This window comes from Streptosporangium canum (genome assembly GCF_900113865.1).
Classification (GTDB): domain Bacteria; phylum Actinomycetota; class Actinomycetes; order Streptosporangiales; family Streptosporangiaceae; genus Streptosporangium; species Streptosporangium canum.
Window position 1 is genome coordinate 57,392 of the sequence record NZ_FOQY01000024.1, and the last position, 53,359, is coordinate 110,750.

Consider the following 53,359-nt stretch of genomic DNA (forward strand, 5'->3'; position numbering starts at 1 on the left):
GAAGACGAAGTTCGCCTGAAGGAGGATATGACTGTTCATCGAGCCTGAAGGGGCGGGTGCGTGGCGGTAGCATCGAAAGCAGTCTGAGTGAACGGGGAGGGGTGACATGGTTTATCGCCCTATGACACTCGTTGACCTTGCCGCGCGCCTGGCGGCTAACACCGACGACAAGATCCGTTGGAAGCTCGTGTGGGAATTTCTGGAGGAGTATCGCTGGGAGGCGCCGGGCCTTCAGCCCTCGCTGCTCCAGTCCGAGCCGGAATCCGTGGACGACGAACGGTGGGATGCCTTGCTGGCCGCTCTTGCGGAGCATCTCACCGCAAAGCATGATCTTGCCCCGCCCTCATGGACGGCGCTACGGGTGTTGCGACGTCCCTGGTTCCCCGCCGAACTGGCCAGCCAGCGTGCGGATGCGCTCGTCTGGGCGCCTGCTGCATTCCGTAAGCACGGCGTCTACCTTTCGAGCAAGGATCTCGAGGCAGCGTGAGCGGGACAGACGACGGACTGCTCGGCCGGGTGGAGCTTGAACGAGCATTCACCGCACTGGGGGAGCGGCTGACGCGCAGGGGCGTTGTCGCCGATCTTTTCGTCGTGGGCGGAGCCGCAATGGCGCTCGCCTACGACGCCGTCCGGGTCACCCGTGACGTGGACGCGCTCTTCGTGCCGCATGGAGTGGTTCTGGAAGAGGCCCGTCGGGTCGCCGAGGATCTTGGAATGCCGCCGTGGTGGTTGAACGAGCAGGCCAGCGTCTACATCTCCGGGAAAGACGATCCGGGGAAACGGAGAGTCTTCGATCATCCGGGCCTCCGTGTGATGGCGGCTTCACCGGAGCACATCTTCGCGATGAAGGCGATGGCGGCGCGGACACGCGATGTAGATGATCTCCGACATCTGGCGGAGCTGGCTAACGTCGTCTCCTCGGAGGACGCGATCCGCTTGTGCGCGCAGTTCTTCCCGGGAGAGGAGCCTTCCCCCAGAGCACGGGCGGTGCTGGTCGACCTGTTTGGCTGAGCCGGAGGCCGATCTTCTCTTTAGCATGAGTGCCGTTTGAGAATGACAGCCTCGATGTCGTCATCCCCGTCGGGGTCGGCGAGAAGGAACCGGCTGAAGTCGGGGGTGCCGTCTTTGAGACGGCGGTATTCGGCGATGCCGATGACGACGGCCACCTCTTCTCCGTGCCGGGTGACCACCTGAGGGCCCTCGTCCACCGCACGCCGTACGACCTCGCTGAAGCGCTGTTGCGCCTCATGGACCTGCCATCCGCTCATGGGCGTCCTCCTGTCTGGCCTCAGAGTGGCTCGAACCGTGTATGGCGGCACCCGTATCCGGCGCCCGTCTCCGCGGGTGGGTCAGCCGGACACGGCCGCCGCGTGCGCGTCGATGAGCTCGGTCAGGGCCCGGGGGGACATGGAGCCGGGCGGGAGCTGCTCGCGGGCCGACCGGTTGGCCTCGCGCCGGAGAACCTCGTTGGCCGGTGCCGGGATGCCCAGCTCCCTGCCGATCAGCACGTCGTCGTCGCGGAGCCGTACCGGCTCCCGGGCCACCGGGATGTCGAGGGTCTCGGCGGAGTCGGGGGTGACCAGGCGCAGGCCGTCACGGCTGAGCGCGTCGTAGTGCGCGCCACGGGCGACGAGGACCACGTCGTGGCCGCCCTGGGACAGCCGTCCTCCGATGGTCCCGCCGACCGCCCCGGCTCCCACCACTATGTATCGCATGATCCGAGACCGCCTTGTTCCGCACTGTCCGGGCGATCGGAGAGCGTTGTGGGGCCGGGCCGCCGGAAAGGCGCCGCTAGAAAGGCAACTGCCTCCCCGACGGGCTCCGTAGATCGAGCGGCGCGGGCTCACGCGGCGGACGCGGGCGTTGGATGACCTGGATCCTTTTCACGGTCGCGCTCCCTTCTGGGGCTTGATCACCGGGTGTTACCCATGTGGAGCCCAAGAATCACCTATCTGCGTATCACATGAAGCACACTAGCCACACGTTCCGCAGCTGTGGCGACATCTTCGGCGTGCCCGATGCGGCCGGCCCAGGACAGCCAGAACCACCACTCGCCGTCGGCCTCGTGGGCGGCGAGGACGTCCTCTGTCATGGCGGGGACCATCGGGTTGATCACGTGGAGGCGCGGGAAGAGTCCCGCGGGCGCTTTGAGGCGCACCTGGAAGGAGTGCGCCTCGAGTTGGGCGGCTAGCCGTCGCAGATGGTCGACGGCCTCGCCGTGCTCTGCCGTCATCCGGATCACTCCTGGCGGACGCTGGTGGCTTTTCTTCTCTGCAGAGTGCGGTTTCGCGGCAGCTCAGGCAATCGGCTTCCGGCCGGGCCGGGGCAGGATCAGTGGAATAGACCGGAAACTCCCCGTTGTTCCGTGGAAAACCTGCGGATAAAGGGAATGCAATACACAGGCACGCTTACGCTGTGGTGCGCTCTCGTTAATCTTGTGTAAACAGCGACCGGGAGGCGCCGTGGCCCGAGGTGAGCATTCCCCCGCATGCGCCCGGCGCTGGCGTGAGCAGGCCGAGTCGCGCCAGTGGACACTATGGCAGACGACGCAGGCCATCCACGGCTGCTGCGGGGTCAGCCTGCTCAAGGCGCACCGGCTGGCCCGGGGGTGGTCGGCCAGGCAGTCGGTCCAGGAGTTGGAGGAGCTGTGCGAGCGCCAGGATCTCGGTGAGGCGCGGGCCGGCATCGACCTGCTCAACGCGTGGGAGAACAACCGCGCCAGGCCCCGGCCGCAGACCATCGACCTGCTGGCGCGGCTCTACCGGGCCAACGCCGTACGGCTCGGCCTGGCCGGCGACTACTGCGAGGACGACGGCGGGACGAAGGTCGTGGTCGTCTCCGGCGTCGAGGGCCGCCCGCCGTACCCGGCCGAAGAGCGCTTCGACGACGACATGGAGCGCCGCGCGCTGTTCCACCACGCGCTGCTCGGCTCCCGGTTCGCGATGAGCGGCCGGCTGCTCGCCGAGGTCGAGCGGACCCGCCAGGACCTGGACCGCACGCTCGCCCTCACCACCGTCTCCGAGGAGCAGCTCGACCGGCTCGACGAGCAGGTGCTGCGCTACCGCCGCGAATACATCACCAGCGCCCCGCTGCCGATGCTCTACCGGCTGATGCTGGAGCTGTCGGACGTGCGGACGCTCTCCGCCACCCGCCAGCCCGCGATGACCCACCGCCGCCTGCTCAACGCCACGGTGATGCTCGCGCTGCTGTCGGCCGACGCGCTGATGAAGCTCGGCGACACCCGCCAGGCCCACGCCTGGTACGGCACCGCCCGCACCGCCGCCGACGACATGGGCGACCTGCGGCTGCGCGCCCTGGTCCGGGCGCAGCAGGCGATGCTCCCCTACTACTACGGCGACCTGGCCGAGACCGTACGGCTCGCACGCGAGGCCAGGATGCTCGCCGGCAGCGCGCCCAGCTCGCCGGCGGCACTCGGCGCGGCGGCGGAGGCGCGGGCACTGGCCAGGATGGGCGAGCACAAGGCCGCCAGGGTCGCGCTGGCCGAGGCCGAGAGGATCTTCGCCAGGATGCCTCCGGAGGGCCACGACCACCTGGCCTTCCGCTTCTCGGAGCGGCGGCTGCAGTTCTACCGGATCGGCACCCTGATCGAGCTGGGCGAGGAGGTCGACTGGTCGCCCGGCCCCTCCGGGCCCTACGCCATCGACCCGGTGCTCATCCTGCTCGACCAGGCCGCGCACCTGCTCCGCGACGGCAAGGTCGAGGACGCCTGCCACCTGGCCCAGAAGGCCCTCCTCCAGGTGCCGCCGGAGCACCGCACCTCCATCGTCCTCAACCGCGCGCGGGCGCTGCTGTCGGAGGTGCCGCCCACCCGGCACAAGGCGGTGGCGGTGCGCCGCCTGACCGAGCTGCTCTCCGACGCCGCGCCGGTCAGCTGATGGGCGGCCCGCTCGCCGAGGAGGCGTTCGCGGTGCTGCGTGACGTCTGCGAGGAGCTCGGCATCGACCACAGGGACGCCGAGCTGCTGCGGGTGCGCAGCAACGCCGTCTTCAAGCTGCGCAGCGAGATCGTGGTCAGGATCGCCACCGCGCCCAACGCGCTGACCCGCCTGCCGGTGGTGCTCGCGGTGGCCCGCTGGCTGGCCCAGCAGGGCTTCCCCGCGGTCCGCCCGGCCGACGAGATCTCCGAGCAGCCCGTGGTGCACGAGGGCAGGGTCGTCACGTTCTGGCACTACGTCCCGGCCAGCGGCCGTCCCACCACCACGGAGCTGGGCGAGATCCTGCGCAGCCTGCACCTGCTGCCGGTGCCGCCGGTGGCGCTGAAGCGGTTCGCCGACCCGCTGTCGGAGGTGCGCCGCGCGGTGGACCGCTCCGAGGAGCTCACCTCCTGCCAGCGGGCCTGGCTGCGCGACCGCATCGCGGAGCTGACCGAGCGCTGGTCGGGCCTGGGCGTGGACGGCTCCCCGGTGCTGCTGCACGGCGACGCCTGGATCGACAACCTGCTGCGCTGCACCGACGGCCACGTGGTGCTCTGCGACTGGGACGGCGTCGCGGTCGGCCCCCGTGAGTGGGACCTGGTCCACACCTACCACGGCCAGCGGCGCTTCGGCCTGACCGCCGCCGACGTGGACGCCTTCGCCGACGCCTACGGCAGCGACCTGCGCTCCTGGCCGGGCTACTCCACCCTCATGGAGGTCCGGGACATGTACGCCGTGGGCATCCACATCCGCAACGCCGGGGCCGATCCCTTCTCCCGCCGCGAACTGCCCCGCAGGCTCGATTCCCTCACACGAGGTGAGCAACATGCCAGGTGGTACATGGCGGAACCCGTTACTGTCTCCCAGTAAAGATCTTCATACGGGGGCAGAACGGTGCCAAAGGCCACGCTTCGTCATACCTTTCACGTCCGTAACACTCCGGCGGCGCTCCACGCGCACCTGAGCCAGCCGCAGAGCTACGTGGGGCTCTCCCCGCTGGTCATCGCGGTCAAGGACATCCGGCAGAACGGGGAGGAGACCCGCTACACCTCGGTCGAGCGCCTGAGGTTCCTCGGCATGGTCAAATACGACAACCTGATCAAGGTGACGCTGCGCAGCACGCCGCGGACGGTGGAGGGGGAGGTGGACAGTCCCGGCGGGGTGCGGCTGGACTACCGGTTCGCCCTGGCCGAGAGGGACGGCGGGACCGAGGTCGAGGACACGCTCGTGGTGCACGCGTGGAACGGCCCGCTGCTGGGCTACGCGGCGAAGAAGGCCCGCCAGGTGCAGCTCGCCCGTGCCGGCATCCTCGCCTCGCGCCTGGGCTGAGAAACGCCCGCGGCCGGCCGAGGGACGTCTGCGGCCGGGCCGAGGGATACGAGGGCGCCGTCCCGGGGTCGTCCGGGCCGCCGGTCCAGCCGCGGTGCGCGGCGCCCCGGGGGCGGGTTCCACTGAGCGGAAGCCGGGAGTACGGATATCGCGGCCGGTGGGGAATGCTCGGCCCATGCGAACTCAGGTCGGCATCGTCGGGGCGGGCCCCGCCGGGCTGCTGCTGTCCCATCTGCTCCACCTGCGGGGCATCGACTCGGTCGTGCTGGAGGCGCGCAGCCGGGAGTACGTCGAACAGCGCGTCCGGGCCGGCGTACTGGAGCAGGGCACGGTCGACGTGCTCAACGAGGCGGGCGTCGGCGCGCGGATGAGCGCCGAGGGACTGCCGCACCACGGCATCGAGCTGCGGTACGGCGGGGCCGGGCACCGGATCCCGTTCGAGAGGCTCGTCCCCGGCCGGGCCATCACCGTGTACGGCCAGCAGGAGGTCGTCAAGGACCTGATAGCCCGGCGGCTGGCCGACGGCGGGAAGATCCTCTTCGACGTCCCGGACGTCGTCCCGCACTCACTCGAGGCCGATCCCTACCTCACCTTCCAGGGGGAGCGCCTCGACTGCGACGTCATCGCGGGCTGCGACGGGTTCCACGGGGTCTGCCGGCCGTCCATCCCCGACGGGGTTCTGTCGATCTTCCAGCGGGACTATCCGTTCGCCTGGCTCGGCATTCTCGCCCAGGTCCCGCCGTCGGCCGAGGAACTGATCTACTCCCGCGGCGACCGGGGCTTCGCGCTGCACAGCATGCGCTCCCCGGAGATCAGCCGCTTCTACCTCCAGGTCCCGCCGGACGCCTCGCTGGACGACTGGCCGGACGAGCGGATCTGGGCGGAGCTGCGGGCGCGGCTGGAGACGGTCCCCGGGTTCGCGCTGACCGAGGGGCCGATCATCTCCAGGGACCTGTCCGCGATGCGCTCCTTCGTCGCCGAGCCGATGCGCTACGGCAGGCTCTACCTCGCCGGGGACGCCGCCCACATCGTGCCGCCGACCGGGGCCAAGGGCCTCAACCTGGCCGTCGCCGACGTGCGGGTGCTGACCGAGGCCCTGGCCGGCCTCTACGCGACGGGCTCCACCGAGCTGCTGGACGCCTACTCCGCCACCTGCCTGAAGAGGGTCTGGCGGGCGCAGCACTTCTCCTGGTGGATGACCACGCTGCTGCACACCTTCGACACCGACGACCCCTACGGCAGGCGCCTGCAGACCTCCCACCTCGACTACGTCACCTCCTCGGAGGCCGCCGCGACCACGCTCGCGGAGAACTACGTCGGCCTGCCCTTCGACTTCGGAGCACCCCGTGACTGACGACCCGCACCCGCACCACCTCACCCCCTCCTACCGCAGCACCGTGCTGCGCGCGCCCACACGACCGCCGGTGCGGCCCGCCCTCGACCCCGAGGCGGCCGAGCTGCTCGACCCGGTCTACGGCCACCAGCCGGTCGGGCCGCTGGACCACGACCTGACCAGGCAGCACGAGGGCGAGCCGATCGGCGAGCGCATCATCGTCACCGGACGGGTCCTCGACAGCAGGGGCCGGGCCGTGCCGGACACGCTGGTGGAGATCTGGCAGGCCAACGCCACCGGCAGGTACGCCCATCCGGTGGACCGGCACCCCGCCCCGCTGGACCCCAACTTCACCGGCTCCGGCCGTTGCCTGACCGACGCCGACGGCCGCTACCGGTTCGTCACGATCAAGCCGGGCGCCTACCCCTGGCGCAACCACCCCAACGCCTGGCGGCCGGCGCACATCCACTTCTCGGTGTTCGGCACCGCGTTCACCCAGCGGCTGATCACCCAGATGTACTTCCCCGGCGACCCGCTGTTCGCCCATGACCCGATCCTCCAGTCGGTGCCCCGGCCGCAGGACCGCGAGCGGCTCGTCTGCGCCTTCGACCTGGACACCACCGAGCCCGAATGGGCGCTCGGCTACCAGTGGGACGTCGTGCTGGGCGCGACCCCCTTCGAGGAGGACTGATGCCGGCCCCGTCGCTGCCCCCGACCCCGTCACAGACGGTGGGCCCCTTCTTCGCGCACGCCCTGCCGTACGCCGAGGGGCCCTTCGCGGTGCCCGAGGACCATCCGGACGCGATCGAGCTGCACGGCCGGGTCCTGGACGGCGCGGGCGAGCCGGTGCCCGACGCGCTGCTGGAGATCTGCCAGCCGGGCCTGTTCGGGCGCTGCCCGACCGAGGCCGACGGCTCCTACCGCTTCCGCACCGCCAGGCCGGACACCTACATCCCGCTCCTGGTCTTCGCCCGCGGCCTGCTCAAGCCGGTCTGGACCCGCGTCTACCTCACCGGCGACGCGCCGTTCCTGGCCGGCCTGGACCCGGTACGGCGCGGCACGCTGGTCGCCTCGCCCTCGGGAGAGCGGTCCTACCGCTTCGACGTCCGGCTGCAGGGCGACCGGGAAACGGTGTTCCTGCACCACGTCCCCCCGCGGGGCTGATCTCCGCGCCTCCCGGAGCCGCGGCATCCTTACGGGTCGAGCCGCCGTGCGGATCGCGCCGGACAGCCGCTCGGGCGGCGACGCCGTGAGCGGGGAGCCGCCCTTCCAGGTTCTCGTCGGTGCGGTGGGCGGTGAGCATGAGGATCTCCGGCGGATCGGGGCGAGGAGGACGGAGACGCTCAGGTGACCACCTCGCCCGGCCTGACCCGCGCGGCCAGCGGGAGCGTGACCCGGACGCCGTACCCGCCGCCGGGCAGCGGCCCCGTCGACAGCCGGCCCTGGAACAGGGCGACCCGCTCGCGCATGCCGATCAGCCCGTGCCCCGCCCCGCCCCCGTGCCCGGTACGGCCGGCGCGAGGACCCTGGTCGAGGATCTCCAGGGACAGCACCCCGGGCCGGTAGGCGATCGTCACCCCGACCCCGGTGGGGCCCGCGTGCCGGAGGGTGTTGGCCAGCGCCTCCTGGACGATCCGGTACGCCGACAGGTCCAGACCCGCGGGGAGCCGCACCGGCTCGCCCTCGACGTTCAGCCGCACGTCGAGACCCGCCGCGCGCATCTGGTCGACCAGGTCGTCCAGCCGGGCCAGGCCCGGCTGCGGCGTCAGCCCGTCGCACTCGGGGCCGGTGCGGAGCAGCCCGAGCATGCGGCGCAGCTCCTCCACCACCTCGCGGCCCGTCTCCTCCACCACGTTCAGCGACTCGCGCTCGGTGACCTGGTCGGGCCGGAGCATCAGCCGCGCGGCCCCCGCCTGCATGACCATCGCACTCACGCTGTGCGCGACGACGTCGTGCAGCTCGCGCGTGATCCGGGTCCGCTCCTCGCTCACCGCCTCCCGGGCGAGCAGCGCCATGACCGCCGCGAGCAGCACGTCGGTCGCGTCGGGGGGCGGGCGAGGGCTCATGAAGCGAGGGTAGAGGGGGCGCCAGGGGGATGAAATCCGTCTTGAGGCGGATGGCGGATCGAAGCCGGCCCCGCCGACCCCGGGGCATGGCCGCTCCCCCGCGCGGGTCAGCGTTCGATGGAGGACATGTCCGGGTAGCGGTCGCCGAGGGCGGCCCCGGTCGGCACGGCGGCTTCGAGCGCGGCGAGCTGGCCGGGGGTCAGCGTGACGTCCGCCGCCGCCGCGTTCTCCTCCAGGTAGCGCAGCCGCTTGGTGCCGGGGATCGGGATGACGTCCTCGCCCCGGGTCAGCAGCCAGGCCAGGGCGAGCTGGGCCGGCGTGCAGCCCACCTCCTCGGCGATCTTGCGGACCTCGCCGACGAGAGCCTCGTTGCGGGCCCCGTTCTCCCCGGTGAACCGGGGCAGGTGCTTGCGGAAGTCGTCGTCGGGCAGCTCCCCGGCAGGGGCCAGCGTGCCGCCGAGGAGTCCCCGGCTGATCGGCGAGTAGGCCACCAGCGCGATGCCCAGCTCCCGGGCGGCCGGCAGGATCTCCTCCTCCAGTCCCCGGGTGAACAGCGAGTACTCGCTCTGCAGGGCGGCGATCGGGTGCGTGGCGTGCGCCTTGCGCAGCGTCTCGGCGCTCACCTCCGACAGGCCGATCCGGCCGACCTTGCCCTCGGCGACCAGCTCGCCCATCGCGCCGACCGTCTCCTCGACGGGCACGGCCGGGTCACGCCGGTGCAGGTAGTAGAGGTCGATGTGGTCCACGCCCAGCCGCTGGAGCGAGGCGTCGGCGGCCTTCTTCACATAGGCGGGGCTGCCGTCGATACCGCGGCGGGCCGGGTCCTCGGTCCTGACGATGCCGAACTTCGTGGCCAGCACCACCTCGTCCCTGCGGTCCCTGATCGCCCGCCCGACCAGCTCCTCGTTGTGGCCCCTGCCGTACATGTCGGCGGTGTCGAGGAAGGTCACCCCGAGGTCGAGGGCGCGGTGGATCACCTCGACCGACTCGGCCTCGTCGGCCGCGCCGTAGAACTCCGACATTCCCATGCAGCCGAGCCCGATGGCCGAGACCTCCGGGCCTTCCTGGCCGAGACGGCGCCTGTTCATCGGCTCTCCAATGCGTTGTAGAAGTCAATCTTGTAGTCGAGGACTCCCAGGTCCCCGGTGAGCTGCGCGATCCGTGCTCTGACCCGCTCCCGGTGGGCCTCCAGCATCCGCCGCCGCTCGGCGGCCGTCTGCGGCCCCTGCCTGCGCAGCTCGGCATAGCGGCACATGTCCGCGATCGGCATGCCGGTCGCGCGTAGTTTGGTGAGGAAGTCGAGCCAGTCCAGGTCGGCCCCCGCGTAGGTGCGGTGCCCGTTCGGGCCGCGGTCCACCTCGTGGATGAGCCCGATGCGCTCGTAGTAGCGCAGGGTGTGCGCGCTCAGCCCCGACTTGCGCGATGCCTCCTGGATGGTGATCCCCATGGACACCACTGTGCTCCTTGGAGCGCGCTCTAAGTCAAGCGGGGGCCCCCGGAGCCGCGCCTGTGCCGGCGGGGCCCCCGGAGCCGGGACCCTGAGGGGGCAGGCACTACCATTCATCTCCTTCGCCCAGCTCACAGCGGTGGCGCCGGGGCCGTCCCCCTGACGCGGGCACTACTGCGCCCCGGACCTCCTCCGGGATCGCTCAGGGATGACTGGGGATCATTTCCGGTACTGCGGAAAGCGGCCCGTCGCCATGGTTGAGCCATGGCAAGTCAGGTTTTTTCGGGATCCAGGATGATCCTGGGCGGCTACGCGGCGATCGGCGTCGGAGCTGTGGCAATGCTCGGGCTGCATGTGGCCGCGGGCCTCGATCCGGTGCACACCGTGATCAGCGAGTACGCGTTCGAGCCGGACGGCTGGCTGCTGCCCGTCTCGCTCACGTCCTTCGCCGTGGGCGCGACGGCCTTCGGGGCCGCGCTGGCCCGGCGCGGCGCGGACCGCGGGGCGGCACTGCTGGTCGGGGTCTGGGGCCTGTGCATGTTGCTGATCGGCGCCTTCCCCACCGACGAGCCGGGGGTGCCGCTGTCGATGTCCGGGGGCATCCACCGGTATGCGGCGTTCGTAGCCTTCCTGACGATGCCGGTGGCGGGCCTGATACTGGCCCGGCGGTACGCCGCGAGCCCCTATGCCCGGCCGGTGCGGCTGCTGAGCCTGGCCTCCCTGGGCGTGCTGGTCCTGGTGGTCCTGCCGTACGTCGTGCGGATGGCCGGGATCGACCTGGCCAACGACGACATCCCGGCCGGGGTCACCCAGCGGCTGGTGGTGGTCTTCGAGGTCGCGGTGCTGGTCGTGCTCGGCCTGGTGCTGGCGGCTGGGTACAGTCGCCGGCATGACCGTCGCCCGCTCCCTGCTGCTGTTCGTGTTCGCCGCCCTCGCCGAGATCGGCGGCGCGTGGTTGGTCTGGCAGGGAGTGCGCGAAGGGCGGGGGCCGCTCTGGATCGCCGGCGGAGTGATCGCCCTGGGGGCGTACGGGTTTGCCGCCGCGTTCCAGCCCGATCCCGACTTCGGCCGGATCCTCGCCGCCTACGGCGGGGTGTTCATCGCCGGTTCCCTGATCTGGGGAATGGTCATGGACGGGTTCCGGCCTGACCGCTGGGACGTGGCGGGCGCGCTCATCTGCCTGGTGGGAGTGGCCGTCATCATGTACGCGCCACGCGGCTGAATTCCCCGACGCGACCGCATCAGCCCAGCTCAGCAGGGTTGCTGCCGATCCGCGCGGGGAAGGGGCCCAGCATGGGGGAGCGCATCGGCCCCGCCCCTGCGGGGGACGGGGGGCTGCGGCGGGCGGGCGACACGGCGTGGCGGCTGCTCGGGATCATCGCCCTGGCCGCCCTGGTCCTGTGGGTCCTCTACGTGGTCCAGGTGGTGGTCATCCCCATCATCCTCGGAATGGCGATCACCACACTGCTGCTCCCGCCGTACCAGCGGCTCAGGAGGCACGGGCTGAGCCGGGCGCTCGCCACCACCGCGGTCTGCCTCGGCGGCTTCCTCCTCCTGGCGGCGTTGGTCGCGCTGCTCGTGCCGCCCACGGTCGCCGGCGTGGCCGAGCTGCGGCGGAGTTTCGGGAAGGCGGGCGGCGACCTGCAGATGCTGGCGTCCTCCCTCGGCCTGGACGAGAAGAGGACCACGGAGCTGTTCGAGCAGGCCAAGCAGTACCTGAGCCGGCGGGGCGGCCAGATCGCCAGCGGGGCCCTGGCGGGGGTGCGCACCGTGGGGGAGATCCTGTTCGGCGTGGTGCTGGCCATGATCCTGTCGGTCTACTTCGTGCACAGCGGCGACCGCCTCGTCGAATGGATCGTGGATCTGGCCCCCAGGGGAATCAGGCGGACCTTGCGGGAGAGCGGCGCGGTGATCTTCGACGTCGTCAGCCGCTACATCCGCGGGGTGGCGCTCGTCGGCATGGTCGACGGGTTCTTCATCGGGATCGCGCTGTGGATCCTGGGCGTGCCGATCGCCCTGCCGCTGGCCGTGCTGACGTTCGCCGGGGCGTTCCTGCCGGTCGTGGGCGCGTTCACGGCGGGCCTGCTGGCGGCGGTCGTGGCCTTCGTGGCCAAGGGCTGGCTGGTGGCGCTGATCGTGGTCGCGGTCACCGTGCTGGTCCAGCAGCTGGAGGGGCACGTGCTCGCCCCGCAGATCTACGGCCGGGCACTCAACCTGCCCAGTGCGGCCATTCTGATCATCATCGCGCTGGGCAGCGTCCTCGGCGGGATCGTCGGTGCCTTCCTGGCCGCCCCGGTGGCCTCGGTCGCCGTCGCGCTGATCCGTCACCGCCAGGAGGAGTAGGAGGCGGGCGCCCGCTGAGCCGCGAGGGCCCGGCGTCCGTTCCCGTTCGCCGGGTCCGGTCGGATTTGTCGCCCGCCTGCCGTACGCTCCGCGGAAAGTCGCCCCTTCTCCATGCAGTATCTCGACGACCGCCTCTACATCGTGACCGCCGACGGCACCCTGGCCTGCATCGACGCCACGGAAGAGGCGATCAAGGCGGCGCAGGGGGGCGCCGTCCCCGAGCCGGTGGACGTCAAGGCGGCGGCGGCGGTCCGCTGGAATCCGGGCGGTCCGCCGGACACACCGGATGGATGATCCTCGCCGAAGACGGCCGCACGATGTGATGCCGGGGTTCCTCAGGGGCCGACTCGCCGGTGGCCGCGCGTCCGGTCAGGACGGGTCACTGCCGGCGGGGGTCTGGGTGGCCGATGGCCAGGATGTCGCAGGTCGCCAGTCGCCAGTGGCTGACTTCCGGAGCGGTGAGAGCCGCGGTTGCCTTCACGCGGACCTGTGCGGCGGTGGCACCGTCATCGGTGTGCACGCGGACGACGATCTCTCCGTTGGCCGCGATGAGCTCTTTGCGCCATTGTGCGGGAAGGAGCGAGAGTATCCGTACGCCGTCGATCGGCGAGTTGTCCGGCGCCTCTGGCGTGATGCGCTTTATTGTCAGTTCGACCAGCATTGTTTGATTTCCTCGCGTGCTCCGGAATGTTTTTCCGGATTGATTTCAGAGCGTCGTGGTGCCGTTCGCGGCGTCCCAGGTGGTGCCGTCGGTGCCGGCGGAGTCCCAGGTCGTGCCCGCCGCGACCGTCGAGGCGGAGTCCCAGGTGGTGCCGGCCGCGGTCGTGGCGGAGTAGCCGCCGATGACGGCGGTGAGGGCGAGAGCGCCCGAGACGATCGCGCCCGAGATCTTGGCGGCGAAGGTGAAATTGGCCGGGGAGGTGATGGAGCTCTTCATTTCTTAATCTCTTTTCCTGAGTGGTTGTTCTGTTCCTGTACAACCAACTCTGCGCCTCCCCGAGGCCGCGGACCAGGCGAAACGGAGTCAGCAAGTTCCCTGCCGATGACAGCTTCCTGCCAACGGGGCGTCGGCCGACGGGATCTCCCTTTCGGGTGCCCTTCGCCCTCGGGGGAGGGGGCCGGCGCCCCCTGTCGTGACCATGGCCGCCCGCCCCCGCCGGCCGTCTCCCCTGCACGCCGTCCGGCACTAGAGTTCCGCTCATGCTTCGTGGAGACAGGGTTCTGCTCAGGGCCGTGACCAAGGACGACCTGGTCGCGCTCCACCGGTTGCACGACGACGTGGAGACGGCTGTCGTCTCAAACGCGGCCCCTTGGGTCCCGGAGACGGTCGACCACGCGATCGCCCGCTACGAGCGGCGGGAGCCCGACCCGGCCAACGTCGTCTTCGCCGTCGAGTCCCTCCCCGGGGGCGACCTGCTGGGCTCCTGCCTGGTCTGGGGGATCGACGCCCTCAACCGCAACGGCCACCTCGGCATCTCGCTGCTGCCCGAGGCCCGCGGCCGGGGGTACGCCCCCGATGTGCTGCGGGTGCTGTGCGACTACGCCTTCCGGATCCGCGGCCTGCACCGGCTGGGACTGGAGACGCTCGTCACCAACAGCGCCATGATCGCCTCGGCGGAGAAGGCCGGCTTCCGGCGCGAGGGCACGCTCCGCGACCATGCCTGGGTGGCCGGGGCCTTCGTCGACGAGGCGCTGTTCGGCCTGATCGCCGCCGAGTTCTCCTGACCGGCGTCCTCCGCCTCCCACGAGGCTCGCCGTCCGGCGGGGCCGGAGGCCCGGGGCGCGGATCCACGCGTCGCCCCCGCTACTCCCTCAGGACGCGGGTCTGGTCCAGATGAGGGAGTAGCGCCAGAGCAGGTGACGCCGGTAGCGCACCCCCGCAAGCACCTCCTCGGCGACGCGCCGCATCCCGGCGTAGCTCTCCGGCGGCGGCCAGACCGTCGGGGCCGAGTGCTCCCAGTAGGTCCTGGTCCTGCGATACAGCCGGCTTCCGATGAGGGCGGCGACCTCGTAGGGAAGATCGGCGGGTAACCGGCTGCGGGCGAGCCCGACGACGACGAGCCTCCCTCCGGGCCGCAGGAGCCCGCGCATCCGATCGAGCGCCACGGCCGCGTCCATGTGGTGGAGCGTCGCGACCGAGACGACGGCGTCGAAGGAGGCGGGCTCGAAGGGGTGGGTGAGGAAGTCGCCGAGAAGGTAGTCGATGCCCGAGGCCCCGTCGTGCCGTCGGGCGAGCTCGATGCTCGGCCCGTCGAGGTCGATGGCCGAGACGTGCCGGGCGGTCCGGCGCAGCTCTCGGGAGAGGAGCCCCTCACCGCAGCCGACGTCCAGGGCCCGGTCGCACCCGTCCGGCACGGCTCTGAGGATCATCGGATGGTAGTGGATGTTGTGGTTCCACCGCTCGGGCTCCGCTGTCATGCCACCAGATCTTCGCACGGCGACGGCACATGGGAGCCGTGTCCGATCAAGGAGACGCCGCCCGTCCGCGAGCCGTACGGCCTCCTCCTCCGGCGGCGGAGGAGGAGGAGGCCGGGGCCTCGGGGGCCTTTAGCGGTTGCCGCCGGAGCCGTCGAGCCCGGCGCGGCGCAGCGCGTCGGCCATCGCGCCGCTCGGCGCGCTGCGCTGCTGGCCGCCACGGTCCTGCCGCTGCTGGCCGCCGCGCCCCTGCCCCTGGCCCTGCTGCCGGCCGCCGCGGCCCTGGCCGCCCTGCTGCCCTTCTTGCCGACCGCCCCGGTTGCCGCCCTCACGCCGGCCGCCGCCCTGCTGGTCGCGCTGGCCGGAGCCCTTGGCGGGCTCGTCCTCCAGCCGGAGGGTGAGCGAGATGCGCTTGCGGGGGATGTCGACGTCGAGCACCTTCACCCGGACGATGTCGCCGGGCTTGACCACCTCGCGGGGGTCCTTGACGAAGTTGTGCGACAGGGCCGAGACGTGGACGAGCCCGTCCTGGTGCACGCCGACGTCGACGAACGCGCCGAAGGCGGCGACGTTGGTGACCACACCCTCCAGCAGCATGCCGGGGGTGAGGTCGGAGAGCTTCTCCACGCCCTCCTTGAAGGTCGCGGTCTTGAAGGCCGGCCGGGGGTCGCGGCCGGGCTTCTCCAGCTCGGACAGGATGTCGGTGACGGTCGGCAGGCCGAAGGTGTCGTCCACGAAGTCCTGCGGCCGCAGGGTCCGCAGCACCGTGCCGTTGCCGATCACCTTCCTGATGTCGCCGCCGGCGGCCGACAGGATCCGGCGGACCACGGGGTAGGCCTCGGGGTGCACGCTGGAGGCGTCGAGCGGGTCGTCGCCGCCGGGGATGCGCAGGAAGCCCGCGCACTGCTCGAAGGCCTTGGGGCCGAGCCTGGCCACATCCTTCAGCGCCTTGCGGGAGCGGAACGGGCCGTTGGCGTCGCGGTGCTGGACGATGTTGTCGGCCAGGCCGGAGCCGATGCCCGAGACCCGGGTCAGCAGCGGCGCCGAGGCGGTGTTGACGTCCACGCCCACCGCGTTCACGCAGTCCTCGACCACCGCGTCGAGCGAGCGCGACAGCTTGGTCTCGGCGAGGTCGTGCTGGTACTGGCCGACGCCGATCGACTTGGGGTCGATCTTGACGAGCTCGGCCAGCGGGTCCTGGAGCCGCCGTGCGATCGACACGGCGCCGCGCAGGGACACGTCCATGCCGGGCAGTTCCTGGGAGGCGAAGGCGGAGGCGGAGTAGACCGAGGCCCCGGCCTCCGACACCACGATCTTGGTCAGCCCGGGGACCAGCTTCACCAGCTCGCCGGCGAGCTTGTCGGTCTCCCTCGACGCGGTGCCGTTGCCGATCGAGACCAGCTCCACGTCGTGCTTCCTGGCCAGCGCGGCCAGGGTGGCCAGCGACTGGTCCCACTGGCGGCGCGGCTCGTGGGGGTAGATCGTGTCGGTGGCCAGGACCTTGCCGGTCGCGTCCACCACCGCGACCTTCACCCCGGTGCGCAGGCCCGGGTCGAGCCCCATCGTCGCGCGGCTCCCGGCGGGCGCGGCGAGCAGCAGGTCGCGCAGGTTGGCGGCGAACACGCGCACCGCCTCCTCCTCGGCGGCCTGCCACATGCGCATCCGCAGGTCGATGCCGAGGTGGACGAGGATGCGGGTGCGCCAGGCCCAGCGGACGGTGTCGGCCAGCCACTTGTCGGCGGGACGCCCCTGGTCGGAGACGCCGAAGCGGTGGGCGATGCGTCCCTCGTAGGTGCCGGTGGGCTCCTCCTCCGGCTCCAGGGTGAGGGTGAGGACCTCCTCCTTCTCCCCCCGGAACATCGCCAGGATCCGATGGGAGGGCAGCTTGGTGAACGGCTCGGCGAAGTCGAAGTAGTCGGAGAACTTGGCCCCCGCCTCCTCCTTGCCCTCGCGGACCGCCGCGACCAGGCGGCCCTTGCCCCACATCCGCTCGCGCAGCTCCCCGACCAGGTCGGCGTCCTCGCCGAACCGCTCGACCAGGATGGCGCGGGCTCCGTCCAGCGCGGCGGCGGCGTCGGCCACCCCCTCGCCGACGAAGGCCGCCGCGGCGGCCTGCGGGTCGACCGACGGGTCGCCGAGCAGGCCGTCGGCGAGCGGTTCGAGCCCGGCCTCCCTGGCGATCTGCGCCTTGGTCCGCCGCTTGGGCTTGTAGGGCAGGTAGATGTCCTCCAGGCGGGCCTTGGAGTCGGCCGCCACGATCTGCGCTTCGAGGGCGTCGTCGAGCTTGCCCTGGCCGCGGATCGACTCCAGGATCGCGGTGCGCCGCTCCTCCAGCTCGCGCAGGTAGCGCAGCCGCTCCTCGAGCGTACGCAGCTGCGTGTCGTCGAGCATCTCGGTGGCTTCCTTGCGGTAGCGGGCGATGAACGGCACGGTGGCCCCGCCGTCGAGCAGCTCCACGGCCGCCTGCACCTGCCGTTCGCGCACACCAAGCTCTTCGGCGATCCGCTGATGAATAGACGTCGTCACGATTTCTCTTCCCTCGTGGTGGCAGCTGTGCTGGGCGGCCGTGGTGAGCAGCCCCCAAGCTACCGCGTCGCCCCGACATCGGGCCGGTCGGAGAGGCAGGTCGGAGAGGCAGGTCGAGTCCGAGGTGCGACAGGGACCGTCCGGGCGGTTACGGCGGGGTGGCGTTCAGGCTGCCGTCGGCCCGTGCGGGGCGGGGCGGCGGTCGTATCCGCGGACCGGCGCCGGGCTGATCCGGTCGGCGAGCCCGTGAAGGGCCTGGGCCGCCCACCGGCGCGAGGCGCCGGGGCGCTTCGGAGCGCCGCGCAGGGCCTCAGCCTCGGCGATCATCTCGGCGTGCCGCAGGCGGGAGAAGGCGTAGATCTGTGGGTCGTTCATCATGGATCTCCTTCGGGGGTGCCCACAGGTGGGCGCGGAGTCGGGGATGTCTCACCGGCGGGCGCGGACGCCTCAGTGGGCGCGGGTGATGGAGATGTCGCCGGACGTGGTGCGGACGTGGATCTCGACCTGCTCCGCGTCGGCGGCGGGCTGGTCGGCTTGGTTGAGTGAGGAGCCGACGTCGCCCGAGACCGAGGAGACGTCGAGCCACGCGTCGGTCCCCGCGGCGACGCCGATCACGACGTCACCCGAGGAGGATTTGACCGAGACGTTTCCACGGGCGACCGTGTCGACGGTGACGTCGGCCGACGCGCTCTTCACCTGGACGGAGCCGCCGGCCGCCCGGATCCGGACGCGCCCGGAGGCGCTCTTGACGGTGGCGGAGCCGCCGACCACGCCGAGCTCGGCCCTGCCCGAGGCGGTGGAGATCTCCGCTCCGCCGCGCACCTCCCGCAGGCCGACGTCTCCGGACGCCGTCTTCACGTAGGCGTCGCCCTCGGTGACGTCACAGGTGACGTCACCGCTCGCCGTCTTGGCGGCAAGGCCGGCGCACCGGTCGATCCGCACGTCGCCGGAGGCGGTTTTGACCGAGACGTTGTCCAGAGCGCCGGTCATCCGGACGCCGGCCGAGGCGGTGACGGAGTCGACCCGCGACCCTTCCGGCAGGCCGACGACGACCTCCAGCCGGGGCGTGCGGCCCAGCGTCAGGTGCTGTTCGGGCGTCTCGATGAAGATCGTTCCGTCGATCTGCTCGACGCGGGTCCGCTTGGCGCACTCCACGTCGATGGACCTGGACGGGTCGGCCGGCCGTACCTCGACCAGGGTGTCCTCGCGAGGTGTGGCCGTGATGTTCAGATCGCCCGCGGGAAACTTCACCTGGAGCGCGACGGGGCCGGGGGTCTGGAATACGGGCATGGCGGAATCTCCCTTGCGGGTTGTGGGGATTTATGGCGCGTGTGAGAGGGGGAGTGGGTCAGCGGGCCCAGCCGTTGATGCGCTTTCCGGTGGTGGACGAGCGGGACTCGCGCGGGGCGCCGGTCAGGGCGGTCGAGACCGCGCGGACGAGCCAGGCGTTGACGGAGACGCCCTCCTGGCTCGCGGCCTCCTCGATCCGGCCCTTGAGCGACTCGGGCATCCGCAGAGTGAGGCGCGCGGTGCCCGCCTCGCCGGGGGGCAGGGGCGGCTCCGGGGGAGTGGGGAGCGGCGGCGGGCCGGGCGGCGGGGGCGGGAACGACGGGGTGAAGGCGTCCGCCGCCGGGGGCGGCGTCACCACGAACTCGGGCTCGCGGTTGCGGATCCGTATCTCGACGGAGCCGGGCGCGAGCTCCCTGGTGACCTCGTCGGCCGCCGCGGAGAGCGCGTCGATGAGTGTGAGCCTGACGGCGGAGTCCAGTGCCGTCGTGAGGTTCTCCACGGCGGCCCGGGTCTCGGGGGCGGCGACCGCCGCCGAGGCGACCAGTGCGCGGCGGAGGTTTTCGACGAAGGGCGTGACGTCCATAAGCATTACTATGACGTCATTTTGACGTCATGGCAACCCCGCTGACGTCATTGCCGAGTGGCCATCTTGACGGCCGCTGGTGGACAGGGCTCACCGGGCATTCATCCGAGCGTGCGGACGACGCCACGGGGTCCGCCGTCCCGTCCGGGCCCGCCCGCCGGCGGGCTCTCGGGGGCGTCCGATCCGCCGCGCCCGCATCCGGTTGAACTGCGCTGTTTTGGGTCTTGTCGACATGGAGCGCCAGGTTTACGATCCGCGTAATTGTTAGGAAACTTTCCTTTAAGAAAGAGTCCACGCATGCGCCGAACCGCCTCTGTGCTGTTGGTTCTCGTCCTGGCGACCGCCCTCGCCGCCATCAGCGCTCCCGCCAACGCCGCCGCCCGCCTGACGGCAGCCTTCACCCTGGCCGGCAACCAGGGCAAGTTCGTGGTGAGCAATCCCGGCACCACCCCGGTCACCGGCTGGTCGATCACTTTCGACCTGCCCGCCGGGGTCACGGTCAGCGGAGCCCAGAATGCCACCACCACCCAGAGCGGGACGCGGGTCAAGCTGACGCCCGCCTTCTACATCAACACCGTGCGTGCGAACGGCAGCACCGAGCCCTACAGTCCCACGTTCACCCTCAGCTCGGCGGTCCAGCCGACGAGCTGCACGATCAACAACGCCAACTGCGACGGCAGCGGCGACCCGCCGCCGCCGGACGCGCCCGTCACCGCCACCTACTCGGCAAGCGGGACACAGGGCAAGTACGTGGTCAACAACAACACCGACGCCGCGCTCAACGGCTGGTCGATCACCTTCGACCTGCCCGCCGGGGTCACCGCGAGCGGGGCCGAGAACGCCTCGATCAGCCAGAGCGGACGCCAGGTCACGCTGAGCCCGGCCCACTACAACACGACGGTGGCGGCCCGCGGGTCCACCGAGCCCTACAGCCCCTCGTTCCGGCTCAGCGCGTCCGCCGAGCCGGAGAACTGCCGGATCAACGACGTCAGGTGCGACGGTTCGGCCGACACGGCGCCCGCCGCGCCGGGCAACCTGCGCTCACCGGTCAAGACCACCAAGACCGTGTCGCTGGCGTGGGACGCCGCGACCCCGGGGAGCCTGCCGATCACCGGCTACCAGGTCTACAACGGCGCCACCCTCGCCACGACGGTCACCGGGACGGCCGCGACCCTCACCGGCCTGACCCCGAACACCGAATACACCTTCACCGTCAAGACCAAGGACAGGAAGGGGACCCTCTCCCCGGCCAGCGCCGCGCTGAAGGTGACGACCAACAACGCCGGTGACGACACCCAGCCGCCCACCGTGCCCGCCAACCTGCGCAGCACGGGCAAGAGTTCGTCGAGCGTCTCCCTCGCGTGGGGGGCCTCGACCGACAACAAGGGCATCGCGGGCTACGAGGTCTACGTCGGCACGACCCTCGCGGCCACGGTCACCGACACCTCGGCCACGGTCAGCGGGCTGTCGCCGTCCACCGAGTACACCTTCACCGTCAAGGCCCGCGACCTGTACGACAACCTCTCGGCCGCGAGCAACGCGCTGAAGGTGAGCACCGACGACATCGTCGGCAGCGGCTACGCCAGGGTCGGCTACTTCGTGCAGTGGGGCATCTACGGCCGGCAGTACTTCGTGCGCAACCTCGACACGACCGGCGCCGCGGCGAAGCTGACCCACCTCAACTACGCCTTCGGCAACATCGACCCGGTGAACCTGACCTGCCTGCAGGGCGTGACCAAGGGCACCACGGCCAACCCCCAGGACCCGAACCAGGGTGACGGCGCGGGTGACGCGGACGCCGACTACGGCAGGCCGATGAGCGCGGCGCAGTCGGTGGACGGCGTCGCCGACACCGGCTGGGAGAAGCTGCGCGGCAACTACAACCAGCTCCGCAAGCTCAAGGCGAAGTACCCGAACCTGAAGGTGCTGATCTCGCTCGGCGGCTGGACCTACTCCAAGTACTTCTCCGACGTGGCGGCCACCGACGCCGCGCGGAAGAAGTTCGTGAGCTCCTGCATCGACACCTACATCAAGGGCAACCTGCCGGCCTACAACGCCGCGGGCGGTCCGGGCAGCGCCGCCGGGATCTTCGACGGCATCGACCTGGACTGGGAGTGGCCGGGTTCTGAGGGCCACGCCGGCAACCACATCGGCGCCAACGACAAGGCGAACAACACGCTGCTGATCGCCGAATTCCGCAAGCAGCTCGACGCCCTGACCCAGGAGACCGGCAAGCGCTACCAGCTCACCGCCTTCACCCCCGCCGACCCGGCGAAGATCGAGGCCGGCTGGGACCTGCCCGAGGTCGCCAAGTCCCTGGACATCTTCAACGTCCAGGGCTACGACTTCCACGGCTCGGGCAGTGACAACTCGTGGGAGCCCAACCGGGCCGGCCACCAGGGCAACCTGTACGCCGACACCGACGACCCGTACTCGTTCCACTTCAGCGTCGAGAACGCGGTCAACGCCTACCTGCAGGCCGGGGTGAACCCGCGCAAGATCACTGTCGGCCTCGCCTACTACGGGCGCGGCTGGCAGGGGGTCGCCGACGGCGGCAAGTCCGGCGAGTGGCAGTCGGCCACCGGCGCGGCGCCGGGGCAGTTCCCGGACGAGGCGGGCACCCGCGGGTACAGCAACCTGCTGGCCGGCGTGCCGGGCTGCACCATCAAGCACGACGAGCAGTCGGTCGCGACCTACTGCTTCACCGGCAACGGCGGCCAGTGGTGGACCTTCGACGACGCCTGGTCGATCGCGAAGAAGACCGCGTGGCTGCGGAGCAAGGGCCTGCTCGGCGTGATGATCTGGGAGATGTCCGGTGACCCCGGCACCCTGACCAGCGCCGTCGACGCCGGCCTGAGGTAACCCCTCCGGTGGCCGGGCCACCCTCGCCGCATCCGATGCCGCGAGGGTGGTCCGGCCACAGTCATGTCCGGAGCCGGCCCGCCGGCGACGACCGGCCGAGGGGGAGCTCTCCCGCGCGCCGTGGAGGCCGGAGGGCAGGCGCGGCAATCGCCCCGTCCTCGGCTTGGGTGGCGGGTGTGGGAATCGAACCCACCCGGAGCGGCTTATGAAACCGCCGGGCACACCAGCGCCCTCACCCGCCGGGAATGCGGAAGCCGCCCCGGACAGGTCCGGGACGGCTCGCGCGTGACGTCGCCAATCGTCACACGCGAGCCTCGTCGCGCATACTCATCCGCTGGTTCATATTCGTTCTCCGTACATGGTCCGAATAAGTCGAGAATGGCCGGTCAGCCGCCGGTCGCGCAACGTGTTTTCGGTGCGGGAAATCCAGGTGAGAACGGTGCCCGCCGACCGGAAGAATCATCCTTCACGAGATCTCCGCCGAGATCCGGCTCGACGGCTGCGCGGCCGTACGGCCGAGCGACGTCGTATCCGCCTCCGACAGGGGCTGGGCGGGCTCGGGCTTCGTGCACCGGGCCCTGCAGACGGCCGGCGATGAGCATCGCGGAGGTGGGGCCTTCCCGCGGGAATGCCGCAGCAGTGAAAACGGTTATCGGTGGCGTCGCATGGTCCGTCAACCAGAGAGGAGCCGAGCTTGGCCAGGAACGAGCTACGTCCCGTGATCAAACTGCGGTCGACCGCGGGCACCGGCTACACCTACGTGACCCGCAAGAACCGGCGCAACGACCCGGACCGTCTCACGCTCACCAAGTACGACCCGACCCTCCGCAAGCACGTGCTGTTCCGAGAGGACCGATAGCCATGAAGCAGAGCATCCACCCCGACTACCGTCCGGTCGTCTTCCGCGACCCCAGCGCGGACTTCGCCTTCCTGACCCGCTCGACCATGTCCAGTGGCAAGACCGTCGAATGGGAGGACGGCAACGTCTACCCGCTGGTCGACGTCGACGTCTCCGCCGCCAGCCACCCCTTCTACACCGGGCGCGGCAGGGTGATCGACACCGCCGGTCGCGTGGAGCGCTTCAAGCAGCGCTACGGGAAGCGCTGACGGCCGGCCCGCCGGCTATAGGACCCGGCTGCGGCCGTCACGGCGTCGACGGCCGCGCCGGAAGGGGCGACGGCGGCGGTGCCTCCGTACCCCAGCACACCCGCGCCCCGCACGTGATCGGCATACTTCAGACTGCGTTCCAGCACCGGGTGGAACAGCAGCACGACCACCCACATCACCACGGCGTCGAGCGCCGTCGCCCACCAGGGCCAGGACGGTATGAGGAAGTAGAACAGCCAGGACGCCGCCGCGGCGTACAGCGCCGCCCGCAGCCGCCGCGTGTCCCGGTCCAGCTCGGGCGGCGGCCCCGCCGGCGGCCCGCGCAGGCTCTGCCACCCCGCCCAGGCCCACAGCGTGCCGGCCAGGACCAGGACGAGCACGGACGGCCACGTCGCCGCGGCGTCTTCGTCCACCTCCGTGAACAGCGACAGCCACCACAACACGCCGAGGTCGCCGGCGGACAGCGCGATCACGGCGGCGACCGCCAGCGCGACGGCGTACACACTCACGATGAGCAGGGCGGGAACGCCTGAACGGTAACGGCGGGGCATGTGCCACTTCTTGGGGGGCGAATGCGATCTGGGGGGCGAATGCGATCGAACGCCCCACCTTGATGAGCCGTCGCCGTGAAGTCGATCAAACATCCCGGCGGCCGGACGGCTGTTGCGATCAATGCGCCTCTGGCAGCTGGGGCTGGCGGCCGAGCTGCCAGACCTCCCACCCGGCGGCGAGCCACATACCCGACTCGACGGCGTTGCGCACGTCCACCAGCACCTTGCGGCGCACCAGGCCGGCGGCGGCCACGGGGAGCTTGGGGTCGGCGGTGAACTCCGGCCACTCCGTGGCGAGCACGACAAGGTCGGCGTCCGTGACAGCCCGCTCGGCGGTGTCGGCGTAGGCGAGTTCCGGGTACAGCGTGCGGGCGGCGGCCAGGGCCTCGGGGTCGTAGATGACCGGCACCGCTCCACGCTCCGCCAGCTGCCCGGCCAGGCGCAGGGCGGGCGAGTCGCGCACGTCGCTGGTTCCGGCCTTGAACGACGCCCCGAGGAGCGCGATGACGCGACCGCTGATCGGGCCGCCGTTCGCCTTCTCGATCAGCTCGACTGCCGCCAGGGGCCGGCCGGCGTTGACCGACTCGACGGCCGACAGGAGCTCGTGCGCGTGCCGCGCGCCCAGCTCGCCGACCCGATGGGTGAAGGCCGCCACGTCCTTGGGCAGGCACCCACCCCCGTAGCCGATGCCCGGTCGCATCCCGCCGTGTCCGATCCGCGTGTCGATGCCGATCGCGTGGGCGACCATGTTCACGTCCGCGCCGACGAACTCGCACACCTCGGCTATCGCGTTGATGAACGAGATCTTGGTGGTCAAGAACGAGTTCGCGGCCGACTTGATCACCTCTGCGGTGGGCGGGTCCGTGACGATCAATCCCACCCCGCGGGCGAGAATCGGCGCGTACACCTCCTCGACCATCTCGCGGGCCCGCGGGGAGGTCAGGCCGACCACGATCCGGTCGGGGAACAGGGAGTCCTGCACGGCGTGGCCCTCACGCAGGAACTCCGGGTTCCAGATCAGCTCCACACCGGAGCCCCGCGCGCCGGCGTCGACGATCTCCTGGAGCCGCGCGACGGTGCCGACCGGCACCGTGCTCTTGCCGACGATCGTGGCCGGTCCGCGCAGCAGCGGGACCAGCGACCGCACCGCGCCGATCACCTGGGACACGTCGTAGCCGCGTCCGTCTTCGCGCAGCGGAGTGCCGACCGTGACGAAGTGCAGGTCGGCGAAGTCCGCGGCCTCGGCCAGGTCGGTGGTGAAGCGGAGCCGGCCGGAGGAGGTATGTCTGGCCAGCAGGTCTTCGAAGCCCGCCTCATAGAAGGGGGCGATGCCGTCGCCCAGGGCTCTGCACTTGTCGGGGTCCAGCTCGACACCGATCACCTCGTGGCCGAGTTCCGCCATCGCGGCGGAGTGCGGAGCGCCGAGGTGGCCGCAGCCGATCACGGATACGCGCATCACTGTCCTTCTCTGTCGGAAATCTTCGGGCACACTCCGAATGCGCCCGAAGTGACGCTATCGCGTGATGATCCGTAATCTGGGCGACTTCGGAAGTGTCGATCGCACCTCGACGCCCGGCATCCGGTACGGCTCGCTCCAGCGCGGGTACGGCCTCCCGCCGGACCGCGATGCCGTCCTCCCCGGCGTCCTTGGGGCGATCCCACCGCCCGGCTCACCGCGACCTCCACGGGCTGACGCGGTGCGGCGCTAACCGCAGGTGATCTGGGTGAAGGCCGGGGGTGAGGCGGCGGCGCCCACGAAGCCGATGTCGGAGACGGTGGCCCCCGGGGGCAGGGCGGGCTTCCCGGTGGGGGCGTGGATCATCGCGACGGGGCCGCTCTGCATGGGGGTGCCGTTCCAGGCCTGGGTGAGCGTGACACCCCGGGGCATGATCCACTGGATGTACCAGTCCCGCATCGGCCGGCCGTCGGCGTTGCGGATCGTCGCGCTGCCCCGGTAACCGCCCGGCCACGATTCGACGAGGGTGACCGTGGCCGTACACCCGGAAGGGGGGACCGGCGGGTGCGTAGTGGTCCGGGCCGGCGGGTGCGCGGTGGACTGCCGGGCCGGCGGGTGTGCGGGGGTGGTCCGGGCCGGTGGGTGTGCGGCGGTGTGCTGAGCCGGCGGCTCCCCGCCGGCGCAGGCCGCCGCGACCAGGGCGGCCGCGGTCCCGAGCGAGATGAGACCCAGCCACGACGAGACCCTCTTTCCCGGCTTTCCGGGGGCCGCCTTTCCGGACACCACGGGGCTCCTTCCGTGAGAGGTGGGCAGCGGTCCACGGGAGGCGGACGGCGGTCCCGGCCGGCGGCGACCGGCCGGGACCCGTGTTCCTAGGACTGGTGCAGGCGACCGGCCGGGACCCGGTGTTCCCAGGACTGGTGCGGGTGAGGGTGCGGGACCCGGTGTTCCTAGGGGCTGGTGCAGGTGAGGGTGGGGGAGCCGCTGGTGCCCCCGCCGGTGAACCCGAACGTGGTCGAGCCGTTGGGCGCTATCGTCCGGTTCCAGTCGGCGTTCTTGGCGGTGACAGCGGACCCGGACGTGGTGTAGGTGGCGTTCCACAGGCTGTTGACGGTGCTGCCGCTGCCGAGCGTCCAGTTCACCGTCCAGCCGTTGAGGTTGGAGGAGCCCCGGTTGGCCACGGTCACCTCGGCCTGGAACCCGCCCGACCAGGAGTTGACGGTCCGGTAGGTGGCGGTGCACCCGCTACCCGGTCCGCCCGTGACGGTGGGCGTCGGGGTGGGGGTCGGCGTCACCGTCGGGGTGGGGGTCGGGGTGGGGCCTGGCCGGCCGACGCCGGTCACCTCTCCGTTGCCGCCGTCGAAGACGACGTCGGAGCAGTTGTAGAAGGTCTCGGCGCTGTCGGAGCGCTTCCAGACCGAGTAGACGATGTGGCGGCCGGACTTGCCCGAGGGCAGCGTGGCGTTCCAGTAGTAGTTGGCGTCGTTGGTGCCCGGAGAACCGACGCTGTCCGGGTGGTCGGCGGTGTGGAAGGGCTGGGACTCAAGGTCACCCCAGGTGAGTGCCCGGTCGGGGTTCCACCCGTCCTTGGTGATGTAGAGGTAGAACCAGCCGGGGTGGGCGGCCCACTTGTTGTACTTGAACTGGATCTGCGATCCGGAGGTCAGGTGGGTGACCGGCCAGTCGGCGCGCGGGAGGTCGAACCCGCTGTAGCCGGGGTTGCCGCCGCTGCACGCCTGGCCGTCGGGGATGAACCCCGAGGTCCGCCCGGCGCCGTCGGAGCGCAGGACGCTGAACCAGTTGTACAGCGAGTTGGGCCCGCTCTGGGCCACCGCCGCCCCGCAGGCGGGGTTGATGGGAATGATCTGCCCCGTTGACGACAGACCGTCCTGCCAGCAGAAGTAGGTGCGGCTGCCGGGCACCATCATGGCGCCGTGCGCCGAGGCCGGACCGGGTACGACAACGACGGCGAGCAGGGTGGACATGAGCGCGACCGCAGCGGCGACAGCGATACTTCGCCATTTACTCACAGAACTACCCTCCCTTTCGGGGGATGAGGAATTACTGATCGATGGCGGTGAGGCGCTCACGCGAAACGAACTCTAGATCGCTGCTATCAGGGTGTAAACGACGCGCTTTCCCCAGGGGTGGACGCCGGGCATCTGCGCAGGTCGGAAGGGTGTTGGAGGGGTGCGGGTGATGAAACATTCAGAGTCGCCGCCGGGTCTTGCCGACTCTTCGACGTCAAGGGGGATGTTCACCCTCGACATCGAAAAGCCCCCAGCAGGGGGCGGCGCCATCGCCCTACCCGGCCGTCTCTTTCCATCGTCATTCAACGACGGAACACGCGGTACGGCTGCGCGAATCCGGCCGGCGGCCCGGTTCCGGCTGGGCGCGGAGAACGCGAAGGCCGGGCACCGGACCTCCTCGCGGCAGCACCGTATTCGCGGGATCAGTAAGAGGGGGCCGACTCTCTTCGGCTGCCTCCTCGCCGCACCAGGCCCGCTACCATGGTCAGACCTTCAGGGTGCCGTCCTTGATGGTGGTGAGGAAGGCGTCCCACTCGGCGGGGGAGAAGGCCAGGACCGGGCCGTCGGGGTCCTTGGAGTCGCGGACCAGGAAGAGGCGGTCAGCGTCGGGGGTGGGGTCGGCTCCGGGTTGGGGGCTGTCGGCGAGGGTGACTTCAACACAGTTCTGGCCGTTCCCGCTGAGGGAGCTTTTGTGCCAGACGCCGACCTCGACACAGTTAGGGCCATCGCCGCTGCGGCTGCTCTTGCGCCATACGATGCGGGACACGTCCACTTCAGACCTCTGCGCTCTCTGGCTAGGAACAGGGCTTTCAGGAAGACTGCTCTGCCATACGTGAAATCAACTGTTTCGACTCGTCGGGGCTGAGCGCCGCCGCTCGTAGATGATCGAACGCAAGCGTATATCTGTACATTTCAATATCGCTCTCTACATACAAGATACTCGTCATGCTCTCGACATACACGACATCGGGGTCATGTGGTTCCCGGAACTCCAAGATGGCGAAGGTCCCAGCGGTGGCTGGGTGAGCACCTGCAGTGGACGGCAGCACTTGAATCGTGATGTTGTCCTGAGCTGCAAACTCAAGAAGCTTGGCGTATTGCCCTTGCATGATTGCTTCTGAGCCGACGCGGCGAGTAAGTGCGGCTTCATCGATCACGGCCCAGAATCGGATCGGGTCCTCCTGTCGCAGGAGGAGGTTCTGGCGAGTCATACGGACTTCGACACGCCGCTCGATCTCGGCAGGCGGGGACAGCGCCATGAGGGCTGAGCGAATCACCTCACGAGCGTAATCCTCAGTTTGAAGCAGCCCATGGACGAGCATGCTGTCGAAGCTACGGATGAAGGCGGTGTCTACTTCGAGCTGGATGTAGGTCGCGTAATCGCTGGGCAGGGAGTCCGTATAGGCATCCCACCAACCCCTCGTGTTCGCTGTTCTCGCCAGAGCGTGCAAGGCGGTTCGCTTGCTTGCGTCGAGTTCGTACAGGTCAAGCAGGCGGGTGAGATCGGGTGACGTGATCCCGACGCGGGCCGTCTCGATCCTTGACACCTTCGCGGTGGACCAGCCGACGCGCTCGGCGGCCTCTTCAAGCGTCAGTGCCTTACGCTCGCGCAACCTGCGCAGTTCACCGGCCAGTCGCCGACGCCGAACGGTGGGACCACGTCCTGCCGCCACAACTACCTCCCGATTCGACTACGGACAGTGTGCCGTCCAACACCGCTCCGATACGGCGGAACTCACAAGAAGAATCAATTGGTAACTTTGCAGAATCGCTTGCTAACTCAGCGTACGCGATGAAGTATCTGGTGGTGTTGCGAAGTCAGTTGCCACCGGGACGCATGGTGGACGACATCGCATGACCTCAGGACTCAAGGGAAGGGCGGGCGAGGGATGAGAGTGCGTGATCTTGAGGGGTGGGGCGGGGAGTTGGTGGAGCTGGCCTGGGAGTTGAACGATCTCGGGTTCGACTCCGTGGTCAGGCTCGCTCCCGGCCGGCGGCCGAGTGTGGAGATCTTCGTGCCGCCAGGGGCGAGGGTCACCACGACGCAGCGGGGCCGTACCTCGGTGTTCACCTGGGACCGGCACCACAGCCGGCCGAGCCGTAACCTGTGGGGCCGCGACCAGCGGGGCCGCGACCAGCCGGGTCGCAGCAGGATGCGGGAGGCGGCCGAGCGGCTCATGGAGGTGGCCCGGTGAAGCCCCCCTGCCTGCTGGGGCAGATCTGCTTACCCGCCCAGGTCGACTCCGTACCCATAGCACGGCAGTACGTCCGCCTCCTGCTGCAGGTAGTGGAACACGCCCAGGCCGACGACGCGCTGCTGCTCGTCAGCGAACTCGTCACCAACGCGGTGCGCCATTCCGACTCCGGCCGCCTCCCCGACGGACGGGTCGCCGTGGCCGTCGCCAACTATGATGGAACGCTCCACGTCGATGTGATCGACGCCGGATCGACCGGACATCAACCCCGGGTCTGTACGGACGTCGGCCTCGACAGTGGTGGGGGACGCGGCCTCTGGCTGGTCCAGGAGCTGGCCTCGGCCTGGGGCTGGCAGGAGACGCCAACCGGCCGTGTCGTCTGGTTCCAGCTGACGGGACCGTGAAGCGGCACCCCCTATGACGCTGGGGAACGGACCGAGTCACCGCGCACTCGGCTCACCCCGCTACTTACCGGGCGTGCACGCATAGAGCTGGCCGTAGCGTTTCTGAGCGATCCGCATCAGCTCGATCGTGTCCCTGATCCCATCCCTGCCCTTGGCGATCTGCGCCAGGTAGAGGGTGATGATCCTCTGCTTGCCGCCGCAATTGAACCTGGCCACCACCTGGTACGGCTGTTCGTCAACCCCCGCATACGCAAGATGTACCGCTAGCCCCTCGCCAAGGTCGGCGGGCAAAGTAGCCGCTCCATGCCTGGTGAAGACCTTCCGTCTGTCATCCATGACCTCGCCCAGGTACTCACGCGTCGATTGAGGGGCCTCCTGCATCCACGCGACGCTTAATGATTTAGGTATGGCCCCCGGCGTCCCGCAGTCACCGTTCGTTTCGTTGCCATTCGTCTGCTCGCTGAGAGAGCCTTTCACACCACTGACTAGCCGGAATGCCTGGTCAGGTACAAATTTGCAGACATAGGGGGGCGAATCAACGATCGCGTCTGTGGCGACCGGCGCAGGCGTAGGGAGAGCCGAATCCTCCGGAGTGCATGCCGTACCGAGGAGCATGACGGCGATCAGCGCGACCAGTTGACAGCGAAACCTCATTTACCGCCTCCCGTGGAGGGCGGGATCTGGAGGTTGAGGTAGTCATCCACCTCGCTGGTTACGCGGAAGGTACCTCTGAAGCGGTCATGTAGGTCCTTGCCCTTACCGTTTTCATGGACCCATGTAAGGAATTGACTGTACTCCGACGGGCTCATCTCGGTGAACGGCTTGATCGTCGGAGGGTTCCCGGCCGCGAAGGATTGGCCTTTCAGATCGACCTCGTCGAGCATCCCCTTGTTCAGCATGGCGGTGGCGATCATCTGCTCTGCCAGCCTCTCCACGGCGAGCCGGTTGTCGGCCAGGCTCGCGTACGTCTCGTCCAGGCTCAGCCCCTTCTCCGACACCAGCCCGGCGACCCACTTGGCAGTCGCGTCGTAGCCGGCCCCGGCCGCCTTGTCGTAAGGGGTGGTGAGCAGCGACCCGAAGGCGCCGGTGGCCAGTTCCCCCACCTGTTTGGCGCCCGGAACCGGGATCAGCCCGATCGTGTCACGGACCATGGTCTGCAACGCCGAGCTCGCCTTCTTGTCGTCGAGTCCCTCGGCGATCAGCGCCTGGCGGCGGATCTCCACGATGTGCGAGAAGGGGCGGGCCTCGCCCACGATGTTGTCGACGAGGAACTGCCCGACGTCGGCCTTGCCGATCCGGCCGTCCTCGTCGTAGTCGAACGTCTTGAGGTCGGCCATGGTGAAACCGAGCTGCTTGAGGTTGGAGCTGTCGAGGCCCACCGGGGGCATGCTGTCGAGTGCCGCTTTCATGTGCTCGGTCTGCGCCCGCATCAGCGCCTCGAACCCGGCGTCGTCGCGGGTGGCCAGCGCCAGCGCGTAGGACATGGCCGTGGCGTCGGCCTTGCCGAACGTCCCGTGGTTGAGGAGAAGGTTGGAGACCTGGTCGATGTTGGCCGCCATCGCGCGTGCAGGAGATCGCCCACGGCCGAGGATCTCGTCTTCCTGTCGGGGTTCGCCGTCCCCGCGCCGGATCTCAGCAGGCCGCCCAGCCCCAGAGCGCCGGCGAGGTCCGGCAGGGACACCTGTGCGTCGTGGTGGTATTCGGTGGCCGCGGCCCACCTGCGCCGGTACTGCTCCTTCTCGTAGGCGACCGCGTCGCCGCCGACGGTCCGCATGAACGTCGCGGAGAACGGCGTCTTCCCGTCGTGGGCGCCCCAGATCAGCGCCTGGGCCTGGTATCCCGCGTACTTCGCGCCGCCGGCGGCATGGTCCGCCCGGCCCTGTTCGATGAGCTCTCTGAGGAACCCGTCACCGGCGTAGGCCCTGTTCTCCGGGTCGGTCCCGGCGGCGAGAGCGGTGCTCAGCAGGCGCAGCGTCTGCTTGCCCTGCGTGGAGAGGCCGTTCATCCGAGCCGACTCCCCGCGCTTCGCGGCGTCCCGGAGCTGTGCGGCGAGCGTGCCGGGCAGCTCGGTGACTCCCTTGGCCCCCAACGTCCTCAGGAACACCCCGGCGAACTCCGGATCGGCCGCCCGGCCGGCGTATTTCCGCAGCCCGGCCAGGGCCTTGGCGTCCCCGTCAGCGGCGGCGCGCGCGAGGCGGGCGGCCAGGGTCCCGTCCAGCAGGCTCTGGGCGGCGTCCAGCCCGTCGGGCATCTCCATGAAGGATCCGGCGGTGGTGGAGGTGCCGAAGCTGATCTTCTGCTGCTCCATCTCGCGGATCAGTGCCTGCCGCCGCCGCAGGTCCTCGGCCTGCTTGCCGACCCGGCCGGCCAGCTCGCGCAGGCGCAGCGCCGGAGCGGTGTCCAGCCCGGCGCCGTGCAGCTCGCCGTACAGGCTCTCCGCCAGCTGCTCGATCCGCCCGGCGGCCCGGGTGTGCCCGCCGGCCATCGTGTCGAACTCGGGCTGCCTGACCCCGCTGAACTCCGCGCCGGTCATGACGCGCCCGGCAGAGACGCCAATCTGCTCCGCGCGCTGTGCACCGCCCTGGCGAGCAGGTCGCGCAGCTCCCGCTGGTCGGCGTTGACCTGGGTGCCGAACCGGGCTCCGGTGGGTCCCACCCACGCGTCGCCCTCCATCAGGCGGCAGGAGGGGGCGAGCGCCCACCAGTGCTCGTCCGACAGCCGCTGGATCCGCTCCACCACCGCCCGCATCGCCTCGCGATCGAGGTCAGCCACGACGAACTCCCGTATGGCGCTGGACAGAAACAGATCAGAAAGCGGCGCCCCCGCGCCCGTTACAGATTAATCAACGGCGCGCTGATCAAACAACTCCCTATATTCATAAAAGACGGAGAATGTCTAGTTTGGTTAGTGAAAGTCATATCGAAAAATCGGGAAGTCCGGCCTGCCGTTGCGCGGCCGTCACGGGTACTCCGTCGCGGCGAGCTTTTCGAGCGCCGGTCCCGTGAGCCGGTAGGTGTCCCATCCGTCGAGCGGCTCGGCGCCGAGTGCCCGGTAGAACTCGATGGACGGGGTGTTCCAGTCGAGAACCGCCCATTCGAACCGGCCGTAGCCGCGTTCCACGCATATGCGGGCGAGCTCGATGAGCAGTTGCTTTCCATACCCGGATCCCCGGTGGACGGGATGCACGTAGAGATCTTCGAGGTGGATTCCATGCCTGCCCAGCCAGGTGGAGTAGGTCACGAACCAGAGCGCGAACCCCGTCACAGTCTGTCCGTCGGTGGCGATGTGGCAGAACACGGCGGGGGACGGTCCGAAGAGGGCGTCGTGGAGCTGGTCGGCGGTGGTCTCGACCTCGTCGAGCGCCTTCTCGTACTCCGCGAGCCCACGGATCATGTCGATGATCGCCGGAACGTCATCCGGCGTTGCGGGACGAATCATGGGGGAAGTCTAGGCTTCCGCGGTGAGCGGACCGGCCCGGCAAAGCACCCGATCAATGATAAAAGCCCATATTTAGGGGCAGGTGGCTCCGTGGACGGGACTCCCGTAAGTTGTCTGCTGATCGAACGCGGGGCGTTCACAGGTCGTCGAGGAAGGCGGATCACATGTCGACAGAGCCCACCGGTGCGCGGCTGGCCGAGCTGAGGCAGGCATTCGCCGCCATCGACGCCGACGGCGACGGCTTCATCACGGAGAGGGAGTTCGGTGAGCGCTTCCCCGGCCTGCCCGCCGAGGCCATCGGATCGCTGAACCGGGACGCCGACTCCGACGGCGACGGCCGCTTCTCCTTCGAGGAGTTCGTCCGGCTCGTGTCCGTCGACTGATGGGAGCTGCCGGGCAGACCGACCCGGGCGGCTCTCACACGCCGGCGAGGGTGAAGCCGAGCAGGGCCACGTCGTCGCGGGTGCCCTCGTCGCCGACCAGGGCGAGCAGTGCCTCCAGCTGGGAGTCGAGGTCCAGCCCGGCCGCCTTCACCATCTCGGAGCGGAGCCTGGCCATGCCGGCCAGGATGTCCGCCGACCGCCTCTCGACGATCCCGTCGGTGTAGAGGAGCAGCCGGTCGCCCGGCTCCAGACGGGTCTCCGCCGTGCTGAAGACCGTGGACGGCAGGGCGCCGACCAGCGGGGCGAGCGCACTGCCGAGGTAGTCGACCTCCCCGTCCGCCCTGCAGATCAGGATGGGCGGATGGCCCGCGCTGGAGTACTGCAGGCGCCCGGTCGACAGTGACAGCCGCACGCACAGGACCGTTCCGTGCATCCGGTCGTAGCGGCCGGTCGTCATCCGGTTGAGACGGCCGAGGGTCCGGCCCGGGTCGGGGTCCTCCAGGGCGTACGCTCTCAGCGCGTTGCGCATCCGGCCCATGGTCGCGGCGGCCTTTACCCCCTTGCCGACGATGTCGCCGATCACCAGCACCACCTCGTCGCCGGAGACGCGGATGACGTCGTACCAGTCGCCGCCGACGCTGGACTCGTCGTTGCCCGGGCGATAGCGGCCGACGATCTCCGCACCGCTGATGCGGGGAACCTCGGGCAGCAGGGCGAGCTGCAGCGTGGTCGCGATCCGGTGCTCCACCTCCAGCTGCTTCAGGTTCTCCAGGCGCGCGGCGGTGAGCTGGGCGAGCTGCCGGAGCACCGTGTCGTCCCCGCCGTCCCCGCCGTCCCCGCGGGCCTCGTCGCCGGAGACGGTGGCGTTCGGCGGCTCGACCCGCAGACCGTCGCCGGAGGCGAGCGTCACCCGCGCGCCCGGGGAGTCGGCCAGCAGCCGGCCGTACTTCTCTGTGAGAGTCAGCACCTCGGGTGCCGACGACGCCCCGTTGATCGCGAGGGCCGCCTCCGTCAGCTCGCGGAGCTGGCGGTTGTGGCGCGAGCGGGCGGCGGCCAGCCGCAGGACGCCGCGCACCCGGGTGAGCAGCTCCCTGGCGGAGAACGGCTTCACCAGGTATTCGTCGGCCCCCGCGGTGAGTCCCGTCAGGGACTCCTCCTTGCCGGCCCGCGCCGACAGCAGCATGATCGACACGCTCCGGGTGCCGGGGTCGGCGCGCAGCCTGCGCACCAGCTCCAGGCCGTCCATCCCGGGCATCATCACGTCGGCGATGACCAGGTCGGGGTTCTGCTCCCTGGCGGCGTTCAGGGCGGCGGCCCCGTCGGCCACCGCCGTCACCGGCCAGTGCGGGCTGAGCAGGCGGACGAGATACTCCCGCAGGTCGGCGTTGTCGTCGGCCACCAGGATCCGCTCGACGGCCGGACGGCCGGCGGAGTGCTCCGCCGCGGTTCCGTCCGTCGCCTTCCCGTCCGCCCGCTCCTCCGGCACCGGCAGCCACAGCCCCTCGCCCGGTCCCGTTCCGTACGGCGTCGCCGCGGCGGCGAGCTGGTCCTGGGGAAGGTGCGCCGAGCCGTACGGCAGGGTGATCGTGAAGGTCGTCCCCTCGCCGAGACGGCTGTCCGCCTCGATCCGGCCGCCGTGCAGGGCGATCAGCTCGCGCGCCAGCGCCAGGCCGATGCCCGTCCCCTCGAGGCTGCGCGACGGCGAGCCGCTGACCCGGTGGAAGCGCTCGAAGAGGTTCGGGATCTCGTGATCGGGGATGCCGACCCCGGTGTCGGAGACCGTGACCACGGCATGGTCGTCATCGGACCGGACGCCGACCGTGACACCACCCGCGAACGTGTGCCGCAGCGCGTTGGAGAGCAGGTTGAAGACGATCCTCTCCCACATGTGCCGGTCGAGGTGGACCGGCTCCGGCAGCGGCCCGCCCTCCATCCGCAGGGTGAGCCCGACGCTCTCCATCGACGAACGGAACACGCCGGCCAGCTCGGCGGTCTGCGCGGCCAGGTCGGTCGGCTGGTAGCGGGCGCGGGTCCGTCCGGAGTCGACGCTGGTGAAGTCGAGCACGTCGTTGACCAGCGTGAGCAGCCGCATCGCGTTGCGCCGGGCCGTACGGAGGACGGCGTGCTGCTCGGAGCCGAGCGAGGGGTCGTCGAGCAACTCCTGCAGCGGACCCAGGATCAGCGCCAGCGGGGTGCGCAGCTCGTGGCTGATGTTGGCGAAGAACGCGGTCTTGGCGTCGTCGAGCTCCGCGAGTTCCCGCGCCCGGCGGCGTTCGTGCTCGTGGGCCTCGGCGGCGGACAGCGCCCGCGACGCCCCGGCCGTGAGCACCTCGAAGAACTCCTCGTACGGCCCGCGCGCCTGGAGCATCGGGTTCGTGCCGCACACGAGCACGCCCAGGACGCGGGCGCCCGAGGTGAGGGACAGGGCGACCGCCGGGCCGGACGCGCCGAAGGGCTCGCCGGAAAGCTCCGTCACGTTGCCCGCGCCCGTCATGGACCGCCGGAGGTCGTCGTTCGCGCGGATCCGCGCCGGAGCCGTGCCGTGCGGCACGGCGAGCCGCAGGCCCCCGTCGTCGTCCATGAGGTAGACGAGGGCGAACGGCACGTCGTCGCGTGCCTCGCCGAGGACCGAGACGACGGCCCGCGCCACCTCCTGCCGCGTGACCGCTCCACTCGCCGCCACGCCGACCCGGCTCAGCGTGCGCAGCCTGCGCTCGGCGAGCACCCGGCCGGTCGTCTCGCTGACCAGGCACAGCACTCCGCCGACCGTTCCGTCGTCCAGCCATATGGGGCTGTAGGAGACGTCGAAGTAGGTCTGTTCGAGAAAGCCGTGGCGTTCCAGGAGAAAGGGGTGGTCCCGGGCCCAGAAGGGCTCGCCCGTCTCGCGCACCCCGTCGAGCAGCGGGCGCAGGACGTCCCAGGTCTCCCGCCAGTTCTCCACGGCCGGGCGGCCCAGAGCGGCCGGATGCTTGTCGCCGATGGTGGGGATGTAGGCGTCGTTGTAGAGGGGGATGTGCTCCGGCCCCCAGAAAACGACGATCTGCATCCCGGAGGAGAGAGCGATGTCGACGGCGCCCCTGAGGGGGGCGGGCCACTGCTCCATCGGTCCCAGGGGAGTGGTCCCCCAGTCGTGCTCGCGGATCCGCACGCCCATCTCACCGCCGCCGGAGGGGGTCTCCTTCTGCATCTCACTCCCCGCGTATCAGGTAATGTGACCATACCTGGTGCGACAAGAGATCCTGCGATGAGGACATGGGCATTCACCTTGAGGGACGGATGGATCCCGACGGTTCGCGCGTGATCATCCCGATCGGCGACCTCGACCGTGACGCGGCGGATACGCTGGCCGCCGCGGTGAACGAGAGCCTCGCCCATCCGCCCGGCAGACTGGTGATCCAGATGACGCACGTGCAGTTCTGCGACTCCTCCGGGATCGTCACCCTGCTCGACGCCCACGCCGACGCGGCGCGTCTGGGCACGGAGCTCGTCCTCGCCGACGTCGGCGACCACCTGCGGGCGCTCTTCCAGATCTCCGCTCTCGACCAGGTCGTACGGATTGTCGAAGAGTCCCGTGGCTGAGGCGGCCCGCGAGGGCGTCCGGACGGCTCAGGAGAGCCCCGAGGCCGCGCAGGCGCCCCCGGAGGGCGAGACGGCCGCGGACGGCGTCCGGACGCTCTCCCTCCCGATCGCCGGAGATCTCGCCGGGATCCGGAGGCTGGCGCGCCGGTTCCTGGAGCCGGAGGCCCTCGACGAGATGCGGGAGAAGAACTTCATCCTCGCCGTCAGCGAGGCCGCCAACAACGTGCTCGACCACGCCGGCACCGGCGGCACCATCATCCTGCGGCGCGGAGCCGGCCGGGTCGTCGCGGAGATAAGCGACCGGGCGGGGCTGCTCACCGACGCCGAGGCGGGCATGGTCCCGCCGCCGGTCGGATCCCGCCGGGGCTACGGGCTCTGGCTGATGCGCCAGATGTGCGACGGGGTGGAGATCCTCCACGACCCGGCCGGATCGACGATCCGGCTCACCATCCTGCGCGCCTGACCCCGTCCGGGCACCGGTCCGCGGTCCGGCCTGCCGTCCTGCGCGCCCGGTCCCCGTTCGGGCCTCGGCCGGTGGTCCGGTCCTGTGCGCCCGACCTCCATTCAGGCCTCGGCCGGTGGTTCTGTGCGCCCGGTTCCCGTTAGGCCTCGGCCGGTAGCCCGATCCGTGGTCCTGTGCGTCCGGTTCCCGTCTAGGACTCGGTCAGCGGGTCCTGCCGCTCGCTGATGCGGGTCGCCCACCTGCGGATCTGCGCTCCGTCGAACTGCTGGATCCCAGGAAGCTGCAGCAGGGCCGCCCGCAGGGCCTCGTCCACCTCGTCGACCGGCCCGCCGCTGTGTGAGGCGCTGACACGCTGCAGCACCTGGGTGGTCCGGGCGTCGAACTGCGGCCTCTTCCCGGCGGCGGTGCGCATGGCCACGTCGCGAAGGGCGGCGTTGTCCATGGTGATACGGATGCGAGACATCCTCGATTCCCCCCGAAGAACATAGGTTTCACGGGACCGGTGCCGATAGGTCGTTTCCGACCAGATCAGGGGACTGATCTATGTCCTGACCTGTTAAAACGTGATTCCGGTCCTGAGGGAGTGTCTCACGGCGTCCCGTGATGGATCACCAGGACGCGCCATTCACGGGCCACACGCGGGCCGATGGCCCGGACTGTTTTACCTGTTCGTGGCCGGTGTCGCGGCCGGGGTGGACGCCACCTCACGCCTGTGCCTCCGCGCTGGGCCGCTCGACGCCTCCCCGGGGACGACGCGCGGTGAAGGCGTGGGCGCCCTCGGCCCAGGTCCGGTCGAGATCGGAGCCTTCCGGGTAGCGGCCGTCGAGCTCCAGGATCACCATCCCGTGCGCGAAGGACCACAGTGCCTGGGCCAGGTACGGCTCGCCGGCGGCCAGGAAGAAGGGGGTGCCCGCCCATTCCTCCAGGCCGGGGGCGAGCCGCTGCCGGGGGAGCGGGCCCGAGGTCGTCAGGCGGTAGAGGTTGGGATGGGCGAGGCCGATGCGCCGGTAGGCGCGGAGCACCGCGCCGATCGGCTCCTCGGGGGGAGTCGCGTGGCGGGCCGCGTCGAGCGCCGCGTGGAGGGCCGCCCCGGTCTCGGCGAGCCCTCGCTCCATGAGTGCCGCCTCGACGGCGGCCTTGTCGGAGAAGTGCTTGTAGAGCGACGGGGCCCGGATGCCGAGCCGGTCGGCCAGCGCCCGCACGGTAAGTGCGTCACGCCCCTCCTCCTCCAGCAGCACCCGGGCGGCTGACACGATCTCCGCCGCCCGAGGGGTGAGGGAGCTCAGTTCAGGCACGGTGCTCATCGCGGCATCTTTTCAGCGCTCATCCGGGCATCTTCTCAGCACGGGCCTTCAGCGCCGTGTTCATCGCCGCGAAGTTGTCGGCCACATCCAGGGCGCCGCCTGCCAGCGGTACGAGGGCGCCGGTGAACGTCTCGCCCTGCGTCAGTCGGCTACGGCCGCCGCCGAGGTCCTCGATGCGGAAGTAGTGCTCGCCGTCCAGGATCCCCGGCACGTCGAACCGGCCGATCCAGCGCAGCTCCCGGCCGGGGGTGGCGGTCAGGACCGTGGGGGTGAAGGTGGTGATCGAGCCCTGGTAGGAGAGCCGGTTGGTGAGCACCGCGCCGACCCGGGCCTCGCCCACCGCGCTCACGATGAACGGGTTCCACTGCGGATAGGCGCCGAAGTCGGTCAGCACCTGCCACACCCGCTCGGGTGAGGCGTCGATCTCAACCTCCGTGCGGATCTGGTGAGGAGCGATCCGCGTCCAGGCGTAGAGGCCTGCGGGGACCGCGACGAGCAGGGCGACGACGACGAGCAGGGTGCGCTTGACCATCATTCCTCCATAGCTAACTTTGTTAGCCAGACTCTAGGCTAACAAAGTTAGCTATGCAAGCGCCCGGTGGCGGGGAAGGGGGTGCGTCTCCGGGGCGGTGGTCGGGGGTGGGGTGATGTCCTCACGGCGGCAGTCGAGGCCTGGCGGTGTCCTTGTGGCGGCGAGGAGGGAATCCTCGCTTGCGTGCGAACATAAATCGTGTTCGAATGAACTCGACGAGCTTTCAAATCGGGAGGGTGGGCGTTGGCGGCGCGAGCACGGCACCGGACGCCGTGGTCCTCGCAGGTCGCCACCGGCTGCCCGCTCTCCCCGGACCGACCTGGGAGAACACGTGACCGCCTTTCACCCGGCCGATCAGGAAGAGACCGTGACCGGCTGGATGCTGCTGGACTACGGCGAGGTGATCTCCCTGCCCCAGCCGGCCGAGGAGGTGGCCGCCATGGCCGCCCTGGCCGGCCAGGACCCCGACGCCTTCCGTGACCGCTACTGGCTCCACCGGGACCCCTACGACCGTGGCCAGGCTCCCCACCTGTACTGGAGCAACGTCCTGGGCCGGGACCTGGCCGCCGACGACCCCGTCGTCGCCGAGCTCGATGCGGCCGACGTCGCGAGCTGGTCCCACCTCGCCCCCGCCGGCCTGGACATGCTCCGGGAGCTCTCCGGCCGCCACCGGCTCGCCCTGCTGTCCAACGCCCCCGAGCCGCTGGCGGCGGCCATCGACGAGGCCCCCTGGGCCGCGATGTTCGCCCACCGCTTCTACAGCTGCCGTCTGGCCCTCGCCAAGCCCGACGCCGCCATCTTCGAAAGGGTCCTCCACCGCCTCGACGTGGACCCCGGCCAGATCACCTTCCTCGACGACAGGGCCGTCAACGTCAATGCGGCGGCGGCACTCGGGATCAACGCCGTCCTCTACCGCGCCCAGCCGTAACTCGCCGGTGCGGTGAAGCGGCCGTCACGGAGCCTCACGGAGCCTCACGGAGGCGGTGAAGCGGCCGTCACGGAGCCTCACGGAGCCTCACGGAGCCTCACGGAGGCGGTGAAGCGGCCGTCACAAAAGGTGGTGAAGCCGGCCGGAGCGCCGCGTGGCGGCGCGTGCGGTACGGGCGCCCCGGCGGAAGGTGTGCGGTGGCGTCGGCGTGGGGGCGGGGGACAGGCGTGGCGGTGCTGGTCCGTGTGGCGGGGATAGGTATGGCGGTGCCGGTACGGGTAGTGGGAAAGAGGGGGTCCCCGGCGTGGCCCGGCGGGGCCGGTCAGGAGGCCGAGACGCTTCTCATGGAGGCCTGACGCAGGGACTCGCTCACATCCGCGTCGATGGGGAAGGCCTCGCCCAGCCGGGTCAGCTCCAGCAGCCGGCCGAGGAAGCCGTGGACGCCGGCCAGGCGGAGCCAGCCGTTCTGCTCGTAGGTGCGGCGCATCGTCGTCAGCAGGGCCCAGACTCCGGTGGAATCGCAGAACCCCAGGCCCGCCGCGTCGATGATGATCCGGACATGTCCTTGCGTCAGCAGTTCCGCGAGCGCCTCCTCGAACTGTGGGGCCGATAGTTTGTCTAGATCACCGATGAGTGACACCACAGAGAACTGTGGGTGGTCGCTCACCGTGACGGAAAGTCGAGTCATGATGCCCCGCTGTCAACGACTGTTGGAGACAGCGCCCGCATGGGGAGCCGCGCAAAGACGGAAACCACTACCACCACGGTACGCCGGTGCCTCAGGACAGTTCAACGGGTCGGCACGGGCACCCGAGACCAGGACGTTCGGGGCCCGGACGGTGGCGCTCGCGGGCGGGTCAGCGCCCGCCGGTCGCCTCTCCGCCGGTCGCCTCTCCGGAGAGCGCCGTCCCGATGCGACCTCCGGCCCGCGGTGTCCGGGAGTCCCGCGGTCTCCGCGGTGTCCGGGAGTCCCGCGGTGTCGGTACAGTCCGGGAGCCCCGCGGTCTCCGGGGTGTTCTAGGTGTCCGGGAGGCTCGGGGGGGCGGTACGGCCCGCGTCGGCCGGGGAGTCTGTGCCGCCTCTCGTGCGGCGTTCGCGCTTTCCCCGCGCGAGCTCGGTGCCGAGGGCGTCCAGCCTCTGGGTCCAGAACCGGCGGTAGCGCTCCAGCCAGACGTCGACCTCCCGCAGGGGAGCGGGATCGACGGAGTACAGGCGCCGGGTGCCCTCGGCCCGGACCGTGGCGAACCCGTTGTCGCGCAGCACGCGCAGGTGTTGCGACACTCCGGGCTGGGAGATCCCGAACTCCTCCTGCACGACGGCGCCGAGCTCACCGGCGGAGCGCTCGCCGTCGGCGAGCAGCTCCAGGAGCCGGCGGCGTACCGGATCACCGAGAATGTCGAAGGCGTGCATGGACGCCATTGTATGAGTGTGTGCTTATATAGAGCAATTCCTGGAGCTCTCCCGGCCTCGCACGTCTCGCGGGCCGGCCCTCGTCGCGGGAGACGTACCGGCCCGCCGGGGAGCCCCGGGCGGGACGGATCGTTTGCCCCACGCCACCGGGGGCACCCGGAAACCATGGGAACCACCGATCCGGCGGTGCTCACCGTCAACGCGGGATCATCGAGCCTCCAGCTCCATCTCGTCCAGAACGGGCGGGTCCTGCGCGCCGAACAGAGCGAGAAAAGCCCTGATCCGGCCGGCGTCGAACGGACGCTGTCGGACTTCCTCGACGCCGCGCCCCGGTGCGAGGTCGTGGCGGCCGGTCACCGGCTCGTGCACGGCGGCGACGCCGTACGGCAGCCGACGGTCGTCGACGACGACGTGCTGGCCGCGGTGCGCGAGCGCGCCGATCTCGCCCCGCTGCACGTGCCGCCCGCGCTCGCGCTCGTCGAGGCCTGCCGGCGACGGCTGCCCGAGATCCCGCACGTGCTCTGCCCGGACACCGCCTTCCACGCCGGGCTGCCCGAGCGGGCCGCGACCTACGCGCTGCCGCCGGAGTGGAGGAGCCGGTACGGCCTGCGGCGCTACGGCTTCCACGGGCTGTCCTACGCCTGGACGCTGCGGCGGGCGGCGGAGCTGCTGGGACGGCCCGCCGGGACCCTGCACCTCGTCCTCACCCATCTCGGCGGAGGCTCCTCGGTCTGCGCGGTCCGGGATGGCCGCAGCGTGGACACCTCGATGGGGTTCACCCCGCTTGAGGGGGTCCCGATGAGCAAACGGTCGGGCAGCGTCGACCCCGGCATGCTGCTCTGGCTCCTGTCCGGCTCCCGGCTCTCCCTGGAGGAGCTGCGCGACGGCCTGGAGCACCGGTCCGGGCTGCTCGGGCTGTCGGACGGCAGGTCCGGCGACACCAGGGACCTGGTGAGCGCGGACGACCACGCCTCAGCCCTGGCGCTGGAGGTGTTCGTCCACCGGGTGAGCCGGGAGATCGCCGCCGCCGCGACGAGCCTGGACCGGCTGGACGCGCTGGTGTTCACCGGGGAGATCGGCTGGGACCAGCCGGAGGTCCGGGAGGCCGTCTGCCGCAGGCTCGCGCTCCTCGGCGTCGAGCCGCCCGCGCACGCCGATCCGGAGGCCGACGGGGCCGTGAGCCGGCCGGACGCCGCCGTACCCGTGCTGGTGGTGCGGCCGCGTGAGGAGTTGCAACTGGCCCGCGACACTCTTGGCGCGCTCGACGACCTCCTGCAGCTCGGCGACCTCCCGTAGATGTATCCACGCAATCGGGTAGGAGGACCCGTATAAGGGGGCTGAGATCGTGACACGTGAGCTCGTGAACGGGGCCGTCGGCGGGATACTCGCCACCGCGGCGATGAGCGTGGTGATGCTCGCCGGCGACCGGATGGGCCTGATGCCGGACCAGCCGCCCAAGAGGATCGCCCGCGCGGTCCTGCCCGGCCACCGGCACCGGCCCAAGTCCGGTGAGGAGGTGCTGGGCGCGATCACTCACTTCGGCTTCGGGGCGGCCTGCGGTGCCCTCTACGCCCTGGTCCGGGGGCGGCGGCACACGCCGATCCTCCTGGGTGCCGGCTACGGGCTGGCCATCTGGTCCGTCAGCTACGAGGGCTGGGTGCCGCGTCTGGGCATCCTGCCGCCGATCTCCGGTGACCGGCCGGGGCGTCCCGCGGTGATGGCCGCCGGCCACGTCGTGTACGGAACCGTGCTCGTCCTGGCGGTGAACGGCCTCAACGGTGCCGCCGAGGCGTGAGGACCGCCGGCCCGCTCGTCCGAGAGATCCTTGCCGTCCTCCGCCGGGGCCGCGGGCGCGGCGCCGGGTGGGAGGGGCCGCGCTGGGACAGGAGAGGGGGGAGGCCGCCCCGGCGAATGGCGATCGTGGAGACGGCGGAACTCTGTCCTGTGACGCGGCCCGCAGTGCTGCGAGCGGTCGTGGTGCTCCCTACATGACGGGTGACGGAATGCCCCCGCCCGCCAGGTCCTGCCGGAGCACCGGGTTGATGCGTCCGCCGTGCTCGTCGTGGTGATCGGCGTCGGCGTCGTCGAACCACACGCCGCCGTCCGCCAGGTAGCGGAAGCGGATGGGCTGCTGCGACGGGACGGTGAGGCTCACCTGGTAGGTGCCGTTGTCCTTGCGCTGCATCGGGTGGGCGTAGGGGTCCCAGTTGTTGAAGTCGCCGACCAGCGAGATCCCGCCCAGGGGCTGGTCGGCCGGCACGGTGAAGGTGAGTTTGACCTGGCCGTTCTTGGTGGGTTTACCACGTTTGATCATCGAAGTTCTCCTGACATCACTGTCTCCATGGGTGGCCTGCCGTGATCGTGGTGACGGTAAGACGCGAAGGTCACGCCGGCCTCCCGAACGTGTGTCCTTCAGGACGTGCACGATCGGGAGGCCGGCGCCCAGTCACGGTCAAGCCGGTACGATCCACATGGATCGTTACCGCAAGTGACCGCAGGGCAACACGGTGCGCCAACTTTTGGGCGGGATAACGTCCGACTTTGACTAGATCAAGATGATTAAGCGGCCCACGGGCCACGGAAAGGGCGTTTCTCCCCTTCTGGCTCCGCCTGGGACCGATAAGGGAGACCCCTGCGCCCGCCGGTCCGGGAGCGCGCGTGCCGGCCCACCGGTGAAGGATGGGCCCTATGGACATACGGCCCATCTCGCCGCCGCTGCTGGTCGAGGAGCTCGCCGACCGGGTGGCCTCGGCGGCTCCGGACTCCTGGGTGCGGGTGGCGCTCGACGGCGCGCCCGCGGCGGAGCCGGGGCGGCTCGCCGACGCCCTGGTGGACCCGCTCCGGCTCCGCGGGCGTGAGGTTCTCCGGGTGTCCTCCGGTGACTTCCTGCGTCCGGCGTCGCTGCGCTTCGAGTACGGCCGGACCGATCCGGACGCCTTCTACACCGACTGGCTCGACTACGGAGCGCTGACGCGCGAGGTGCTCGGCCCGCTCGGCCCCGGCCGCTCGGGGAAGGTCCTGCCCACGCTCTGGGACAGCGCCGTCGACAGGGCCACGCGCGCGCCCTACGTCACCGTGCCGCGCGGCGGGGTGCTCCTGCTGGACGGGGCCCTGCTGCTGGGGCAGGGGTTGCCGTTCGACCTCGTCGTGCATCTGTGGCTGTCGCCGGGCGCGCTCAGCCGGCGGACCGCCGGGGAGTGGCGGTGGACGTTGCCCGCCTACGCCCGGTACGAGCGGGAGATCGAGCCGGTCGACGTCGCCGACGTCGTCGTCCGCGTCGACGACCCGAGGCATCCGGCCGTCGTCAGGCGGCCGTGAGACCGTACCCGCCCGGCGCCCCACCCGCCGCGCGGCGGACCGGTGTCGTCCGGGACGTCTCACCGGGCCGGTGTCGCCTGGTCTTGCCGGACCGGTGTCGTCCGGGACGCCGCACCGGGCCGGCGCTCCCTGCGCGGCCTCACCCGCCACGGGCGGGCCGCGTCCCCCTGGGACACGGCCCGCCCGGACTCGTCTGCCCGCCCGGTCAGACTCCGGCGCGCGAGGGCATCCTGCCCTCGGCGTAGGTCCCCTCGAACATCTCTCCGCTCATCGCCCGGGAGTCGGTGTGCGTCTCCTCGATCCGCAGGGCGATGCCCACCGCGAAGAAGGTCGGCGCCCACTGGCCGATGAAGATTCCCCACCGGTCCGCCCTGTCGGTTCCGGCCTTCTCGATCGACTGCGAGGTCAGCCATGACGCGAACGACAGGCCGATCGACGCGACCCCGGCCGCGTACATCATGCCGGACCGTACACCCATTTTATGAAGCATATTGATCATTTCATCCCCCTGATGACTGTTCGTTCTTATCGTTACCCTTTGGGGTTGTTTGTAACCGAACGTCCGAAAATGCGGATCGGCGTGTCGCGCCCGGGCGGACCGTGTCAGGGGGATCGGGGCTACGTGTCCGTGCCGCCTGCCTGCTGGAGCAACGCCTGCCGCCGTCCCTCCAGCTCGTCGGCCAGGGCCTCCTGCTGGTCGGCCATAGTGATCAACGTCGACCGCTCGGCGGCATCCGTCGGGCCGATCTCGCCGACCTGCCTGCGCAGCTCGGCGGCCTCGCTACGTAGCCTGGCCAGCTCCTTTTCGACCTGATGGAGTTCCTCTTGAATGCTCATCCGGTGTCCATACCCCCGCCGTGAGCTCCGACTCCAGCGCTCCCGGCAGGCGTGCCGGAGGCGAGGGCGGTCAGCGCCGCGGGCCGGTTCTCGCCGCGCGAGATGGAAACGGCCGGTTCTCAGCGCGGGCCGGAAGGGGTGAGCCGGGCGAGGGCCCCGATCTCGAGTGCCACCCACAGCGTGCCGTCCGGCCCGGCGGCGATGCCGTGCGGCTCCGACGCCGGGGTCGGCAGCCCGTACCCGTCGATCCGGCCGCCGAGGGTGATCCGGCCGACGCGGTTGGCGCCCCATTCGGTGAACCAGCAGTCGCCGTGCCCGTCGACGGCGATGGCGTGGGGACGCGCCCCGCGGTCGGGGAGCGGGAACTCGTCGATCCGGCCGTCGGGGGTGATCCGCCCGATCTGGCCGGCGCCGATCTCGACGAACCACATCGCGCCGTCGGCTCCGGCGGTGATGCCCACGGGGGCGGCTCCGGCGGTCGGCAGCGGGTGGACCGACACGTCGCCGCCCAGGCCGATCCGGCCGATCGCGTCCGCCTGGTTCATGGTGAACCACAGTCCGTCGTCGGGGCCGGCGGCGATCGCGGACGGGTACGCCCCCGGCACCGGGAGCGGGAACTCGGTGATCTCGCCGCCGGTCGTGATCCGGCCGATCCGGCCGGCGTTGGTCTCGGTGAACCACAGCGCGCCGTCGGCTCCCGCCGCGATCCCGAACGGCCCGGCGTCCGGCGACGGCAGCGCGAACGAGCCGATCTCCCCGGCCGTGGTGATCCGGCCGATCCGGTGGCTCCGGTACTCGGTGAACCACAGGGCGCCGTCGGGACCGGAGGTGATGACCGTCGGCCCGCACGAGGCCGGATCGAGCCGGTAGGAGGTGAGCTCCCCGCCGGGGGTCATCCGGCCGATCTCGCCGTGGTGGACCATCGTGAACCACAGGGCGCCGTCCGGTCCGGCGGTGATCCCGTACGGCCCGGCGTCACGGCCGGACACGGCGAGCTCTTCGATCGACACGGTCAGGTCGGGTGACATGGATTCTCCTTCGGCCCGGTCCCGGGGGCCGGGGTTGTCTGTGATGGATTCGGCCCGGTCCCGGGGATCGGGGTTGTCTGCGACGGATCGGGGTCGGTCCCCGGGGGCCGGGATCGCCTGCGATGGATTCGGCCCGGTCCCGGGGACCGGGGTTGTCTGTGATGGATCGGACGCGATCCCGGGGACCGGGATCGTCTGTGACGGACCTGCCGGGCGCGTCGGCCGGTGGGCCCGCCGGGACGTCAGGCCGGCCGGCCGTCACGCATCTCGATCTCGGTCCCGGTGAACCGGCCGCGCAGCGCCCTGTCGTGGGAGACCACGACGAGGGCGCCCCGGTAGGCGGCGAGAGCCTCCTCCAGCTCCTCCACGAGGGTGAGCGAGAGGTGGTTGGTCGGCTCGTCGAGCAGCAGCAGATCGGCCTCGCCGGTGAGCAGCCTGGCCAGGGCGAGCCGCCGTCGCTGGCCGACCGACAGCGCCCCGACCGGTGTCCGGAGGCTGTCGGGCCGGAACAGCCCCATCGACAGCAGCCTCGCGCGGTGCTCCTCGGGATGGCCCGGCCGGCCCTCGGCGAACGCGTCGAGGACGCTCCGCCCGGGCCGGCCCTGGGGTGACTCCTGCGGCAGGTACCCGATCCGCCCCCGATGCCGTACGGTCCCGCCGTCGGGTCCGAGTTCACCGGCCAGGACGCGCAGGAGGGTGGACTTGCCCGCGCCGTTGGGGCCGTGGACCAGCAGCCGCTGTCCCGGCTCGACGGTGAAGGAGTCCACGGCGAGCCGGTCTCCCACGCGTACGGCCCGCAGCTCGGCGACCGGCCCGTCGGCCGTGCCGCGCCGGAAGTGGCCGCTGAACCGCAGGGGCTCCGGCGGCCGGGGCACCGGGTCGTCCTGGAGCCGGCGCAGGCGCTCCTGCGCCTGGCGGACCCGGCCCGCGACCGAGCTCTGCACCCGGCCCCCGTGGCGGTCGTAGGCCATCTTGTTGCCGTCCTTGATGTCCCGGCCGTGCGCGACGCGGTGCGCCGTGGTCGCCGCGAAGGTCTCCAGCCGCCTGATCTCCTCGCACCAGTCGGCGTAGGCCTGCTCCCACCGCCGCCTGGCCGCCGTCTGCTCGGCCAGGAACCCGCCGTAGCCGCCGCCGAACCGGGTGATCCCGCCACCTTCGACCTCCAGGATCGAGGTGGCCACCCGGTCGAGGAAGACACGGTCGTGCGACACCGCCACCACCGTGCCCCGGTGTGCCCGCAGACGCTCCTCCAGCCAGGCCGTCGACGCCCCGTCGAGGTGGTTGGTCGGCTCGTCGAGCAGCAGGATCTCCGGGGAGGCCGCCAGCAGGCAGGCCAGGCCGAGCCGGGCCTGCTCGCCGCCGGACAGGCTGCCCAGCGGGCGGTCGCGGCCGACGTGCCCGAGCCCGAGACCGTGCAGCGCCTTGTCCACGCGGGCGTCCGCCCCGTAGCCGCCGCGCGCCTCGTACGCGCTCAGCAGGTCGCCGTATTCGGCCAGCCGGTCCTCGGTGAGGTCGTCCTCCAGGACCCGCATCCGCCGTTCCATGGCGCGGAGCTCCGCGAGCGCGGCGTCGACGGCGTGCTGGACGGTCCGGTCGGCGGCCAGGCCGATGGTCTGGCCGAGATGGCCGATCCCGCCGCCGGCGGAGACGGTGACCTCGCCGTCGTCCGCCGTCTCGATGCCGGCGATCAGCCGCAGCAGGGTGGACTTGCCCGAGCCGTTCTCCCCGACGATCCCGGCACGCTCGCCGGGCCGGACGGTGAGGGAGACGTGGTCAAGAACCGGCTGCTCGCCGTACGCCTTGGAGACTCCCCGCAGAGTGAGCTGAGTAGACAGAACAGGCCTCCGAAACACGATGTGAACAGGTCGTCGCGGTGTTCGGTGAAAGGCTCATGGCTGCTGGGCTCCCTTGATCTCTACCTTAATGCTACTGAGTTGCATTAAGATGGAGTATGCCCGATGTGCCGGAACTCATGCAAGCGGAGGTGTCGTGACTTCCACCGGGAACGTACGGCCCGGCGGGCGCACCGCGCGGGTGCGCGAGGCCGTACGCGAGGCCACCCTCGCCGAGCTGGCGGACAAGGGATACGAGGGGCTGACCGTAGAGGGGGTGGCTCTGCGGTCCGGCGTGCACAAGACCACGGTCTACCGGCGCTGGGGCAGCGTGGAGGGGCTCGCCGCCGACGCGCTCGACCTGGCCGGCGGTGAGCCGTGGCCGATCCCCGACACCGGCACGATCGAAGGGGACCTGCGGGAGCTCGCCCGCCTGGTGCTGACCGGGTTCGCCGACCCCGAGGCGGGGCCGGTCTCGACCGCGTTCATCTCGGCCTCCGGACGGAACCCGGTCGTCGCCAGAGCGCTGCACGCCTTCTTCGCCGCCCGCCACGAGCAGTCGGCCGTGCTCGTCACCCGGGCGGTCGAGCGCGGCGAGCTGCCCGAGGGCACCGACGCCGCCGACGTGGTCCGGACCGCCGTCGCGCCGCTGTACTACCGGCTGTTCGTCAGCGGCGAGCCGGTGGACACGGCGGTCGCCGACCGGGCCGCCGCCTCGGCCCTGGCCGCCGCCCGCGCGGGGGTGTTCCGGCCGGCTACGGCCCCAGCGCCTCCTGGACCAGGCAGGCGCAGCAGCCCGCCGACGTCGCCGGCGGCCGAGGCCTCGTAGGAGCCGCGCCTTCAGGCCGCGCCGAACCGGGGGATCGGCATGTCCTCGGTGGCCAGGTGGACGATGTGCGACTCGGTGTAGACGTCGATGCTGTGCCGGCCGCCCTCCCGGCCCAGCCCGCTGGCCTTGACGCCGCCGAAGGGCGTGCGCAGGTCACGGACGTTCTGGGAGTTGACCCAGAGCATGCCCGCCTCGACCGACCGGGCCAGCCGGTGCGTGCGGCGCAGGTCGTTCGTCCACAGGTAGGCGGCCAGCCCGTAGCGGGTGGCGTTGGCCAGTTCCAGCGCCTCGCCCTCCGTGGAGAACGGCGTGACGCAGACGACCGGGCCGAAGATCTCCTCCTGGAAGATCCGCATGTTGGGGGTCACGTCCGCGAACACGGTCGCCGACAGGAAGTTGCCGACCGGCAGGTCCGACGGCCGCGATCCCCCCGCGACCAGGCGGGCGCCCTCCTCGACGCCGATCCGGACGTAGTCCATGACCCGCTCGTAGTGCTCGGGGTGGACCAGCGCGCCCAGCTCGGTGGCCGGGTCGTCGGGGGCTCCCACCCTCACCCGGGAGGCGCGCTCGGCCAGCCGCTCCACGAACGACTCGTAGACCGTGTCCTGGACCAGGACGCGTGAGCTGGCCGTGCAGCGCTCGCCGTTGAGCGAGAAGACACCGAAGACCGCGGCGTCCAGCGCCCGGTCCAGGTCGGCGTCGTCGAACACGATCAGGGGGGACTTACCGCCCAGTTCCATCGACAGCGTTTTCAAATTGGCCGCGGCGGTGCGCATGATGATCTGCCCGGTGCCGGTCTCCCCGGTGAAGGAGATCACCGGCACGTCGGGATGCTCGACGAGCGCCGCGCCCGCCTCCTCGCCGATGCCGTGCACAAGGTTGAACACCCCGGTGGGCAGCCCCGCCTCCTCCATGATCTCCGGCAGCAGCCCGGCGGAGGCCGGCGACCACTCGGCGGGCTTCAAGACGGCCGGGCAGCCGGCCGCGAGCGCGGGCGCCAGCTTCCAGGTCTCCAACATGAACGGGGTGTTCCAGGGAGTGATCAGACCGGCCACTCCGACGGGCTTGCGCAGCACATAGTTGAGCTGGGCCGAGGCGACCCGGTAGACGTCCTCACCCAAGGTGGTGATCACATCGGCGAAGAAGCGGAAGTTGTGGGCGGCCCGGTGGGCCTGGCCGCGCGCCTGGGTGATCGGCAGGCCGGTGTCGCGGCACTCCAGCGCGGCGATGCGGTCGTCCCTGGACTCGATCGCTGCGGCGATCCTCCGCAGGACCGTGGCCCGCTGCTCGCCGGTCATCCTGGGCCAGGGGCCGTCGGTGAAGGCCTTGCGCGCCGCGGCCACCGCGGCGGCGATGTCCTCGGGGCCGCCGGCGGCGACCGTCAGGTAGGTCTCGTTGCTCGCCGGCTCCAGCGCGCTGAAGGTCGCGCCCGAGACGCTCGGGACATGGGCCCCGCCGATGTAGTGCTCCAGGTTCATGTGGCCACTTCCTCGCTCTGAGCCAGCAGTTCGTTGATCCGCTCGATCCCCGCCTCGGTCGGCGTGATCAGCGGCGGGCGGACGTGACCGGAGGCGATCAGACCGCGGCGTTCCAGGACCCACTTGGCCGGGGCGGGATTCGTCTCCACGAACAGCAGCTCGACCAGGGGGTGCAGTGAGTAGTGCAGGTCCAGGGCGGTCTGGTGGTCGCCCTCCGCATAGGCGGTGTACATCCTCGCCACGGTCGAGGGGGCCAGGTTGGCCGCCGCGCTCACGAAGCCCACGCCGCCGATCGCCAGCAGCGGCAGGCAGAGCAACTCGATGCCCGACCACATCAGGAAGTCCCGCCCGCAGCGGTGCAGGACCTGGGAGAAGTGCTCGAAGTCCTTGGTGGTCTCCTTGATGCCCACGATGTTGTCGTGGGCGCGGCGGAGCCGGGCGACGGTCTCGGGGGCGATGTCCACCGCGGTGCGCGACGGCACGTTGTAGATGACGATCGGCAGGCCGGGGAACTCGGCGGCCACCGTGGAGTACCAGCGGTGGAGCGCCTCCTGCGTCGGCCGGGCGTAGTAGGGGGTGATGACGAGTGCGGCGTCGGCGCCCAGCCGCTCGGCCTCGGCGGTGAGGCGGAGGGTCTCGTCGAGCTTGGCCGATCCGGTGCCGGGCAGGAACGGCACCCGGTCGGCCGTCTCCTCGGCCACCGCCGCCATGGCCGCGATCCGCTCGTCGATGCTCTGGGCCCCCGGCTCGCCGGTGGAGCCGCCGGTGGAGATGCCGTGCGATCCCTCGGCGAGCTGCCAGCGCACCAGTGCCCGGAGCGAGTCGAGATCGAGCTCCCCGGTCTCGGTGAACGGTGTCACCACCGGGGCTATGGACCCGCGTATGGTCGCCGGGGCGGAACGGAACTTCATTCGATCACTCCTTGGCGCACGGGGCTCGGCCGAGCCCCGACGGTGTGCAACGTGCGGTCCGGGGCGGGGACCCGTCCCGGTGCCCGCGGTTCGGGGGCCCGTCGGCGGTGCTCGCGCGGCGGCCGTACGGCGGCCGGCGTCATCGCGCGCGCTCCCGCTCCTCGTAGGCCTCGCGCCAGACGCGGTTCATCGGGTACAGGCCGTCGATGGACGCTCCCTCGTCGACCCGCTCGTAGATGAAGCGCTCCTCGGCCTCCTGCCGGGCCGCGTCGCGTGCGACCTCGGCGGCCAGGCGGGGCGGGATGACGACCACGCCCTCCGCGTCGCCCACCAGGACGTCGCCCGGCATGACGAGCACGCCGCCGCAGGCCACCGGGATCTGGGAGTCCATCGGCACGTGCCTGCGTCCGAGCACGGCCGCGTGCGCCACCGCGAAGTAGGCGGGCAGCTCCAGGTCGGCGAAGGACGGGCTGTCCCGCAGGCCGCCGTCGGTGACGACCCCGGCCGCGCCCCGGCGCAGGGCGCGCAGCGCGAGGATGTCGCCCAGCGTGCCCGCCCCCCGCTCGCCCCGCGCCTCGATCACCAGGACCTCACCGGGCCGGATCTCCTCGACGGTGCGCTTCTGCGCGTTCATCCCGCCGCCGATCTCGTCGAACACGTCCTCGCGGAGGGGGAGGTAGCGCAGCGTGCGAGCCACTCCCACCATGCGGAGGTCGGGTCTCGCGGGGCGGACGCCCTCGATGAAGTGGTGGTCGATGCCGCGCTTGCGCAGCTGTGCGGAGAGCGTGGCCGTCGAGACCGACCGCAGGGCCGCCAGGGTCGGCTCGTCCAGGCCGGCCGGGCCGCCGTCGCCGTCGGCGGGGGAGGAGTCCTGGCCGGGGGCGGAGTCCGTGGCGGTCGCCGGGCCAGTGGCCGGACCGGGACCGGAGGCCGGGGCGGAGGCGATGGTCGGCGCGGGGGCGGGGATCGGGGCGGAGCCGTAGGCGGCGGCGCGGACCTCGTCGGTCACGCGGGGCTGGACGCCGAAGTCCCCGAGGTCGCCGCTGCCGGCGACGATCTGGTTGCGGAGCCGTCCGGCGCCCTCCAGCTCCACCTCCACCACGTCGCCCGGCCGTACGACCGTGGACCCGGCGGGGGTGCCGGCGAGGATGATGTCGCCGGGTTCCAGGGTCATCAGCCGGGACAGGTCGGCGATCAGCAGGTCGAAGCCGAACAGCA

The 53,359-nt window shown here is 70.8% G+C and carries 62 protein-coding genes, 1 tRNA gene and 1 pseudogene (1 of these 64 only partly in view); 26 read left to right on the plus strand and 38 right to left on the minus strand.

Annotated features, from left to right (window positions below):
- The first annotated feature begins 121 nt into the window (after window positions 1-121).
- Together BM085_RS28970 and BM085_RS28975 are read left to right on the plus strand one after the other, a co-directional pair.
- Window positions 122-487 carry a hypothetical protein gene (locus BM085_RS28970; RefSeq protein WP_093890045.1) on the plus strand — a complete coding sequence of 122 codons (366 nt, stop codon included), beginning with the start codon at window positions 122-124 and terminating at the stop codon, window positions 485-487.
- On the plus strand, window positions 484-1,011 hold the full coding sequence (locus BM085_RS28975; RefSeq protein ID WP_093890046.1) for a DUF6036 family nucleotidyltransferase: 528 nt from the start codon (window positions 484-486) through the stop codon (window positions 1,009-1,011). Before BM085_RS28970 ends, BM085_RS28975 begins: the two co-directional genes overlap by 4 nt.
- A 20-nt stretch (window positions 1,012-1,031) precedes the next feature.
- On the opposite strand, the gene BM085_RS28980 is transcribed toward BM085_RS28975, so the two are convergent.
- The 3 genes from BM085_RS28980 to BM085_RS28990 all read right to left on the minus strand — a co-directional run bounded on the left by BM085_RS28980 (window position 1,032) and on the right by BM085_RS28990 (window position 2,233).
- Window positions 1,032-1,268, minus strand: a complete 237-nt coding sequence (locus BM085_RS28980) for a type II toxin-antitoxin system Phd/YefM family antitoxin (protein ID WP_093890047.1) — start codon at window positions 1,266-1,268, stop codon at window positions 1,032-1,034.
- Between the two features lie 81 nt (window positions 1,269-1,349).
- Window positions 1,350-1,715: a ketopantoate reductase family protein gene (locus BM085_RS28985; RefSeq protein WP_093890048.1), complete on the minus strand. Its 366-nt coding sequence runs from the start codon at window positions 1,713-1,715 to the stop codon at window positions 1,350-1,352.
- Window positions 1,716-1,948: 233 nt separating this feature from the next.
- Window positions 1,949-2,233 carry a hypothetical protein gene (locus BM085_RS28990; RefSeq protein WP_012894020.1) on the minus strand — a complete coding sequence of 95 codons (285 nt, stop codon included), beginning with the start codon at window positions 2,231-2,233 and terminating at the stop codon, window positions 1,949-1,951.
- A 229-nt stretch (window positions 2,234-2,462) separates the two neighbouring features.
- Here BM085_RS28990 and BM085_RS28995 point away from each other — a divergent pair, with 229 nt between their 5' ends.
- From BM085_RS28995 to BM085_RS29020, 6 genes are all read left to right on the plus strand, one after another.
- Complete coding sequence (locus BM085_RS28995) at window positions 2,463-3,896, plus strand: helix-turn-helix domain-containing protein (protein WP_093890049.1); 1,434 nt, start codon at window positions 2,463-2,465, stop codon at window positions 3,894-3,896.
- The gene (locus BM085_RS29000) at window positions 3,896-4,804 is read left to right on the plus strand and encodes a phosphotransferase enzyme family protein (RefSeq protein WP_093890050.1); all 909 of its coding nucleotides are present in this window, start codon (window positions 3,896-3,898) and stop codon (window positions 4,802-4,804) included. Before BM085_RS28995 ends, BM085_RS29000 begins: the two co-directional genes overlap by 1 nt.
- A gap of 24 nt (window positions 4,805-4,828) precedes the next feature.
- The gene (locus BM085_RS29005) at window positions 4,829-5,263 is read left to right on the plus strand and encodes a hypothetical protein (protein WP_093890051.1); all 435 of its coding nucleotides are present in this window, start codon (window positions 4,829-4,831) and stop codon (window positions 5,261-5,263) included.
- A 175-nt stretch (window positions 5,264-5,438) separates the two neighbouring features.
- Window positions 5,439-6,617 carry a 4-hydroxybenzoate 3-monooxygenase gene (locus tag BM085_RS29010; protein ID WP_093890052.1) on the plus strand — a complete coding sequence of 393 codons (1,179 nt, stop codon included), beginning with the start codon at window positions 5,439-5,441 and terminating at the stop codon, window positions 6,615-6,617.
- Window positions 6,610-7,287, plus strand: a complete 678-nt coding sequence (pcaH, locus tag BM085_RS29015; protein ID WP_031158493.1) for a protocatechuate 3,4-dioxygenase subunit beta — start codon at window positions 6,610-6,612, stop codon at window positions 7,285-7,287. The genes BM085_RS29010 and pcaH overlap by 8 nt, the downstream gene beginning before the upstream one ends.
- The gene (locus BM085_RS29020; RefSeq protein ID WP_093890053.1) at window positions 7,287-7,760 is read left to right on the plus strand and encodes a peptidase associated/transthyretin-like domain-containing protein; all 474 of its coding nucleotides are present in this window, start codon (window positions 7,287-7,289) and stop codon (window positions 7,758-7,760) included. The genes pcaH and BM085_RS29020 overlap by 1 nt, the downstream gene beginning before the upstream one ends.
- Window positions 7,761-7,939: 179 nt before the next feature.
- Here BM085_RS29020 and BM085_RS29025 read toward each other — a convergent pair whose 3' ends face one another.
- The 3 genes from BM085_RS29025 to BM085_RS29035 all read right to left on the minus strand — a co-directional run bounded on the left by BM085_RS29025 (window position 7,940) and on the right by BM085_RS29035 (window position 10,109).
- Window positions 7,940-8,662: a sensor histidine kinase gene (locus tag BM085_RS29025; protein WP_093890054.1), complete on the minus strand. Its 723-nt coding sequence runs from the start codon at window positions 8,660-8,662 to the stop codon at window positions 7,940-7,942.
- Between the two features lie 107 nt (window positions 8,663-8,769).
- Window positions 8,770-9,750, minus strand: a complete 981-nt coding sequence (locus tag BM085_RS29030) for an aldo/keto reductase (protein ID WP_093890055.1) — start codon at window positions 9,748-9,750, stop codon at window positions 8,770-8,772.
- Window positions 9,747-10,109, minus strand: coding sequence for a MerR family transcriptional regulator (locus BM085_RS29035; protein WP_031158498.1), 363 nt, complete (start codon window positions 10,107-10,109; stop codon window positions 9,747-9,749). Before BM085_RS29035 ends, BM085_RS29030 begins: the two co-directional genes overlap by 4 nt.
- 339 nt (window positions 10,110-10,448) lie before the next feature.
- Here BM085_RS29035 and BM085_RS47510 point away from each other — a divergent pair.
- The 4 genes and pseudogenes from BM085_RS47510 to BM085_RS29050 all read left to right on the plus strand — a co-directional run.
- Window positions 10,449-10,910: pseudogene (locus BM085_RS47510) on the plus strand (DUF998 domain-containing protein); the annotation flags it as partial.
- A gap of 88 nt (window positions 10,911-10,998) precedes the next feature.
- Window positions 10,999-11,331 (plus strand): YnfA family protein, encoded by a 333-nt coding sequence (locus BM085_RS44715; RefSeq protein WP_177245330.1) that lies wholly within the window; start codon window positions 10,999-11,001, stop codon window positions 11,329-11,331.
- Between the two features lie 71 nt (window positions 11,332-11,402).
- On the plus strand, window positions 11,403-12,452 hold the full coding sequence (locus BM085_RS29045) for an AI-2E family transporter (protein ID WP_093890057.1): 1,050 nt from the start codon (window positions 11,403-11,405) through the stop codon (window positions 12,450-12,452).
- Between the two features lie 111 nt (window positions 12,453-12,563).
- Window positions 12,564-12,746: a hypothetical protein gene (locus tag BM085_RS29050; protein ID WP_093890058.1), complete on the plus strand. Its 183-nt coding sequence runs from the start codon at window positions 12,564-12,566 to the stop codon at window positions 12,744-12,746.
- A gap of 85 nt (window positions 12,747-12,831) precedes the next feature.
- On the opposite strand, the gene BM085_RS29055 is transcribed toward BM085_RS29050, so the two are convergent.
- Window positions 12,832-13,113 (minus strand): hypothetical protein, encoded by a 282-nt coding sequence (locus BM085_RS29055; RefSeq protein WP_093890059.1) that lies wholly within the window; start codon window positions 13,111-13,113, stop codon window positions 12,832-12,834.
- A gap of 45 nt (window positions 13,114-13,158) precedes the next feature.
- On the minus strand, window positions 13,159-13,389 hold the full coding sequence (locus tag BM085_RS29060) for a hypothetical protein (protein WP_093890060.1): 231 nt from the start codon (window positions 13,387-13,389) through the stop codon (window positions 13,159-13,161).
- Window positions 13,390-13,652: 263 nt separating this feature from the next.
- Here BM085_RS29060 and BM085_RS29065 point away from each other — a divergent pair, with 263 nt between their 5' ends.
- Window positions 13,653-14,177 (plus strand): GNAT family N-acetyltransferase, encoded by a 525-nt coding sequence (locus BM085_RS29065; protein WP_093890061.1) that lies wholly within the window; start codon window positions 13,653-13,655, stop codon window positions 14,175-14,177.
- A gap of 87 nt (window positions 14,178-14,264) precedes the next feature.
- Here BM085_RS29065 and BM085_RS29070 read toward each other — a convergent pair whose 3' ends face one another.
- The 5 genes from BM085_RS29070 to BM085_RS29090 all read right to left on the minus strand — a co-directional run bounded on the left by BM085_RS29070 (window position 14,265) and on the right by BM085_RS29090 (window position 19,266).
- Entirely contained in the window at window positions 14,265-14,870 is a 606-nt protein-coding gene (locus BM085_RS29070) for a class I SAM-dependent methyltransferase (RefSeq protein ID WP_093890062.1), read from the minus strand.
- Between the two features lie 129 nt (window positions 14,871-14,999).
- On the minus strand, window positions 15,000-17,393 hold the full coding sequence (locus BM085_RS29075) for a Tex family protein (RefSeq protein WP_093890063.1): 2,394 nt from the start codon (window positions 17,391-17,393) through the stop codon (window positions 15,000-15,002).
- Between the two features lie 165 nt (window positions 17,394-17,558).
- Window positions 17,559-17,768 carry a hypothetical protein gene (locus BM085_RS29080; RefSeq protein WP_093890064.1) on the minus strand — a complete coding sequence of 70 codons (210 nt, stop codon included), beginning with the start codon at window positions 17,766-17,768 and terminating at the stop codon, window positions 17,559-17,561.
- 72 nt (window positions 17,769-17,840) lie between these two features.
- Window positions 17,841-18,683 carry a DUF4097 family beta strand repeat-containing protein gene (locus BM085_RS29085; protein ID WP_093890065.1) on the minus strand — a complete coding sequence of 281 codons (843 nt, stop codon included), beginning with the start codon at window positions 18,681-18,683 and terminating at the stop codon, window positions 17,841-17,843.
- A 58-nt stretch (window positions 18,684-18,741) separates the two neighbouring features.
- Window positions 18,742-19,266: a toxin-antitoxin system HicB family antitoxin gene (locus BM085_RS29090; protein WP_093890066.1), complete on the minus strand. Its 525-nt coding sequence runs from the start codon at window positions 19,264-19,266 to the stop codon at window positions 18,742-18,744.
- Window positions 19,267-19,563: 297 nt separating this feature from the next.
- On the opposite strand from BM085_RS29090, the gene BM085_RS29095 reads away from it, so the two are divergent.
- Window positions 19,564-22,128, plus strand: coding sequence for a glycosyl hydrolase family 18 protein (locus BM085_RS29095; protein ID WP_093890067.1), 2,565 nt, complete (start codon window positions 19,564-19,566; stop codon window positions 22,126-22,128).
- Between the two features lie 168 nt (window positions 22,129-22,296).
- Here the strand turns inward: BM085_RS29095 and BM085_RS44720 are convergent.
- Window positions 22,297-22,369 (minus strand) — tRNA-Met (locus BM085_RS44720).
- A gap of 453 nt (window positions 22,370-22,822) precedes the next feature.
- Here BM085_RS44720 and rpmG point away from each other — a divergent pair.
- Both rpmG and BM085_RS29105 read left to right on the plus strand, forming a co-directional pair.
- The gene (gene rpmG / locus BM085_RS29100; RefSeq protein ID WP_012893981.1) at window positions 22,823-22,987 is read left to right on the plus strand and encodes a 50S ribosomal protein L33; all 165 of its coding nucleotides are present in this window, start codon (window positions 22,823-22,825) and stop codon (window positions 22,985-22,987) included.
- A 2-nt stretch (window positions 22,988-22,989) separates the two neighbouring features.
- A complete protein-coding gene (locus BM085_RS29105; protein ID WP_093890068.1) occupies window positions 22,990-23,235 on the plus strand; it encodes a type B 50S ribosomal protein L31 in 246 nt (81 codons plus the stop codon).
- Here the strand turns inward: BM085_RS29105 and BM085_RS29110 are convergent.
- The 6 genes from BM085_RS29110 to BM085_RS29135 all read right to left on the minus strand — a co-directional run bounded on the left by BM085_RS29110 (window position 23,220) and on the right by BM085_RS29135 (window position 28,945).
- Window positions 23,220-23,786, minus strand: a complete 567-nt coding sequence (locus tag BM085_RS29110) for a hypothetical protein (protein ID WP_093890069.1) — start codon at window positions 23,784-23,786, stop codon at window positions 23,220-23,222. The genes BM085_RS29105 and BM085_RS29110 overlap by 16 nt on opposite strands.
- A gap of 118 nt (window positions 23,787-23,904) precedes the next feature.
- Window positions 23,905-25,242: a UDP-glucose dehydrogenase family protein gene (locus BM085_RS29115; protein WP_093890070.1), complete on the minus strand. Its 1,338-nt coding sequence runs from the start codon at window positions 25,240-25,242 to the stop codon at window positions 23,905-23,907.
- 249 nt (window positions 25,243-25,491) lie between these two features.
- The gene (locus BM085_RS43505; RefSeq protein ID WP_143121117.1) at window positions 25,492-26,025 is read right to left on the minus strand and encodes a cellulose binding domain-containing protein; all 534 of its coding nucleotides are present in this window, start codon (window positions 26,023-26,025) and stop codon (window positions 25,492-25,494) included.
- Between the two features lie 167 nt (window positions 26,026-26,192).
- A complete protein-coding gene (locus BM085_RS29125) occupies window positions 26,193-27,272 on the minus strand; it encodes a lytic polysaccharide monooxygenase auxiliary activity family 9 protein (RefSeq protein WP_093890072.1) in 1,080 nt (359 codons plus the stop codon).
- A gap of 484 nt (window positions 27,273-27,756) precedes the next feature.
- Window positions 27,757-28,038 (minus strand): DUF397 domain-containing protein, encoded by a 282-nt coding sequence (locus tag BM085_RS29130; RefSeq protein WP_425443281.1) that lies wholly within the window; start codon window positions 28,036-28,038, stop codon window positions 27,757-27,759.
- A gap of 43 nt (window positions 28,039-28,081) precedes the next feature.
- Entirely contained in the window at window positions 28,082-28,945 is an 864-nt protein-coding gene (locus tag BM085_RS29135) for a helix-turn-helix domain-containing protein (RefSeq protein WP_093890074.1), read from the minus strand.
- Between the two features lie 216 nt (window positions 28,946-29,161).
- Between BM085_RS29135 and BM085_RS29140 the strand changes: the two genes are divergently transcribed.
- Together BM085_RS29140 and BM085_RS29145 are read left to right on the plus strand one after the other, a co-directional pair.
- On the plus strand, window positions 29,162-29,467 hold the full coding sequence (locus tag BM085_RS29140; protein ID WP_093890075.1) for a hypothetical protein: 306 nt from the start codon (window positions 29,162-29,164) through the stop codon (window positions 29,465-29,467).
- Window positions 29,464-29,871: an ATP-binding protein gene (locus BM085_RS29145; RefSeq protein ID WP_177245332.1), complete on the plus strand. Its 408-nt coding sequence runs from the start codon at window positions 29,464-29,466 to the stop codon at window positions 29,869-29,871. The genes BM085_RS29140 and BM085_RS29145 overlap by 4 nt, the downstream gene beginning before the upstream one ends.
- 60 nt (window positions 29,872-29,931) lie before the next feature.
- Here the strand turns inward: BM085_RS29145 and BM085_RS43510 are convergent, their stop codons facing one another.
- From BM085_RS43510 to BM085_RS29165, 4 genes are all read right to left on the minus strand, one after another.
- Window positions 29,932-30,525 carry a hypothetical protein gene (locus BM085_RS43510; RefSeq protein WP_143121118.1) on the minus strand — a complete coding sequence of 198 codons (594 nt, stop codon included), beginning with the start codon at window positions 30,523-30,525 and terminating at the stop codon, window positions 29,932-29,934.
- Between the two features lie 775 nt (window positions 30,526-31,300).
- A complete protein-coding gene (locus tag BM085_RS29155; RefSeq protein WP_093890078.1) occupies window positions 31,301-32,404 on the minus strand; it encodes a hypothetical protein in 1,104 nt (367 codons plus the stop codon).
- Entirely contained in the window at window positions 32,401-32,643 is a 243-nt protein-coding gene (locus BM085_RS29160; protein ID WP_031172363.1) for a hypothetical protein, read from the minus strand. The genes BM085_RS29155 and BM085_RS29160 overlap by 4 nt, the downstream gene beginning before the upstream one ends.
- Before the next feature lie 186 nt (window positions 32,644-32,829).
- Complete coding sequence (locus BM085_RS29165; protein ID WP_093890079.1) at window positions 32,830-33,309, minus strand: GNAT family N-acetyltransferase; 480 nt, start codon at window positions 33,307-33,309, stop codon at window positions 32,830-32,832.
- Between the two features lie 164 nt (window positions 33,310-33,473).
- On the opposite strand from BM085_RS29165, the gene BM085_RS29170 reads away from it, so the two are divergent.
- Window positions 33,474-33,692, plus strand: a complete 219-nt coding sequence (locus BM085_RS29170) for an EF-hand domain-containing protein (RefSeq protein ID WP_093890080.1) — start codon at window positions 33,474-33,476, stop codon at window positions 33,690-33,692.
- 34 nt (window positions 33,693-33,726) lie between these two features.
- Here the strand turns inward: BM085_RS29170 and BM085_RS29175 are convergent, their stop codons facing one another.
- Complete coding sequence (locus BM085_RS29175; RefSeq protein ID WP_093890081.1) at window positions 33,727-36,879, minus strand: SpoIIE family protein phosphatase; 3,153 nt, start codon at window positions 36,877-36,879, stop codon at window positions 33,727-33,729.
- A gap of 110 nt (window positions 36,880-36,989) precedes the next feature.
- Here BM085_RS29175 and BM085_RS29180 point away from each other — a divergent pair, with 110 nt between their 5' ends.
- A complete protein-coding gene (locus BM085_RS29180) occupies window positions 36,990-37,271 on the plus strand; it encodes an STAS domain-containing protein (RefSeq protein WP_218158858.1) in 282 nt (93 codons plus the stop codon).
- The gene (locus tag BM085_RS29185) at window positions 37,264-37,734 is read left to right on the plus strand and encodes an ATP-binding protein (protein WP_177245333.1); all 471 of its coding nucleotides are present in this window, start codon (window positions 37,264-37,266) and stop codon (window positions 37,732-37,734) included. The genes BM085_RS29180 and BM085_RS29185 overlap by 8 nt, the downstream gene beginning before the upstream one ends.
- A gap of 190 nt (window positions 37,735-37,924) precedes the next feature.
- Here BM085_RS29185 and BM085_RS29190 read toward each other — a convergent pair whose 3' ends face one another.
- From BM085_RS29190 to BM085_RS29200, 3 genes are all read right to left on the minus strand, one after another.
- A complete protein-coding gene (locus BM085_RS29190; protein WP_143121119.1) occupies window positions 37,925-38,197 on the minus strand; it encodes a hypothetical protein in 273 nt (90 codons plus the stop codon).
- Window positions 38,198-38,438: 241 nt separating this feature from the next.
- On the minus strand, window positions 38,439-39,038 hold the full coding sequence (locus tag BM085_RS29195; RefSeq protein ID WP_093890085.1) for a TetR/AcrR family transcriptional regulator: 600 nt from the start codon (window positions 39,036-39,038) through the stop codon (window positions 38,439-38,441).
- Window positions 39,039-39,057: 19 nt separating this feature from the next.
- A complete protein-coding gene (locus tag BM085_RS29200) occupies window positions 39,058-39,570 on the minus strand; it encodes an SRPBCC domain-containing protein (protein WP_093890086.1) in 513 nt (170 codons plus the stop codon).
- A gap of 331 nt (window positions 39,571-39,901) precedes the next feature.
- Between BM085_RS29200 and BM085_RS29205 the strand changes: the two genes are divergently transcribed.
- Window positions 39,902-40,498 (plus strand): HAD-IA family hydrolase, encoded by a 597-nt coding sequence (locus BM085_RS29205; RefSeq protein WP_093890087.1) that lies wholly within the window; start codon window positions 39,902-39,904, stop codon window positions 40,496-40,498.
- Window positions 40,499-40,820: 322 nt separating this feature from the next.
- Here BM085_RS29205 and BM085_RS29210 read toward each other — a convergent pair whose 3' ends face one another.
- Together BM085_RS29210 and BM085_RS29215 are read right to left on the minus strand one after the other, a co-directional pair.
- Window positions 40,821-41,186 (minus strand): STAS domain-containing protein, encoded by a 366-nt coding sequence (locus BM085_RS29210; protein ID WP_093890088.1) that lies wholly within the window; start codon window positions 41,184-41,186, stop codon window positions 40,821-40,823.
- Window positions 41,187-41,515: 329 nt separating this feature from the next.
- Window positions 41,516-41,908 carry an ArsR/SmtB family transcription factor gene (locus BM085_RS29215; protein WP_093890123.1) on the minus strand — a complete coding sequence of 131 codons (393 nt, stop codon included), beginning with the start codon at window positions 41,906-41,908 and terminating at the stop codon, window positions 41,516-41,518.
- A 165-nt stretch (window positions 41,909-42,073) separates the two neighbouring features.
- Between BM085_RS29215 and BM085_RS29220 the strand changes: the two genes are divergently transcribed.
- Complete coding sequence (locus tag BM085_RS29220) at window positions 42,074-43,204, plus strand: acetate/propionate family kinase (RefSeq protein ID WP_093890089.1); 1,131 nt, start codon at window positions 42,074-42,076, stop codon at window positions 43,202-43,204.
- Window positions 43,205-43,253: 49 nt separating this feature from the next.
- Complete coding sequence (locus tag BM085_RS29225; protein ID WP_093890090.1) at window positions 43,254-43,703, plus strand: DUF6789 family protein; 450 nt, start codon at window positions 43,254-43,256, stop codon at window positions 43,701-43,703.
- 189 nt (window positions 43,704-43,892) lie between these two features.
- On the opposite strand, the gene BM085_RS29230 is transcribed toward BM085_RS29225, so the two are convergent.
- Window positions 43,893-44,222, minus strand: a complete 330-nt coding sequence (locus tag BM085_RS29230; protein WP_143121120.1) for an isoamylase early set domain-containing protein — start codon at window positions 44,220-44,222, stop codon at window positions 43,893-43,895.
- 374 nt (window positions 44,223-44,596) lie between these two features.
- Here BM085_RS29230 and BM085_RS29235 point away from each other — a divergent pair, with 374 nt between their 5' ends.
- The gene (locus tag BM085_RS29235) at window positions 44,597-45,226 is read left to right on the plus strand and encodes a nucleoside/nucleotide kinase family protein (protein ID WP_093890091.1); all 630 of its coding nucleotides are present in this window, start codon (window positions 44,597-44,599) and stop codon (window positions 45,224-45,226) included.
- A gap of 205 nt (window positions 45,227-45,431) precedes the next feature.
- On the opposite strand, the gene BM085_RS29240 is transcribed toward BM085_RS29235, so the two are convergent.
- The 4 genes from BM085_RS29240 to abc-f form a co-directional block, all read right to left on the minus strand.
- Complete coding sequence (locus tag BM085_RS29240; RefSeq protein WP_245789760.1) at window positions 45,432-45,704, minus strand: hypothetical protein; 273 nt, start codon at window positions 45,702-45,704, stop codon at window positions 45,432-45,434.
- 140 nt (window positions 45,705-45,844) lie between these two features.
- Window positions 45,845-46,063, minus strand: coding sequence for a hypothetical protein (locus BM085_RS29245; protein ID WP_093890093.1), 219 nt, complete (start codon window positions 46,061-46,063; stop codon window positions 45,845-45,847).
- Window positions 46,064-46,182: 119 nt separating this feature from the next.
- Window positions 46,183-47,091, minus strand: coding sequence for a Vgb family protein (locus tag BM085_RS29250; RefSeq protein WP_093890094.1), 909 nt, complete (start codon window positions 47,089-47,091; stop codon window positions 46,183-46,185).
- 242 nt (window positions 47,092-47,333) lie between these two features.
- Window positions 47,334-48,944, minus strand: a complete 1,611-nt coding sequence (gene abc-f, locus BM085_RS29255) for a ribosomal protection-like ABC-F family protein (protein ID WP_093890095.1) — start codon at window positions 48,942-48,944, stop codon at window positions 47,334-47,336.
- A 91-nt stretch (window positions 48,945-49,035) separates the two neighbouring features.
- On the opposite strand from abc-f, the gene BM085_RS29260 reads away from it, so the two are divergent.
- Window positions 49,036-49,752, plus strand: coding sequence for a TetR/AcrR family transcriptional regulator (locus BM085_RS29260; protein ID WP_218158859.1), 717 nt, complete (start codon window positions 49,036-49,038; stop codon window positions 49,750-49,752).
- An 11-nt stretch (window positions 49,753-49,763) separates the two neighbouring features.
- On the opposite strand, the gene hpaE is transcribed toward BM085_RS29260, so the two are convergent.
- From hpaE to BM085_RS29275, 3 genes are all read right to left on the minus strand, one after another.
- Window positions 49,764-51,230: a 5-carboxymethyl-2-hydroxymuconate semialdehyde dehydrogenase gene (gene hpaE / locus BM085_RS29265; RefSeq protein WP_093890096.1), complete on the minus strand. Its 1,467-nt coding sequence runs from the start codon at window positions 51,228-51,230 to the stop codon at window positions 49,764-49,766.
- On the minus strand, window positions 51,227-52,141 hold the full coding sequence (gene dapA / locus BM085_RS29270; RefSeq protein WP_093890097.1) for a 4-hydroxy-tetrahydrodipicolinate synthase: 915 nt from the start codon (window positions 52,139-52,141) through the stop codon (window positions 51,227-51,229). Before dapA ends, hpaE begins: the two co-directional genes overlap by 4 nt.
- Before the next feature lie 139 nt (window positions 52,142-52,280).
- A protein-coding gene (locus tag BM085_RS29275; RefSeq protein ID WP_093890098.1) for a fumarylacetoacetate hydrolase family protein crosses the window boundary here: on the minus strand, window positions 52,281-53,359 show its 3' portion. The gene runs 451 nt beyond the window's last position; only the last 1,079 of its 1,530 coding nucleotides appear in the window; its start codon lies beyond the right edge, outside the window; it ends in the stop codon at window positions 52,281-52,283.

Excerpts from the sequence above, each read along its gene's own strand:
- BM085_RS28970 (WP_093890045.1), top strand. The coding sequence starts at position 122 with ATGACACTCGTTGACCTTGCCGCGCGCCTGGCGGCTAACACCGACGAC.
- BM085_RS28980 (WP_093890047.1), bottom strand. The coding sequence starts at position 1,268 with ATGAGCGGATGGCAGGTCCATGAGGCGCAACAGCGCTTCAGCGAGGTC.
- BM085_RS28985 (WP_093890048.1), bottom strand. The coding sequence starts at position 1,715 with ATGCGATACATAGTGGTGGGAGCCGGGGCGGTCGGCGGGACCATCGGA.
- BM085_RS28990 (WP_012894020.1), bottom strand. The coding sequence starts at position 2,233 with ATGACGGCAGAGCACGGCGAGGCCGTCGACCATCTGCGACGGCTAGCC.
- BM085_RS29000 (WP_093890050.1), top strand. The coding sequence starts at position 3,896 with ATGGGCGGCCCGCTCGCCGAGGAGGCGTTCGCGGTGCTGCGTGACGTC.
- BM085_RS29010 (WP_093890052.1), top strand. The coding sequence starts at position 5,439 with ATGCGAACTCAGGTCGGCATCGTCGGGGCGGGCCCCGCCGGGCTGCTG.
- BM085_RS29020 (WP_093890053.1), top strand. The coding sequence starts at position 7,287 with ATGCCGGCCCCGTCGCTGCCCCCGACCCCGTCACAGACGGTGGGCCCC.
- BM085_RS29025 (WP_093890054.1), bottom strand. The coding sequence starts at position 8,662 with ATGAGCCCTCGCCCGCCCCCCGACGCGACCGACGTGCTGCTCGCGGCG.
- BM085_RS29030 (WP_093890055.1), bottom strand. The coding sequence starts at position 9,750 with ATGAACAGGCGCCGTCTCGGCCAGGAAGGCCCGGAGGTCTCGGCCATC.
- BM085_RS29035 (WP_031158498.1), bottom strand. The coding sequence starts at position 10,109 with ATGGGGATCACCATCCAGGAGGCATCGCGCAAGTCGGGGCTGAGCGCG.
- BM085_RS44715 (WP_177245330.1), top strand. The coding sequence starts at position 10,999 with ATGACCGTCGCCCGCTCCCTGCTGCTGTTCGTGTTCGCCGCCCTCGCC.
- BM085_RS29045 (WP_093890057.1), top strand. The coding sequence starts at position 11,403 with ATGGGGGAGCGCATCGGCCCCGCCCCTGCGGGGGACGGGGGGCTGCGG.
- BM085_RS29050 (WP_093890058.1), top strand. The coding sequence starts at position 12,564 with ATGCAGTATCTCGACGACCGCCTCTACATCGTGACCGCCGACGGCACC.
- BM085_RS29055 (WP_093890059.1), bottom strand. The coding sequence starts at position 13,113 with ATGCTGGTCGAACTGACAATAAAGCGCATCACGCCAGAGGCGCCGGAC.
- BM085_RS29060 (WP_093890060.1), bottom strand. The coding sequence starts at position 13,389 with ATGAAGAGCTCCATCACCTCCCCGGCCAATTTCACCTTCGCCGCCAAG.
- BM085_RS29065 (WP_093890061.1), top strand. The coding sequence starts at position 13,653 with ATGCTTCGTGGAGACAGGGTTCTGCTCAGGGCCGTGACCAAGGACGAC.
- BM085_RS29070 (WP_093890062.1), bottom strand. The coding sequence starts at position 14,870 with ATGACAGCGGAGCCCGAGCGGTGGAACCACAACATCCACTACCATCCG.
- BM085_RS29080 (WP_093890064.1), bottom strand. The coding sequence starts at position 17,768 with ATGAACGACCCACAGATCTACGCCTTCTCCCGCCTGCGGCACGCCGAG.
- BM085_RS29085 (WP_093890065.1), bottom strand. The coding sequence starts at position 18,683 with ATGCCCGTATTCCAGACCCCCGGCCCCGTCGCGCTCCAGGTGAAGTTT.
- BM085_RS29090 (WP_093890066.1), bottom strand. The coding sequence starts at position 19,266 with ATGGACGTCACGCCCTTCGTCGAAAACCTCCGCCGCGCACTGGTCGCC.
- BM085_RS29095 (WP_093890067.1), top strand. The coding sequence starts at position 19,564 with ATGCGCCGAACCGCCTCTGTGCTGTTGGTTCTCGTCCTGGCGACCGCC.
- BM085_RS29105 (WP_093890068.1), top strand. The coding sequence starts at position 22,990 with ATGAAGCAGAGCATCCACCCCGACTACCGTCCGGTCGTCTTCCGCGAC.
- BM085_RS29110 (WP_093890069.1), bottom strand. The coding sequence starts at position 23,786 with ATGCCCCGCCGTTACCGTTCAGGCGTTCCCGCCCTGCTCATCGTGAGT.
- BM085_RS29115 (WP_093890070.1), bottom strand. The coding sequence starts at position 25,242 with ATGCGCGTATCCGTGATCGGCTGCGGCCACCTCGGCGCTCCGCACTCC.
- BM085_RS29140 (WP_093890075.1), top strand. The coding sequence starts at position 29,162 with ATGAGAGTGCGTGATCTTGAGGGGTGGGGCGGGGAGTTGGTGGAGCTG.
- BM085_RS43510 (WP_143121118.1), bottom strand. The coding sequence starts at position 30,525 with ATGAGGTTTCGCTGTCAACTGGTCGCGCTGATCGCCGTCATGCTCCTC.
- BM085_RS29155 (WP_093890078.1), bottom strand. The coding sequence starts at position 32,404 with ATGACCGGCGCGGAGTTCAGCGGGGTCAGGCAGCCCGAGTTCGACACG.
- BM085_RS29165 (WP_093890079.1), bottom strand. The coding sequence starts at position 33,309 with ATGATTCGTCCCGCAACGCCGGATGACGTTCCGGCGATCATCGACATG.
- BM085_RS29170 (WP_093890080.1), top strand. The coding sequence starts at position 33,474 with ATGTCGACAGAGCCCACCGGTGCGCGGCTGGCCGAGCTGAGGCAGGCA.
- BM085_RS29175 (WP_093890081.1), bottom strand. The coding sequence starts at position 36,879 with ATGCAGAAGGAGACCCCCTCCGGCGGCGGTGAGATGGGCGTGCGGATC.
- BM085_RS29190 (WP_143121119.1), bottom strand. The coding sequence starts at position 38,197 with ATGTCTCGCATCCGTATCACCATGGACAACGCCGCCCTTCGCGACGTG.
- BM085_RS29195 (WP_093890085.1), bottom strand. The coding sequence starts at position 39,038 with ATGAGCACCGTGCCTGAACTGAGCTCCCTCACCCCTCGGGCGGCGGAG.
- BM085_RS29200 (WP_093890086.1), bottom strand. The coding sequence starts at position 39,570 with ATGGTCAAGCGCACCCTGCTCGTCGTCGTCGCCCTGCTCGTCGCGGTC.
- BM085_RS29210 (WP_093890088.1), bottom strand. The coding sequence starts at position 41,186 with ATGACTCGACTTTCCGTCACGGTGAGCGACCACCCACAGTTCTCTGTG.
- BM085_RS29215 (WP_093890123.1), bottom strand. The coding sequence starts at position 41,908 with ATGCACGCCTTCGACATTCTCGGTGATCCGGTACGCCGCCGGCTCCTG.
- BM085_RS29220 (WP_093890089.1), top strand. The coding sequence starts at position 42,074 with ATGGGAACCACCGATCCGGCGGTGCTCACCGTCAACGCGGGATCATCG.
- BM085_RS29230 (WP_143121120.1), bottom strand. The coding sequence starts at position 44,222 with ATGATCAAACGTGGTAAACCCACCAAGAACGGCCAGGTCAAACTCACC.
- BM085_RS29235 (WP_093890091.1), top strand. The coding sequence starts at position 44,597 with ATGGACATACGGCCCATCTCGCCGCCGCTGCTGGTCGAGGAGCTCGCC.
- BM085_RS29240 (WP_245789760.1), bottom strand. The coding sequence starts at position 45,704 with ATGGGTGTACGGTCCGGCATGATGTACGCGGCCGGGGTCGCGTCGATC.
- BM085_RS29245 (WP_093890093.1), bottom strand. The coding sequence starts at position 46,063 with ATGAGCATTCAAGAGGAACTCCATCAGGTCGAAAAGGAGCTGGCCAGG.
- BM085_RS29250 (WP_093890094.1), bottom strand. The coding sequence starts at position 47,091 with ATGTCACCCGACCTGACCGTGTCGATCGAAGAGCTCGCCGTGTCCGGC.
- BM085_RS29260 (WP_218158859.1), top strand. The coding sequence starts at position 49,036 with ATGGAGTATGCCCGATGTGCCGGAACTCATGCAAGCGGAGGTGTCGTG.
- hpaE (WP_093890096.1), bottom strand. The coding sequence starts at position 51,230 with ATGAACCTGGAGCACTACATCGGCGGGGCCCATGTCCCGAGCGTCTCG.
- dapA (WP_093890097.1), bottom strand. The coding sequence starts at position 52,141 with ATGAAGTTCCGTTCCGCCCCGGCGACCATACGCGGGTCCATAGCCCCG.